The sequence below is a fragment of the Brevibacillus sp. BC25 genome, from assembly GCF_000282075.1.
Classification (GTDB): Bacteria; Bacillota; Bacilli; order Brevibacillales; family Brevibacillaceae; genus Brevibacillus.
Map to the genome: position 1 here is coordinate 1 of NZ_AKIX01000093.1, position 57,671 is coordinate 57,671.

Consider the following 57,671-nt stretch of genomic DNA (forward strand, 5'->3'; position numbering starts at 1 on the left):
GCTACCTTAACGGATAGCAAGGTAGGCGGAAAGCCTTGGCTGCCGCCACAAATGCCATACCCACAGGATGAAGATCGGAATGACTACTTGTTTATCGCACAAATCAACTGGGCGCAAATGCCACGACTCGATGGCTACCCCGCTAGTGGATTGAGCAGTTTTTTTGTCAAGGCGGATGATACGTTCGGGTTGATGGACCAATCCTTTCAAGTGCTTCATTTTGAAGAGGTCATTGACACACAGGAAATAGACCCCTTTCAACCAGAGGACCTTGACGTGTACAGTCCGGTACTAGGTGGGCCATACAAACTGACAGGAAAACTAGAGTCGCAGTACGTCCCTCATCGAGATCCACAGGCGATGAATTTTCAGCTACCTACCGACGAGGATGAAGTGGCCTACTCGAAATATTGGGACCTCGCCGATGCAAGCGGGTCACGGATCGGTGGATATCCGTACTTTACCCAAGAAAATGTGAATCAGAAGGGTTGGGAGCTGCTCCTTCAACTGGATATGGAGGGCGACAACTACGATTACTATGTCTCGTGGGGAGATAGCGGAGTGGGCAACTTCTTCATTCGCAGGGAGGATTTGCTTCGGCTGGATTTTTCAAAGGTTTCGTATACATGGGATTGTCTATAAAAGAAAGATGGGGATACAACGATGGAGAACATACATGACGTCCAAAGCTTACTCAAAGAATCGCAAAAGACCAGAGTGAAATACTTGTTCTTTTGGGGACATACACAGAAGGAATCAGGCACTATCGACAAATCATGCTTCAGCCAATGGTATCCGGCTGCTTTTGTAGAGGACGGCATCACGTATTTGACCGCTGAGCATTATATGATGGCGAAAAAGGCTGAATTGTTCGGTGATCTTGCCATCCGTGATGAAATACTCAGGAAGAACCATCCCAAACAAGCGAAGGAATTGGGACGAAAGGTTCATTCCTTTGACGAGGCTGTGTGGAATGCGAACAAGACGGCGATTGTACGCCAGGCAAACCTATTAAAATTCAGCCAGCATGCCGATTTGAAAGCATACCTCTTGGACACAGGTGACCGTATTATTGTCGAAGCGAGTCCTTATGATCGGATATGGGGGATCGGGATGGCCCACGATCATCCGCATGCAGAACAACCCGAAAAGTGGCGGGGAGAAAACTTGCTCGGTTTTGCATTGATGGCAGTCAGGGAGCAGTTACGTTCGTGATCCAGGTTGCCCATCTTTTTTGGGGAGAGCAAAACAGAAATAGACGTACAAATACGCCATTCTTTCCTATGATTATTCAGAAAGAATAGCGTATTTTTTCCTTTTTGCCTACTTGCTAAATTCTGCAAGTAACATATTTTTAAAGTTAGCTTTACCCAAATTGTTCAAATTGACGGTTAACATATGCTTGCCTCCAAGTGTACCCCCAACAAGAGTAATAAACCCTGGAATGCTACCTGTATGTCCCCATATCGAAACACCGTTTGGAAGCTTAGTTTCATAGATTCCAAGACCATATCCGCTGATTTCAGCACTTCCTGTAGGAACTGTAGTAAGCATTTCTTTTAATTGCTGTTCCTTCAGTAATTTGCCACTGAGTAAGTAAGAGAAGAATTTATTTAAGTCGTTGGCAGTAGAAATCATATCCCCAGCCGAGCTAGCTATACTTGGGTTATAATAAGTAACGTCTTTTAGCTCACTTGCACCGTCTGGATGGAAATATCCACGGGCATGGTTGGTGCCTGGAATAACGCTCGAATTGCCAGGTAGGAATGTATTCGACAATTCAAGCGGTTCAATAATCCGATTTTCAATCTCTTCCGCATAGCTGTTTCCGGTTATTTTTTCAATAAGGATACCCAGTAATACGTATCCTGTGTCTGAATATGACCAGCCCTTTCCTGGGGCAAAGTCTGGAGGCAGAGAAAGCCCAATCTTTACTAATTCTTCAGCGGTATATGATTTTTTGGCATTCATCATATCAGCATCTTTTGATCTTAAGTACTCAGCGATACCACTTGTATGGTTCAATATCTGCCGGATAGTAATCTGGTTACCATCATATCCGTTTCCTTGAATGACACCAGGCAACCATTTTTCGATGGAGTCGTCTAGATTCAGGCGATTCTCTCCAGCTAATTGAAGTACAACTGTTGCGGTGAACGTCTTCGTCACGCTGCCAATGCGAAAGCGAAAATCTGTTTCCATTGGTTTCTTAGTGCTCAGATTCGATACCCCAGCGGCGTAACCCCATGTTTTTCCATCCTCATAAGTTTTAGCGAGTATCCCCGGGTTTCCAAGTTGCAATATATCCCGCATTGCTTGCTTGACGGTATTACGATCTCGTTGAGTGCTTGTTTGTAACGAACCAGATACATTTTGAGTGGGCTCTGCTTTTACAATTGAGGTTGGCGTTATGTATAACAGGGAACTTCCAGCTATTAAAAGGGCCAGACTTGCAAATGTAATTTCACTACGTTTTTTCATAAGGCATTTCTCTCCTCTATTTATATTGTATAGGTGATTGCTTGTTCTTTTCCTTGAAACACTCTTGTTAAATGGTTTGTTTTTCATATATAAGTCATATCTGTTCCTCCTTTCACACCGCGTTGTTTTTTTATCATACAGAATGAAAATCTCTTTTTTCTTACGCATTCCTTACAAATTACTTATGTTTAAAATAGTTTGACATTGTGCTGCATTAAAATTTGTCTTTACACGAAAAAGTGGTTGAGCAGACATCGTGCTGCCCAACCACTTTTTTCTTTATTGCACAGAAAACGCAGCTTTGACCTGCTCCAAAGACATAACCATTTGCCCATACAGCTTGCCGTCTGGAGTTGCGGGGTCATACGGATTGGACTGGGGCAAGGAGACAGCGTAGACGAGCCCATGTGTTTGTGCCAGTACTTCACCCAGCGGCGGTCCTTCCATTTTGGACAGATGATTCCAATGCGGTACCGTCATGACAAAAATGGTGAGGAGTGAGGATTGCTTCTCCTTTCGCTGATTGGGAGCGAACATAAAATGCGCTTCGTATTTCGTCGGCACATCCAGCTTGCCCTCCAGTGGCTGTTGGCGAGGGGGACGCTTCGTCGTCGATGAGAACTCCTCCACGATGTAATTTCCTGTCCAAGAGGGAGGAAGGGTAAACGTAAATGTCTCGGTGATCGGGATCGGCACGGAGAACTGATTGTTTATGGTTCGACCTTTGATCTCATCGGTTGCCGGTCTTTTCACTTCCGGCTCAGGGTCAGATGGAGCCGCTTGCTGTGGTGGTGGTGCTGCTTGTGGACCTGGCAGCGAACAGGCGGAGAGCAGAAAAATGATGATGAGTCCTACATAGAAGTACGTTGCTACTTTCATCAGGGTCCTCCTTGATGTATAAAACACTCCCGTTTATTCATTCCTCGCAAGGAGGAAAACTATTCCATATTCCTGTCATGAATATTTATTCAATAAAACATATTTTTCTTGAATATCAGAAAATATATAATTATAATTTAAATCAGAAATCATTTCCGATATTCGGAAAAAGGAATACGCAATTCATCCGGGAGATAAATGGGGGATAGCAGGATGATTGAGGTTAAGCAGCTTGTCAAATCTTTTGGCCCGTTAACCGTGTTGAAGGGCGTTACGCTCACGGTGGAAGAAAAGGAAGTTGTCGTCTTGCTTGGAGCGAGTGGTTCAGGCAAAAGTACTTTACTTCGATGTTTGAATTTTCTGGAATTTCATGACAGCGGAGAGATTCGAATCGGTGGTCAGCAGATTGATCCACACAAGACGAATCTGAATCAATTCCGCGCAGAGGTCGGCATGGTTTTTCAGCACTTCAATCTGTTTCCGCACAAGACCGTTTTGGAAAACTTGATCGAGGCACCTGTTCACGTCAAAGGGATGAATGCAGCAGAAGCCAAACAATTAGCGTACGAGCTCCTGAAAAAAGTGAATATGCAGGATAAAGCCGATGTCTACCCGGATATGCTCTCCGGTGGACAAAAGCAGCGGGTTGCCATCGCCCGGGCACTGGCAATGAAACCGAAAATCATGCTTTTTGATGAGCCTACCTCCGCACTCGATCCCGAGCTCGTTGGTGAAGTGCTACAGGTTATGAAGCAGCTCGCCAAAGAAGGAATGACGATGATCGTCGTGACGCATGAAATGGGCTTCGCTCGTGAAGTAGCAGATCGGGCGGTGTTCATGCACGATGGGCAAATCCTGGAGCAGGGACCACCGAGTGAATTTTTTGAAAATCCGCAGCATGATCGTACCAAGCAGTTTTTAGGCAGCATCCGTTAAAATCCGCTAAATATACAGATGAATACAGGGGGAATCACCAATGAAAAAACGTGCAAAATGGTCCGGAATTTTGTTGTCTACTGTTCTAGTGGGCTCGTTGTTGCTCTCTGCTTGTGGATCACAGGAAAGTGCACCGGCAGCAGGTGGACAAGCTTCTGGAGACGGTGGAAAGAAAGATTTTACGTACGCCATGAGTGGCGTGTACAAGCCGTTTAGCTTCAAGGAAAATGGGCAACTGACTGGCTTTGATGTAGAGATCGGACAAGCGCTGGCAGAAAAAATGGGCATGAACGCAATGCCGATCACCAATCCATTCGAAACGATCATCCCTGGTCTGGACGCGAAAAAATACGACGCTGTCATTGGGAGCTTGACTGTCACACCAGAACGTCAAAAAGCCGTTCTGTTCACCAATCCATACTACCGTTCCGGTTCGCAAATTTTCGTGCAAGAGGGCAATACAACAATCAAGAGCAAAGAGGATTTGAAAGGCAAAAAGATCGGCGTAGTGAAAGCATCCAACTACTTGGATTGGGCGAAAAAGCTAACCGATGAAGACAAAATCACTCAATATGATAGCGATATTACCGCTTTACTCGACTTGCCGACAGGACGTCTCGATGCGGTTATTACGGACCAGGTAGTTGGCTTGCGATTCATTAAAGAAGGCGGCGGAAAAGTGATTGATGTAGGCGAACCGCTCAGCTTTGACGAGCAAGCGATTGCTGTGCGCTTGGGTGACCAAGAGGCAGTGGAGCGGATCAACAAGGCGTTGGACGAGATCGTCAAAGACGGTACTTATGAAAAAATCAGCCAAAAATGGTTTGGCCGCAATATCTTGCAAAAACAGTGAGTGGGCAACGGGGTGTCCGTGATGGACGCCCCCCTTTTTAACGCTTCATGTGAGGAGGATTGAACGTGATTATTGATATTTTTCTATCCAGTTATCCCCTTTTTCTAAAAGCGACATGGCTCACGGTTCAGTTGACGGCGGTTGCGCTGGTGCTCGGTTGTGTGGTAGGTCTTGTCATCGCCTTTTTCCGGATATCCGATTCCAAAGTATTGAACTACATCGCACACACCTACATTACCGTCATTCGAGGAACGCCACTGATCGTACAAATTTGTATTCTGTACTTCGGCTTGGCGAATATGGTCACACTGTCGCAGTTTTGGGCAGGGGCCATCGCGCTGGCAGTTCATAACGGTGCGTATATTGCGGAAATCTTCCGAGGCTCCATCCAGTCCATCGACCGCGGGCAAATGGAAGCGTCCAGGTCACTCGGGATGTCGTACCCGTTGGCGATGCGTAGAATCATTTTGCCGCAGGCGTTCCGTCGGGCGATCCCATCGCTTGGCAATCAATTTATTATCGGGTTGAAGGATTCATCGTTGGTCGCCTATGTAGGGATGCAGGATTTATGGGGAACCGGTCTCGGTGAAGCAGCTTCCAACTACAAGCAGCTAGAGACGTACATGGTTGTCGGTTTGTACTATCTCGTTCTGATCATGATCTTCTCGTATTTTGTTAACAAGCTGGAAGCACGGCTGGCTACAGGAAAAGCCCCCAAAAAACAAACGAAAGACAATAGTAGCGTGGCAGCGTAACTTTTTGTCATGGAGGAAGAAAGAAGGATGGTTCAATCAGTCGAACGGGCGATGAAAATTATTCGGGTACTGATTTCAGACGAAAAACATGCTTGGCCGATTTCGGAGCTGGCGAGCGCAACGGGTCTACCAATCAGTACGCTCCACCGTTTTCTCGAATCCATGATCCAGTTCGGATTGGTTGAGCAGGACCCAGTCACCAAGCATTACAAGCCGGGATATACATGGATGGAAATCGGTTTTATCCTGCATGAAAAGCTGAACCTGCGGGCTGTAGCGAGACCTTTCATGGAGGAGCTGGCGAATGAAGTCGAGGAGAGTATCTTCCTCAACGTAATGGCGGGGGCGGACTCGATGCCGATCGAAAAAGTAGAAAGTCCACTGAAAATACGCATAGACGAGAACTTGGGGGAGCGGATACCTCTCACAATCGGCGCCCCTAGCAAAATCATTCTCGCGTATTTAAAGCAGGATGCGATTACAAGAGTCGTTTCAGCCCAGCTTGCGTCAGACAAGCAGCCGCCATTTTTGGAGCAGCTGAGCGAAGCCAAGAAAAGTGGCTATGCGATCAGCTACGAGGAGAAGACGGAAGGCACCATGGCTGTTGCTGCTCCGATCATCGGCTACGGAAATCAACTCGTCGGAGCGCTCTCGATCAACGCCCCGTGCTTTCGGGTGACAGAAGATCGATTGCCCCTACTCATCGAAAAAGTGAAACGCCAAGCTACGACGATTTCGGCAAGAATCGGCGGAGCATAAGCAAACCCTCCATTCCAGCATCTGTTGGTGGAGGGTTTGCTTTTTTTAATATTAACCATTGGATCTTTCAATTTTTTCGCCCTGAAAAACTGTGTTAGTGTGAAAGAAACAGTGGGGAGGGGAGATAGACATGTTTCCATTTCGCGTCATAAATCAGGAAACCACGGAAGATGTGCTGGATATGGCCAGAGTGATTGAAGTGGTCGAGCAAGCCTATCAAATGAAATCGAGTCAGCAGGCGACGTTGTTTCCGCTCATTTTTCATGAGTTCGTAGAGGGTAGAGCCGACATGGATATCAAATCCGGTCATTTGCCGCAAGCCGACATATTTGGACTCAAGCTCGTCTCGTGGTTCGGTGACAATGACAAGAAAGGCCTGCCACAATTAGTTGGAACGGTGATGGTATTGGACAGCCAAACTGGCGTACCGCAGGGGATTTTGAGTGGAGAGCACATTACTTGCATGCGTACGGGAGCTGCCGGTGGAATCGGTGCAAAGTATTTGGCACGTCCCGAATCGGAGAACCTGCTGATAGTAGGGACGGGGCATCAGGCTCCTTTTCAAATCATGGCGACACTGATGACGATGAAGCAGATCAAGCGGGTGTACATCTGCAATCCGCGATCACCAGAAAAGGCGCAAAGCTTTGCCGCCAAAATCAAAGAAAACCTCTTGACCAGATTCGTCTCCAAATATGCAGGAGAAGAACACGAGTGTTATGCCAGCCGTTGTGACGTGCAGTTTATTGCAGTGGACAACCTCGAAGAAGCGACTAGACAAGCAGATATTATCATCACCGCAACCTCTTCACGTGAACCGATGATCCAAGAGAACTGGGTAAAGCCTGGGACGCATATTACCTGCATAGGGGCAGATATGGAAGGAAAACAGGAAATCGATGAACGGCTTTTTGCAAAAGCGCGCGTCTTCGTTGATGATGTAAGGCAGGCTGTACGCGTGGGAGAGACGAAGGTAGCTGTAAAAAAGGGTCTGATAACAGAAAGCGATATCGCAGCAGAGATCGGCAATGTCATCCCCGGTCATGCCCAAGGACGACAACATGTAGAAGAAATCACGATTTTTGACAGCACAGGGATCGCGTTCCAAGATTTACTGACAGCTGCACACATTTTAAAAGTGGCGGATAACCGCGGTGTAGGTACGATAGTTGATCTGTAAGAGTAAAAGGAGAGTATAAGGAGAGGAACGACGATGAGAATTGCACCTTTTAAAGTCGAAGAATGGATGAACGCCTACGAGATGGAGGCTGTTTACAATATTGCCGAAACATGCGTTGATTCGCTGACGGTAGAAGAGTTGATTCGCCTTTCCGATGAGCCGGAAGATTTTTTCCGCGAGATGGCCCAGAAGAAGCTGACGTACGGTCATATCGAGGGTTCGCCGGAATTCCGTAGCCTCGTCGCGAGTATGTATCAAACGATGAAGCCGGAGAACATTTTGGCGATGAACGGGGCGATCGGAGCGAATTTTCTTACCTTGTTCTCGCTCGTTGCGCCTGGTGACGAAGTAATTACCGTTCATCCGACGTATCAGCAAATTTATTCAGTACCGGAGTCGTTCGGAGCGCAGGTCAAGCTGCTCAGACTTTTGCCGGAAAATGATTTTCTTCCTGATCCGGGTGAACTGCGTTCGCTCGTTACAGACAAGACCAAGCTGATCTGTATCAACAATCCGAACAATCCATCCGGAGCTTTGATGGGGGAAGGGTTGCTGCGAGAAATCGTAGAGATTGCCCGCTCCGTTGATGCTTACCTGCTGTGTGACGAGGTGTATCGCAATTTGCACCAAGACCCGGAGGTTGTGGTGCCATCTATCGTCGACTTGTACGAAAAAGGGATTGCGACAAGCAGCATGTCCAAAGTGTTTTCATTGGCGGGCTTGCGTCTGGGATGGATTGCAGCGCCTCAGGATGTGATCAAGAGTTGCTTCCAGCACCGCGATTACACGACCATCAGCTGCGGGATGCTGGATGACATGCTGGCTGTCCATGCACTGAAAAACCGCGACAAGATCATGGAGCGCAACCTGAAGATCGTGCGGGACAATCTGCAAATTCTCGATGAGTGGGTGGCGAAGGAGCCGTTAGTCTCTTACGTCAAGCCGCAGGCAGGAACAACCGCAATGCTCAAGTACGAGCTGGATATCCCTTCGGAAGCATTTTGCATTGACCTGTTTAAAACGACAGGGGCGTTTTTGACACCAGGCAGTTGCTTCGACATGGAAGGGTGGTTACGAATTGGGTACGCCTGCTCGACGGAAGTGCTTCAAGTGGGTCTATCAAAAGTATCGGAGTTTTTGGAGTCACACAAATAAGGGATAAAGTGGGAGTAGGAGTGTCTCTTCGGTGGAAGAAAAGAGACACTCTTATCCTAGTATTTTTACATTTTGGCATTTCTGATCACGATACCGAACTGGGGGGATATCATGAGTCAGCCTAATGTAGATTTGCAGCCGAAAAAGCAGAAAAAACTGTGGGAAGTCAATGTGTTCGCGTTACTTTTTGCCGTGATTGCGATTGCGGTGATCCTGACGTATATTTTGCCTGCTGGAGATTACGGACGAGTCGAGGTAAACGGCAGGAGTGTCATTGATCCACAGTCGTTTCAGTGGATTGAATCATCTCCAGTCAAACCGCTCGGGCTGGTAAACAGCGTGCATACCGGTTTGGTGGAAGCCTCAGGCATTATCTTTTTTGTATTGATAATTGGCGGAATATTCGGTATTTTAACGGCTACTGGCGCGATTGAGGCTCTCATAGTCACACTATCGCGCCTACTCAGGAATCAAGAGAAGTGGCTGATTCCCATCATGATGCTGTTTTTTGCGGCAGGCGGCTCGCTCATGGGAATGGCTGAAGAAACGTTACCCTACATCGCGATCATGATTCCGCTGGCGATTGCTCTTGGTTTTGATGCAATGACTGGTGCTGCCATTGTACTGGTAGGAGCGTCGGTCGGTTTTACATCTGCACTAATGAATCCGTTTACGGTGGGGGTTGCCCAAGGCATCGCAGAGCTGCCCACTTTTTCGGGAATGGGTTATCGAATTGCTGTTTTTGTCGTGATGTATTTCGTATCGACTGCATTCGTCCTGCGGTATGCGTCGAAAGTCAAACAAGACCGTTCGCAGGGCTTCTTCGGATTATTTGAAGGGAAAAACACGGCGGAGCTCTTGCGTGAAGATTTGAAGTTGACGGCCAGACATAAAGGAATCTTGGCTTGCTTTGTTCTCAACTTTGTCGTGTTGGTCTTTGGTGTCATTCAATATGGCTGGTATCTCACCGAACTATCCGGAATCTTTCTGTTGCTGGGCATCATCATCGGAATCGTGGGAAGACTCGGCATCAACGAAATGGTAGACAACTTCATGAAAGGTGCTGCTGGCCTGATAGCCGGGGCCTTGGTCATTGGAGTTGCACGAGCAGTTGTTGTGGTGCTTAATGACGGTCACATACTAGATACGATTCTTTACTATTCTGCTGGTGTCTTGAATCAATTGCCTAGTGCACTTACAGCGTTTGGCATGCTCGTCCTCCAAACCGTGATCAGCTTTATTGTTCCGTCCGGCAGTGGAATGGCTGCTTTGACTATGCCGATCATGGCGCCTTTGGCAGAATTAGTTGGCGTTACGCGTCAAACCGCGGTTCTTGCCTATCAGTTCGGAGATGGCATATCCAATATTTTTATTCCGACCTCCGGCTATTTCATGGCTGGTTTGGCTTTGGCTGGTATCCCGTGGTTGCACTGGATGAAATGGATTATGCCGCTGATTCTGATGCAATACGGGATTGCGACAGTCGCTGTCGTCGTCGCGCATTTGATTGGTTATGGACCATATTGACGGGAGGAGATCATGAATGGCACTTTGCACACCAACTCTTGCACAATGGGCCATCGGTGAACGGCGATACTTGCATCAATATCCAGAGCTGTCTGGTCAGGAGTATCAGACAGCGGCCTATGTTCGGAAGTATTTACAGGAATGGAAAATTGAACTGATCCCATGTGAGCCGCCGAATGTGGTCGGCATTTTGCGGGGGACGGATGGAAAGAAAACCATTGCGTTAAGGGCGGATATGGATGCACTACCAATCGTTGAAGAGGGAGAGAAGCCGTATCTCTCGAAAAATGAAGGTGTCGCTCATGTATGCGGTCACGATGGACATACGGCCATTTTGCTAGCAGCAGCCAAATGGCTTTCGGAAAACCGCGCAGACGTAGCACCAAATGTGCTTTTTCTATTTCAATCCTCAGAAGAAATGCTCCCTAGTGGAGCGCAAGCTATCGTCCGTCAAGGTACGATTGATGATGTGGACGCTGTCTTTGGGCTGCATCTATGGCAGCCTCTTGAGAAAGGAAAGATCGGAATCAGTATGGGTGCGATGATGGCGTCTGCTGATGACCTGCGCATCGTCATAACCGGACGTGGAGGACACGGCTCGATGCCGCACGAAACAGTCGATCCGATCTATGTGGCGAGCCAGGTGATTAACGCGGTACAAGGAATCGTGGCGCGTAGCGTCAATCCGATTGAACCTGCGGTGATTTCCATCTGTCGGATGGAAGCTGGCTCTACCTATAACATCATCCCGAATCAGGCCGTTTTATATGGAACACTGCGGGCACAGTCAGAAAAGACGAGGCAACTCTTGGCTGGCGAGCTGAAGCAGACGATTGAGACATTGTGTTCGGCATGGGGCGCAGATGCCGAAGTCATGGTAGATTGGGGGACCCCACCTGTTGTTAACGATGAGCGGATGAGTCGATTCGTTGCTGATGTCGTAACCGATCAATTTGGCGAGAGCAGTCTTGCTTATGTGGAGCCGGTCATGGGTGGTGAGGACTTTTCTTACTATTTGGAGCGCAAGCCTGGCAGTTTTATTTTTATCGGAATGCGTGGAGAAAAGAGCAGCTATCCCCACCATCATCCGCGTTTTGACATTGATGAGGATGTTATCCCAACGGCTGTCGAGCTATTGATTCAAGTAGTAAAAAGATTTTAACAAGGAGGCGTAATCTATGTCGTTGTCCGTATCCTTTCTCGATATTGTAAAAGCCCACAAGAATCTCAAGGGGCAGGTTATCCATACCCCGTTGATTTCATCACCAGCGCTGTCTGCCATCGCAGATGTTGATGTATGGATGAAGCTGGAATGCCATCAGAAAACAGGATCATTCAAGGCGCGCGGTGCGCTTAACAAAATCGCATCTTTGACGGAAGAGGAGCTGTCTCGGGGCGTTATTACCGCTTCAGCAGGAAATCATGCACAAGGTGTCGCGTATGCGGCTTCGTTAAAAGGTGCGTCGGCCCTGATCGTCGTGCCAAAAACAGCTCCCGAGACCAAAAAAGCGGGCATCAAGCGCTACGGTGCGGAGTTGGTCGTGTATGGAGACAGCTATGATGACGCAGAAAGCCATGCCTATGAGCTGGCAAAAGAAACAGGGCGCACGTTCGTCCACGCCTTTGAAGACAATGAGATCATAGCAGGGCAAGGAACGGCAGCGCTGGAGGCTCTTTTGGAAGAGCCGGATTTTGACGTCATTCTCGTACCTGCTGGCGGCGGAGGGTTAATTTGCGGAGTGGCGCTCGCAGCAAAGGCAATCAATCCGGATGTGCAGGTGATTGGGATTCAGACACATGCGTCTCCGCCATGGTACTACTCGTTCCGCGAAAAGCGCTTGGCTGAGGTGGTATACAGCGATTCACTCGCAGATGGTCTTCATGGGGGAATCACCCAAGGTAACCTGGACTTGGCTCTTCAGATCGTCGATGACTTCCTGCTTGTAGAGGAAGAACATGTTGCTCAAGCCATGAGCTGGCTGGCAAAGGAGCATCATCTGATGGTGGAAGGCTCAGGGGCGGTAGGTATCGCTGCACTCATGCAGGGAACGGTACCCGATCTGGCAGGGAAAAAGGTGCTGACGATTGTGAGCGGCAGTAATGTAGATGCTCGCAAGCTGGCGGAGATTATAGGGAAGCACGCATAGGGTATCGGTTGAACATAGTGCCACTCTCGGCTACACTTTTTCTAACAGAGGTTGTTCAAAAAGCCGACTTTTTGAACACGCACTTACACGAAGAATGGGTGTCGTTCGGTGAGGGAGTGGATAATCAATCATGGAGTTACGCAATCTGAAGACATTTCAGGTCGTTGCCGAGCATTTGAACTTGACGAAGGCTGCAGAGCAACTCGGATACAGCCAGCCTACGATTACACTCCAGATTCAAGCATTGGAGCGGGAGCTGGGCCATCCTTTGCTCAATCGAGTAGGCAAGCGCACGTTTTTGACACCGGCAGGAAAAATAGTGAAGCAGCATACGGATCAGCTTTTCTACGTTCTCCAGCACATGACGGAGGGACTTAATCATTTAGACATGCCAGTAGGTCCGCTTGTCGTTGCGGCCCCAGAATTTTATTGCATCCAATACATGCCCCAAATTCTGAAGGCGTATGTGGAAACACACCCACAGGTAAATCTACAGGTAATTTCTTGTACCAGTCAGGAAACGTTGAAGAAAATCCAGGCCCACGAGGCAGATATTGGGATCATTGCGGGCACCACCTTGCAATCGGGTATCCACTCGAGCGTGGTAGACTTAGAACAATTCACCCTGATTGCTTCTCCTGATTTGATGAAGGACAAAACACTGGCAGACGCACTCGTGACCTTTCCTTTTTTGTCCTATCAGGAGGGGTGCAATCTCGATGAATTTATTACTCAATGCCTGTTGGAATTAAACTACATCCCACCCTCTGTCATCAAATGCAGCAGTGAAGAAACCATCAAACGATCAGTCCTGAATCAAACAGGCATAGCCCTGCTCAGTAAGGTTCTCGTGGAAAAAGAGCTCCGAACAGGCGAACTGATCGAGCTGTTCCGCTTTTCCAAGAAAGCAGAAACATCGCTAGTCTGTCTGGAACGCCGAAGAGAAGAGCCTGCGATCCAGACCTTCATGGAGCTGGTCAAAGACGTTTGGTTATCGGTAAGAGAAGAGTAGTCATGACAAGGAGCTGTCTAAGAAGTTTCTCAAAAGTAAAGAAGCTGGAAAAAACGGTTTCGTTTTTCCCAGCTTCTTTTTCGTTTTTATTGGTTCACAGAAAGCGGCTAGGCTTTTGTTACTAGCACTATATGTTGGAATACTATGGTATACATTATGTATGGATACTATCTGATGGGGGTGGGGATGGAATGGATAAAATCAAGCAAGCCCAAATAAATGGTTTTCTGCAAGCTTTCGCCCTATTAAATCTCCATACAAATCATGGATATACATTTGAATGGAATGAACTAGAGTATCATGATGATATTCTTACTGCTTTTACATATAGCTTTAATCTAGAGGGTGATAAAAACCTAGGTGAAGTACGATTGATACCACTTGACGATTGGAAAGCAAAATTAGAGAAAACTTGTGATGATTGGTTCTTTGAAATTGGGTATCCTTATCACCAATTTGATTCATCCGTAAAATTTGACCCAAAGCATTGCATACACGGTTTTATTAGGTTAACATCAGATTTTTTTGAGGGGCACCTAACGGTATATAAAGTGGAATGTCAGCCTAATTTTTGGTATGAAGGTATTTGGGATGATTATATTTTTTATTCAAATAAGAGATTGTTTCTTTTACATTTTGGAGTTTCTGATTGACGGGACGAACCTACATTTCAATTGTCGAGCGAAACGGCAATTAAATTTTTCCATGCGCGCTCCACTCGGATGCGGATTGGTTCATCCGTGCGATTACAAAGACAATGGCCGCTATAATGCCAATTTTACGGACGTTTTGAAGTTCGCTTGTTAGAAGAATATGGATTAAATAATGAAAGGAGCCCCCAGAGGCTCCTTTCATGCTTAGAACGGGTTACAAATGAACAAAAGCGTGTTTTGTTCATCTGTGGATTATTATCGATGCGGTGTCGGAGGCTTCGGAGTTGGAGACGGAGTCGGTGTAGGTATTGTACCTCCTCCAGGGGGGATCGGTATTTTCCCTCCTCCAGGCTCCGGTCTCGTGGGTGTAGTGGGTGTAGTGGGTGTCGTAGATGTCGTAGACCCTGTCGAAGGCTCTGACTTTGGATCCGGTTTCCCCGAGCCGCTGTTATTGCTGTTGTTATTATTTTCCAACAAAATCATCTCCTTTATATAGGGGTAGATCCAACATTTAACTGTTTTATACGCTTAGCATTAGCAGACATTCGGCTTAGAGTAGGAAGAATCTGCTTTTAATGCGCCTGAACATGCTCAGCGTATATTTTTTGTTAAAATGTTGGTGGTCGCCCATAAAGTCAGGATAATTATTTACTTTGCATAAGCATGATATTCCCAATTGCAAGTTGGAAAATATAAGAGCTGATACTTTCAAACGGATCATACTGGGAATACAATCCAACTTGTAGGGGCAAATTGTCTCTTGGAAACAATAGTTTCTTCTTGCACCTCTAGAGCGAGGGGTGTTTGCGTGATATAATTTTGATTTCTTTCGTTTTTGTGTGGAACGGTAATAATATAGTAAAATGACAGAAGGTAAGAGAAATAGGAGATGACAACAAATGAGTAAGCAAGTAAACGAAACCGAACTCGTTTTGCATTTAGCTACCAAAACAAAAGTAGACCCGCAAAAAATCATGATCGTACTCAAGCATGAGCAAGCGTACATGAACAGTGCGAAGGCAGATGCAAAAGGTGATGTCGACGTTGATTTTGATGATCTCGTAGATTACATCATGGGTAAGTCAGATGTGAAGCTGGATGAGATCACCGTCGAGAAGATCCTGGATGTAGAGATGGAATACTTGATTAAAAAAGGAATCGCTGGATACATAGACTAATATAAGACGTCTGGTTATCAGAAAAAGAAGAGTAGTGATCCAAGCACATTTCCCCTATAGAGGGTGATGTGCTTTTTTTAGTGGCTGCGGTGGGAGAAGAATTTTTCCAGTCTAGGCTCCAGGCTCCATCCCGCTGAGGGTTGAGACTGTCCGCTCCGAAGAGATTCGCGGGGAAACGCAAAAGTGGTAGCCGCTTCGTCGTATGGGCACGGTTGCGTTTCTTTTGCCCGCAAATCCCTTCTCTGCTCGGTAGGACTCCACAAGTCGCTACGTCTGGAAATATTCTTCTCTGGCGTAACTAATGACATTCTTCATTTTTATAAGTCTTTTAAACTCCGTTTAAGCATGGAAAGCTCGTAGAGGAAACAGGAGAAAACAGCGAAGATCTTTGGTACACCGACCGAGACGGAATGCAAAAAGCGAAACACGCCCTTAAGCGTCCACCTCTGAAAAAACATCCTGAATGGACCACTTTGGACGCGGTTTCGCTTTTTGCATGGAGTCGGGCAGTGAATCCCTCAGCGGGTGGGACAAGAATCTGAGCGTTTTCTCCTGTTTCCTCCCCACCACAACAGCGTGACGAGTGAATTTTTAGTATTTTTTAACAAGGGATATATACACTAAAAATCCAAAAAATATATGAAAGACAAATGTAAATTGTTTGACTATTGAGTGTGACCGTGTCTATAATTTGGTTATCTTTGTTAGTAATGTTAACTAACTGTGTGGCGGTGATCGATGAAGCGTGCAAGCTCCCAAAAAAACAGGTAATAGCAAACTCGTGAAAAAACTGAATAAAGAAGAAGTATTGCAACAGGTCGTCTTGCACGGGCAGATTTCACGCGCGGATATCTCCAAACAGACACAGCTCAGCCGTCCGTGTGTTTCCGCCCTCGTAGATGAAATGATCCAGGAAGGACTCCTGCAAGAAGTAGGAATGGGCGATTCCAAAGGTGGCCGCAAGCCGATTTTGTTGGAGTACAACTACCAGGCCTACGCCATTGCCGGAGCGATTTTTGAAGGATCTACACTGGATATGGCCATAGCAGATATGAAAGGTGAGTTCTTGGCTCGCTATCGCAAACGGCTGGCACAACCAGCGAATGGCGAAACCGTCATCGAAGATTTGGCAGCCGGACTGGATCGTTTGTTGCGTGAAAGCGGCATCCCGCGAGAGCGCCTGCTCGGAATGGGCGTCGGTTTGCAAGGGGTCACACAGCGTGGCAGTGGAACCGTCAGCTTTTCACCCAGCACGGGGTGGATGGGTTCACCGATTCAGCAGACAATCGAAGCGCGACTCGGACTGCCCGTCATTATCGACAATGACGTGAATATGATGACACTGGGCGAGTACGTTCGTGGAGCAGGGGTCGGCCATACCAACGTCGTCTACATGTACGTAGGAACGGGGATTGGGGCCGGGATCATTTTGGATGGACAGTTTTATCGGGGGAGTCGTGAGGCAGCAGGAGAAATCGGCTTCATGATGATCGGCCCGGTACATAATCGTCCGAATGGCGCGTCAGGAGTGTTTGAGACGCATTATTCGATTCCGGGCATCCAAGAACAGGCTAAGGGATTTCTCTCTGACCTTCAGGAAGGGTCGAGTGTCATAGAAGAGCTGATCCGGCACGCCAAACAAAATGCAGAAGCAAAGGAGCTTCTTGCAGATGTGTATCGACATTGGGCGTACGGAATGGCGAACATCATCAGTATTTTGAACCCGGAAATATTGATCCTGAGCGGGGAGATGGTCCACGTCGATGGTGAAGGGGTGAAGCAAATTCACGAATGGCTGAGAGAATGGGTGCCCGAGGTGCCTAATCTCGAAAAAGCGAGTCTGGGGGAGCGAGCTGGTTTAATTGGTGCTGTCCACAGTGTTTTGGAAGCGTTTCCTTTCACACGACTGCTTGACAAAGAGTGAGAAGAACAAGAGGGGGAGTTCGTTTTGAAGAAGACAACTAGCAAGCTGAAAACATGGATGAAGGGCGTATTTGTCAGCTCCTTGGCTCTGACTGTGGCTGCGTGCGGCAGTGGAGGACAGGAAACAAAGCCTGCCGACAACGGAGGCCAATCAGGCACGCAACCGGCTGCTCAACCTGCTGATTCATCGGGTGACCCACAAAGACTGGTGATTTACACCGGACGAGACAAAAACATTTTTGAAATCGTGCTGCCAAAATTCAAAGAAAAATACCCGAACATTGAAGTGGAAACACTCGAAATGGGTGCTCAACAAATTTTGGAGCGCGTTCGTGCAGAGAAAGCGAACCCACAGGCTGACTTCTGGTGGGGCGGTACCCAATCTGCTCTAGCAACAGCAGCCAATGAAGATCTGCTGGAGCCTTACAAGCCGACTTTTGCAGACAAGGTGCCAGATTTGTACAAAGATCCGCAAGATCGCTGGTACGGCGAAATGCTTTTGCCAGAGGTCATCATGTACAACTCGCAGGTGCTGAAGCCAGAAGACGCACCGCAAGATTGGGACGAATTGATCGATCCGAAATTCAAAGACAAGATCGTGATCCGAAACGTACTGCCATCCGGCACGATGCGTACCATTTATTCCGCAATGATCTTCCGTCAAGGGGCGGGTACTCCTGAAAAAGGTTTTGAATGGCTGACCAAGCTCGATGCTAATACAAAAGAGTACACGCAAGACCCGACAAATCTGTATCTGAAGCTGGATCGTCAAGAGGGCGTCATTTCCTTGTGGAACCTCCAAGACGTTCTGATCCAAAGCAAAAAGAACAACCATCCGTATGACTTCATTTATCCGAAGAGCGGGGCACCGATTCTCGTAGACGGCGTGGCTCTGGTAAAAGGCGCGAAAAACCTGGATGCAGCGAAAAAGTTCATGGAATTCTTGATGAGTCCTGAAATAGCTGCCCAACTGGCGAAGGAGCGCTTCCAGTTCCCATCTCGTACAGACATCAGCAAGGACGAACTGCCAGACTTCATGAAAAATCTCGAGCTGAAGCCAATGGAACTCGATTGGGCTGTCATGGCTGAAAAAGAAAAAGAGTGGATGCAGCATTGGGATGAAAACATCAAGGGGAAAGGCAAGAAGTAAGGAAGTTTTTTTCCAAGCAGCTAGGCGGGAAGGCGTTGTCCTTTCCGTCTAGTCACTTATAGAAGTTGTTTGGAAACGGACGCAGCTTGAAATGACTTGCGATGAAGGAGGAAACACAACCCGATGAGCAGCGTAACACTTGATCACGTTCACAAAAGGTTTGGCCAAGCAAAAGGGGTCGAAGATGTTCACATTCATATCGAATCAGGAGAGTTTTTTACTTTTCTCGGTCCGAGTGGCTGCGGCAAAACGACTACCCTGCGCATGATTGCCGGTTTTTATTATCCAACGGAAGGCCATATCCGCTTTGGATCACAGGAGGTTACATCTCTTCCTCCCCATAAGCGCAATACCGGGATGGTATTCCAAAACTACGCGTTGTTCCCGCACATGACTGTTTTTGAAAATATCGCGTTTGGCTTGCAGGTTCGGAAAGTCAACAAAACCGATGCAAAAGAGCGCGTAGATCGGATCATGAAGTTGGTCCGTCTGGAAGGCTATGGCGAACGCCGCATTGATCAGCTTTCCGGGGGACAACAGCAACGGGTAGCACTGGCACGGGCGCTGGTCATCGAGCCGCAGATTCTGCTGTTGGATGAGCCGCTGTCCAATCTGGACGCGAAGCTTCGCGAAGAGACGCGTTTTGAGATCAAAAGACTCCAGTTGGAGCTGGGGATTACGACGATTTACGTCACGCACGATCAGGCGGAAGCGATGTCGATGTCAGACCGGATTATGGTCATGCAGAGCGGAGAGGTGCAGCAGATCGGAACACCGCATGAGATTTACCATCGTCCTGTAAACCGTTTTGTCGCTTCTTTTATCGGCGAGACGAATCTGTGGGAAGGGACAGTTACCGGGTTTGACGGCGATGAAGTGCTGGTTCGCACGGCTTCTGGACAAATGCTCAGCGGATTCAAGAAAAATGCCTCTCCACGTGCACAGCTGTCTGTCGGGGAGAAAGTAACCATGTCCATTCGTCCTGAATCCGTTCTGGAGAGTACAGGGAATGAGGGACAAAATGTAGTGACAGGCTCTGTTGTCATGTCTGAATTTACAGGGGCGTGTGTCAATTACGTCACGGAAGTAGGAACGGAGAGCCTGCGCAGCATGTCCATCAACCTGGGACGACCGATTAAACAGCGCGGCGATGCCATCGGCCTACATATACCGAAAGAGAGCATTTATTTTGCCGGATAAGGGGGAAGAAGCTTTTGAGAGCAGAGTTGCAGCAAGCGCCGACAGCAGCCAGACGAAAGTCCATCACCGCTTCACCCGCCTTCGTCTACGTGCTGGTATCGCCACTCTTTTTAATATTGTTGGCTTATGTCATTTATCCATTGTTCGAAACGTTCGTTGCGAGTATCAAGATCGATGAGGAAATTACGTGGAAAAACTACATTCGCTTCTTCAGCCTGGAGCATACCGCCAACCTGGAAGCGTTGTGGAACAGTGTCTACATATCGGTTCTGAGTGTCATTACGTGCGGAATTGTTGGCGTCGCGATGGCGTTTTTATTGGAACGCTATGATTTTCCTGGACGAAAAATACTTTCTGTGCTGGCTCTGGTTCCGATGGCGTTGCCTCCACTCATTGGTGTTCTCTCGTTTACCTTTTTGTACGGAGAGAGCGGAATCATTCCACGAGCCATCAAAGAGCTGTTTGGGCTTGCCCAGGTTCCTTTCTCGTTAAAAGGAATTTGGGGTGTGGTCGTCGTTCATACGTTTACGATGTACACCTATTTCTTCATGACCGCAACAGCAGCAATCAAGGGACTCGACCCGTCCTTGGAAGAGGCGGCAGCCAGTCTTGGAGCGAATCGCTTTACCGTTTGGCGGCGCATTATTTTGCCGATGCTCACGCCAGCCATGGTCGCGTCTTCTCTGTTGGTTTTCATGATTTCGATGGCTTCTTATACGGCACCGCTCATTTTCGGAATTGACCGGACGATGACGATGCAAATCTATCTGTCTCGTACCAATGGAGATTTGGACATGGCTGCGACACAGTCTACGATTCTTTCGATTGTTTCCGTGGCTTTTCTTTTGATCATGCGTTGGTACCAAGGCGCGCGCAACTACCAGAATTTGAGCAAAGGGGTCAGCGTGCATCGTACCGAGATCAAGAGCAAAGCGGGACGCTACACCACGATTGTGCTGTCTTTTATCGGTACAGTCATTCTGATGCTGCCAATTCTCGTATTGGTACTCATCTCCTTCTCAGTGGATGGTACCTGGACGGTGCAAATATTACCTCCGGAGTATACCCTTTCGCATTACATGGATTTGTTCACGGATAGCAAGACATGGCGTCCGATTCTCAACAGCTTGCAGTTGTCTGCTATCGCGGTAATCGGGATCGTCATTTTCGGTGTAGCTGCGGCATATGCCATGGTTCGCCTCAAGTTTCGCGGGAAAACGCTTCTTGATGTGTTGATCATGCTGCCATGGGCATTGCCTGGGACAGTTGTGGCGATCAACCTGATTGCAGCGTTTAGCGAGCCGAATGCATTCAGCTTTGGACAGGTTTTGATCGGAACATTCTGGATTATTCCGTTGGCGTATTTTGTCCGACATCTACCACTTGTGTTTCGCTCTACCAATGCGACTTTGATGCAGATGGACCCATCTGTCGAGGAGGCTGCGCGGAATCTGGGTGCTTCCTGGTGGTACAGCTTCAGACGTGTCGTGTTCCCGATGGCATGGGGTGGAATTCTCGCAGGTACGCTTTTGGCATTCGTTCAGTGTATCGGGGAGTTCGTAGCTTCGATTTTGATTTTCACACCGAAGACAACACCATTGTCTGTCGCGGTATTCCAACGCATGTACAGTAATGAATTCGGCACCGCTTGCGCCTATGGTGTCTTGCAAATCGTGGTCATCATCATCGTGTTGTTCATCTCCAGAAAACTGACCGGAGATAAAGCGGGAACTGCCGTGTAAAGCTGGATGCCTTCGTGAAAAAGGAGGAGCTTCTCGTGGATGCCAGTGAATCGATGGACAAGAAATCACCGATGGTACAGCCGACTAAACTGCTCTGCCCGCCAATTCCCGTATCTGCGCGCACCATGCAGGGGGAACACGGACTGCTCGATCTGTGGAAAGCGATTAAGCCGCTCGCTACCATTGCCAGTGCCATGAACACAGGTGCCCATCCAGACGATGAGCACAGTGCTATGCTCGCTTACTTGGCGCTAGGGAGAGGCGTGTATACCACGAGTGTGATCGCGACGAGAGGGGAAGGCGGCCAAAACGAAATCGGCTGCGAGCAAGGTACCGCGCTTGGGATTATCCGCACGCGCGAGCTGGAAGAAGCATCATCTCTCGGCAATGTGACGCTTGGCATCTTAAGCGAAGAGCTGGATGATCCCATCCATGATTTCGGGTTCTCCAAATGCGCCGAAGAAACCTTCCGCAAATGGGGCGAAGAGGTCGTGTACGAGCGATTGATTCGAAAAATCAGGGAGCTGCGCCCCGATGTCGTCATTGCTTGCTTTGAAAATGAACCGACGACACACGGACATCACCGGGCGATTACGTTACTGACACAGCGAGCTTTCCACGAAGCAGCCGATCCACAGATCTTTCCGGAGCATAGGCAGGCTGGACTTTTGCCGTGGCAAATGAAAAAACTGTATCTGCCTATCATGGACAACGATGATTATCACGTCGCTGTACCCGTGGGGGAATATGACCAAATCTACGGCTCATCTTATGTTCAGCTTGGTGAGCGATCGAGGTTTATGCATAAGACACAGGGCATGGGTGTTCATTACGACGAAGGCCCGACCTACAATTACTACCGATTGGATGCTTCTGTTTCCCCAGCACCAGAAAAAGAGCGTGACTTTTTTTCCGGACTGCCCGTCAGTTTTGCTGATCTGGCGCAGAGCATCGCTGCAAAAGGCGGGCAAGAACTCGCCGAAGTGCTTCACCGTATGCACGATGCGGCTATAGAAGTTTTGAATGCCTACCCGCGTTTTGCTGAGGTGGCACAAAGGGTTCATCGCATGAAGGCTTTGCTTGCGACTGCACAACAAGAAGTAGGCAAGGCTCCACTCGATGAAGAAACAAAGATTGATTTGATGTATCGGCTAGGACTCAAGGAAGCGCAGCTAAACCGTGCCAGTGCCGAGGCTCTGTCTTTGGTGGTGAAAATCAAGCCAGAGACGGGCGAGTGGGTGGCAGGCCAGACGACAACGGTTACCGTAACGGCTTACAACGGCGGCTCGCTTGAGGTTGAGCATGTGCAGCTGCGTATGCGTGTCCCGGCTGGATGGACGGCGAAACCGCTCACGCCAACTGCGTTTCCGCGACTTGCTTACAATCAGACGGTGTGCACCGTATTTGAGGTATCGATTCCTGCACAGACGGAGCTGTTCCATCCTTACAAGCCGCCCGTGCTCGATGTCGAGGTGCTCTATTTCGCCTTCGAGACAGCCAGTACGATTCGCGTGGAACCGGATAGCCGTGTAGCTGTGCTTCCGCCGTATGCCGTGACCCTGACACCGTCAGATGTGGTGCGAAACACGCTACATACGGATGAGACGATCCCGGTTAAGGTAACACTGAAACAGTATCGTCCGGGAAGCTCTACAGCCAAGGTCGCTCTCGTTGTCCCGGCAGGCTGGACAGCGGAGCCAGCCTTTGTCGATGTTCCGTTTTCTTTCCGCAGCGAGACGAAAACGATCGCATTTACTGTTCATACCACACCGCAGGTGACGAATGGCAAATATCAGATCAGCGCTACGGTCACGGGAACAGACGGTGTGACAGAGATCGCGCAAGATGTGCAGGTCATTGAATACCCGCATGTCGGACGCACGTATTTCATCCGACCCGCTACGCTGACTGTTCAAGCCTTTGACCTGGCCATCCCGAAAAACCAACGGATCGGCTACGTATCCAGCGGATTTGACAATATGGATAAATACTTGCGCGCGGTTGGGGTGAATTGCCTCAATCTCGACGCAAACGAAATACAATCGGGCGATTTGTCCCGCTACGACACGATTGTCCTTGGCATTCGCGCATACGGATTCCGCCGCGAATTAATCGAGAGCAACCAGCGTCTTTTGCACTATGTAGAAAACGGCGGAAATCTCGTCGTTCAATATCACAAGCCGGAGGACAAATGGAAGCCGCACTTGGCGCCATACCCCATTTTTATCGGCGAATCGCTGATCGATTGGCGGGTGACGAATGAGCAATCAGACGTCCGTATGTTGGCCCCTGACCATCCGATGTTCCAGGAGCCAAACGTGATTACCCAAGCAGACTGGGATGGATGGGTGCAGGAGCGCTCCATCTACAATCCTTCTCGCTGGGGGAGCGAGTATACCGAGCTGATTGCGACAAGTGATCCGGGAGAACCAGAGTTCCGCGGCATTTTCCTTACGGCGCATTATGGAAAAGGGACGTACACCTACAGCTCGCTTGCCTGGTTCCGCGAGATTCCACAGCTAGTCCCTGGCGCTTTTCGCTTGTTCGTCAACATGATCAGTCAGAAGCAGTAATGCCCCATCCACTCCGGGCCAACCGTGGGTCGATCCATGGCTACATCAATGAAATGCAAACGTACAGACCGCCATGATTGATATAGACATCAATCTGAAAATGGAATGGAGGAACGTTCATTGAGTAAGGGGAAACTTGCCAAGCTGTACACGATTACGACTGCTGCGGTGCTGGCCACGAGTCTGATTATGCCGGTAGCACCCGAAACCGCCCATGCAGACCGCGGGGTTGTCGACCTGTGGAAAGCCATCAAGCCGCTCACCACGATTGCCAGTGCGATGAACACTGGAGCACATCCGGACGATGAGCACAGTTCAATGCTCGCGTACTTGTCGCTTGGCAAAGGGGTGGACACATCCAGTGTCATTGCGAACCGAGGCGAGGGAGGACAGAACGAGATAGGCAGCGAGCTAGGTAATGCGCTGGGGATCATTCGTACCCGCGAATTGCAGGAAGCTTCCAAAATCACGAACATCCATCTGGAGAACCTCAGTGAAAAAATCGATGATCCTATTTTTGACTTCGGCTTTTCCAAAAGCCCGGATGAAACCCTGCAAAAATGGGGCGAGGATGTAGCGTACGAAAAGCTCATCCGCCGTATCCGGACACTGAGACCAGATGTCGTGATTCCCGCATTTTTGAACGAACCTTCGACTCACGGTCATCATCGCGCGATTAATGTCATTACAGTACGGGCATTCAAGGATGCCGCAGATCCAAACGTTTTTCCACAGCATGCAAAGGAAGGCTTGGCTCCTTGGCAGGTGAAGAAGCTGTATCTGCCTGCAAAGGAACAAGATTACTCGGTCAAGGTACCTGTTGGTGACTATGACGAAATTTATGGTGCCTCTTACGTCCAACTAGGCGAAGAATCCCGTTTTATGCACAAGAGCCAGGGTATGGGGCGTCACTATGACGAAGGGCCAAGCTTCAATTATTACAAGCTCGATCAAGCCATCGTAGAGACAAAAGACATGGAAGCAGACTTTTTTGAGGGAATTGCCTATTCGTTTGACGATTTAGCCAAGGAAGTGGCCAGCCAGTCTGGTGGGGGAAAAGTCGCGAGTGAACTGAAAAAGCTGCAAAAGGATGCCGCAGAGGTTGTTGCTGCGTACCCAAGCTTTGCCTCAGTAGCCAAGGAAGCGCATGAAATGCTGGCGGATGTGGAAAAAACGACGGCAGTAGTCGAAGCTTCCTCCTTGCCAACTGACACGAAAACAGACTTGCGCCATCGTTTGGGAGTGAAGAAATCCCAGCTGAACAAAGCTAGTGCCGAAGCGCTCTCGCTCGTAACCAAAGTAAAGCCTGAGACAACTGAGCTGGTAGCTGGCCAAACAACGAAAGTAACGGTCACGGCTTACAACGGCGGCCAAGCAAAAGTCGGGAAGATCAATCTCGCGCTGAATGTACCAAAAGGCTGGCAAGCCAAGCCGCAATCGACCACCAGCTTCTCATCGCTCGGCTACAATCAGACGGTGAAAACGACATTTGATGTCACAGTTCCTTCTGATGCCGCTCTGTTCCAACCGTATGCCGCTCCAGCCATTACGGCAGATGTCAGCTACAGCTTTGCAGGCTCGACGGCGAATAGTCATGTGACACCAGCAGATGCCATTGCAGTTCTTCCATCTTTTTCTATGGTGCTGAGTCCAAATGCGACGGTTTTGAATACGCAGAAGCCAGAGGAGCCAATCCCGGTCAAAGTTACGGTGAAAAACTACAATCCAGGTGCAGCGAAAACAACGATCTCTCTCGATGTACCAAAAGGCTGGAGCGTAGAGCCACAAGCAGCACCGCTCGCCTTTGAGGCCAAGGGAGAAACGAAGTCGGTTGCCTTTACGGTGAAAGCAGATGCTTCGGTCCAACCGGATAAGTATACGGTGACAGCAGTAGCGTCTGGCAGTGGTAAAGAGAGCCGACACGGAGCCCAAGTCATCCGTTACCCGCATATTGGCACGACTTACTTTGTCCAACCTGCAACGCTTGCCATCCAGGCATTTGATCTGAAGGTGCCGGAAGGCTTGAAGGTCGGTTACGTATCCAGTGGCTTTGACAATATCGATCAGTATTTGTCCCAATTGGGAGTCAATGTGACCAATCTGTCGGCTAAAGACATCGAGTCTGGCGATCTGGATCAATACGACACGATCGTGCTGGGTATTCGCGCTTATGGTTTCCGACCTGAGCTGATTCCTTCAAATGCACGCTTACTGAAATACGTAGAAAACGGCGGAAATTTGGTCGTGCAATACCACAAGCCAGAGGATAAATGGAAGCCAGAGCTGGCTCCTTATCCGATCAAAATCGGTGCTCCGCTGATTCAATGGCGTGTCACAGACGAAAACTCCAAAGTAACAGTACTGGCGCCTGATCATGCCTTGTTCCATTCGCCAAACAAAATCACGGAGGAAGATTGGGACAACTGGATTCAGGATCGTTCCGCTTACAATCCATCCGAGTGGGGCAAGGAATACACAGAGCTAATCTCCAATGGAGACGAAGGCGAGAAGGAATTTACGGGTACGTACCTCACTGCCAAGTATGGAAAAGGAACGTACACCTACAGCTCGCTCGTGTGGTATCGCGAAATTCCGTCACTCGTACCGGGTGCGATCCGATTGTTTGTCAACATGATCAGCCCACAGCAGTAATCATAGTAGAAGGGAAGGCGATCGTTCGGCGGTCGCCTCCCTCCTAAAAGAAGATCAGACGCAAAAATAGAAGCAGTTTACGAATGGGTAGGGAAGGAGATGCAAGAAAGATGAATTACAGAGATCGGATTTTTCAACAGGAGGGAGCCAGTTTCCCTGGCAAGACATACGTGGAGGCGGTTTTGGAGCCTGCATTCAACGAAGCGAAGCATCATCTGCTGCATCCAATGATGGCGATCAACAAGGCACATTTGATCATGCTTCGTGAACAAGAATTGCTCACAGACGATGAGGCCAAAAGAATTGCTGGTGCGCTGTGTGGGATCGAAATGGAAGAGCTGCGCCAATCGCATTACACCGGGCAGTTTGAAGATTTGTTCTTTCAGGTAGAGAGCCGTTTGCTGGAACTGGCTCCTGATGTGGCAGGAAATCTGCATCTGGCTCGCAGCCGCAACGACATGGGGATTACCATATACCGCATGGTGCTGCGTGAAAAATTGTTGGTAACCTTGGCTTCTGCCCTCTATCTGAAAGAGCATTTGCTCCTCTTTGCAAATGAGCATGTGGATACGATCATGATTGGCTACACACACACGCAGCAGGCACAGCCGACGACAATGGCGCATTACATCATGGCAGCTACTGACATGCTCAGCCGTGATATCAAGCGACTGATCCAAGCCTATCACACTGTCAATCGCTCTCCGATGGGGGCAGCGGCCTTGACGACTTCTGGCTTTGCAATCAGCCGGGAGCGGATGCGCGAATTGCTCGGATTTGATGAGTTGGTGGAAAATTCCTATGATGCAGTCTGCGGCGCGGATTATTTGGGGGAAGTAGCGACAGCCGTACAATTGGCAGCCATTAATTTGGGGCGTACGGTTCAAGATATGCTGTTGTGGTGCACACAAGAGTTCGCGGGGTTAAAAGTCGCGAGTCCATACGTGCAGATCAGCTCCATCATGCCACAAAAGCGAAATCCGGTTTCCTTTGAACATATGCGCTCTCTGTTGTCCAGTGCAGCAGGAAATGCGACAACAGTGCTTACGATGATGCACAATACGCCTTTTGGCGATATCGTGGATACCGAGGATGACATGCAGCCATACGCGTGGCGGAGCATGGGCGTACTCGAGCAGATGTATCGCTTGATGGCGAGTGTTGTGGGTACGATGGAAGTGAACAAGGACGTCCTCTTGGAGCGGGCAAAGGGCAGCTTTGCGACCGTTACAGAGCTGGCGGATACATTGGTGCGCACGGATCAGCTTTCGTTCCGCAAATCTCATCACATCGTGAGTCGTGTGGTAAAAGAAGCAATGAGCGAGCAACTCGCTGCAAACCAAATCAGCTTGGAGCTGGTAAACCGTGCAGCCGTGGAAGTAATCGGGCGAGAGCTGTCGCTCACAGCAGAAGAGCTCAGACTGGCGCTTGACCCCGTTCATTTCGTAATGATCCGCAAGCTTCCTGGTGGACCAAATCCAGAGGAAATGAAGCGCATGATCGCTGTTCGCCAAGCTGTTCGCAAGCAGGAAACAGAATGGCTGGCACAGAAAAAGCAAGAGATTGCGAATGTGATGAAAGGGTTAGATCAGATGACAGCTGAATGGAGTGTGGGGTAATGGCAGTGGTGCAAATACCTCTTCTGGCAGTGGACGGAGGGGGCACCAAGTGTCTGGCGGTACTGGTGGACCGCTCCAGAAATGAAATCGGTGCAGGACGCTCCGGTTCATGCAATTATCAAGGGATCGGGGAGGAAGCGGCAGCTCGTGAGTTGGTTGCAGCGATCAGCCAAGCTATAGACGATGCGATCGCTCGTCAAACAATTGCCCCCTTTATGAGCGGCACTCCGACACTGGATGGACCAATCGAATGGGAAATCGAGTGCGCGGTGTTCGGGATCGCTGGCCTGGACACGGAGTATGATCGACAGGTGATCTCGCGGATGGTGAGCAAGGTACTGCACCAGCTCGGTATTCGTGTCCAGCAGCTGATTGTGGAAAACGACGGGTTTGCGGCATTGCTCGGTGCGACCGGAGGCAACCCCGGCATTCTGGTCATTGCAGGCACAGGCTCGATTGCCTTTGGTGTAAACGATGAACAGGAAACGGCGCGAGCAGGAGGCTGGGGACATCGGGTCGGTGACGAGGGCAGCGGCTACTGGATCGGCAAGCAAGCGATTATGGCTGTATTAAAAGCTGCGGATGGCCGTGGAGAGCCGACCGTATTGAAAGAGCAGCTCCTCCCGCACGTTGGACTGGGACGCGTAGATGAATTGTTTAACTGGACGTACAGTGAGCATTATTCCGTAGAGAAAGTAGGGGAGCTGTCGCCGTTGGTCAGCCAGGCGGCACTTGCCGGAGATAAGGTGGCAGCAGCTATTTTGCAGGTCGCAGGCGAAGAGCTTTTCGATGCTGCTCGGGCTGTCATAGATACGTTGCAAATGAAAGTCAAGCCGTTTCAGATGATCATGCAGGGAGGCGTTTTGCAAAACGATGATCGCGTGCGAGAGATCGTCGTAGAGCGCGTCAGAGAGTACGCTTCGCAGGTCGTCATTGAAAATGCACAAAACGATCCGATTTACGGTGTCATAGCAAAAGGATTGGCTTATTTAGAACGCCAATCGAGCGGCAAGTGAGGTGCCAGTAATGAAAAAAGTAATGGTTGTCTTTCCCCATCCGGACGATGAGTCTTTTGCCTGCGGGGGAACGTTGGCAAAGTGCAAGGACGCCGGACATGAAACGTGTTATTTGTGCATTACCTCCGGCTGCAAAGGACGCAGCGGTCCATTCGATATCGATTGTCGAGAAAAGCTGGCAAAACATCGAGAAATAGAGCTGAAGACAGCAGCGGAAGTGCTCGGAATCAGTCGTCTCGACTTGTTCCGGTACGCGGATGGTTCCTTGCAAAATGCCGATCTGGATGAGCTGGTGGGTAAGATTCGGGAAGCGATAGAAGAATGGAAGCCCAATGTCGTCGTTACGTTTCCGCCGGACGGGGTAACGGGTCATCCCGATCATATCGTCACGTGCGAGGCAACGACGCGAGCGGTCGTACAAGCGGAAGCGAGCATGACTCCGGCAGAATACCCTGATCTGTACTATGTTTCGATCCCGCACTACTACGATCATTGCCCGGATCATGGTCCAAAGCCAGCGGTTCCGATTACAGGCAAGGTCGATATTTCGGGCTATCGGATGCAAAAAGGAGAGGCGTTGAAGGCTCACTTAAGTCAGGAGTATTCCGTGAATCGCGCTTATCCGGGTGTGATCGATGGGGACTTTGGTGTCATTGGCTGCTATGAGTATTTTACTTTGGTGCGTTCAGCGGGCAAGGCGATCGAGCCGGTTAGTGTGGGTGGGACTATTCCTGTCATTGACCTGTAATCTAAAAAGTAAGAAGGGCTGACCAGCATGATTTTTGCTAGTCAGCTTTTTTACATTGGATAGCCCATCAGTCGGATTGTTTTGTCCTACTAGATTTGCTTACAATGTGATCAAGTAGAATTGGAAATCAAAGGGAGAGAAGACATGTCACATAGAGTCTATGTATATAACGTCAGTGAACCTTCTCAAGCACAAGGCAACGACACGATGATGGTGGAATGGGGCTATGAGGTTCCCCTACTCTTGCAGCCGCTCTTCATAGAAGGTGGTTTAATCGCCGGAAATAATTACAACAACCATACCGAGCCGGACAATTCCGGACTCTATTACGACACGCAGGCAGGTATCGAAAATGTGAAGCGATTCTACGATTTCCTGGAGAGCCAGGAAGGGTTAATCCAAAACAAAGAAGCATTTTTAGAAGCGAGAAATCAGCTTTTCAGCTATCTGGAAAAACGAACGCTTCCGTATTTTCACATCGATGCCTGGGACGTATTCAATATGGATGACATTCCTCATGACGAGCAGGCGGAAACTTTGCGCGCCAATATTGCCCATAACAACGAGATCATGACAAAGGCAATGGACAACGATGACATCTCATTGCTGAACTACTCCGAATTGATGGACGTGAACCCAGGCTTTCGTTCTTTTGCCGAGCTGCTCAATTATGAGGACTGCCAATACGGCTGGGGACACATCTGGCAGCCTTATGAAGAGCATTCCGACGTGGAGATTTTTGAGGAAGCTGGCTTGTTTGGTCTAAAAGACGAAGAGGGAAATATATTGCTCGCCCCTCAGTTCGATGCCTTTTACGATTTTGCTTCCGAAGATCTCGCCGTAGTCTCTAGAGATGGCAAATATGGCTATGTACATAAATCCGGGAGAATCGTCATTCCGTTGGAGTGGGAGGATGCCTACGATTTTGAATACGGCTCTGCTGGTGCCATTGTCAAACGAAACGATCGATATGGTCTGATCAATCTGGAAGGCAAAACAATTGTCCCTACCGACTATGAAGAATTGGAACCGCTCGATTACCAACGATTTTATACGGCAAAGAAAGACGGAAAATGGGGAGTGCTGGGGGAAGCTGGTTCAGTAACAATAGATTTTGAGCATGAAGAAGCTTTCAAGTGTGGGGACGGATTTTACCATACAGCGGTTAAAGGCAGGAAAAATCAGAAAATCTTTAACGAATATTGGAAATACGTTGGGGAATTCCCTCTGGCGGCGGTGGAACAGATCGACGAAGGGCTTCTTCTCGTCAAACCACACAAGGATACAAGTCATAGCACCTTGTACAAAAAAGATGGCACTGTCGGCGCATCCGGCTTCGATAAACTGAATCGGCAAACCCATTTTCCGAATCTGCTCGTCCTACGTAAGGGGAAGAAGTACGCCGCTTATGGCAAACTGCAGGAGAGCCTTCTGTTGCCGTACGAATACGATGAACTGATTGATTTGCAGGTTTATACGGAGGCAAGGCAGGGCAATCAGGTGCTGGCGAAAAAAGATGGAAAGCTAGGCGTTTTTCATGGAGATGCCGATCAGCCAGCATGGTTATTCCCCTTAGACGATTATGAGAATATTTTTCGGCTGCATCAGGATGCGTATGCTTTGAAGAAAAATGGATTATGGAGCATTGCCTTATCACCGGAAAAGCGATGGAGTGATTTTGAATTCGATCTGGTGGTGAAAAAGGCATTTGTCGGGGGTTTTGCTTATGCCTTCAAGGGTCACGACGTTTATCTTGTAAGCGAGTACGGGCTGTCGAGGGCAGATAAAACGCTCGTTCTGGAGGATGTAGAAGATCGTTATTCCAGCTATTATTTTGATGACGAGGTTCGCAAGCGACTGCTGGCTTATGCCAAAGGGGAGCAATCCAATGTTGACAGCGTGGATCAGTACACGCCGGTAGAAACGTTGTACAACCTGGGCATGGAAGCGTATGAAGCAGGTGATTATGAGAAAGCCATTCTGTACGATACGCTGGCTGCTAAAAAGGGCTATCCCTCATCCATGAACAACCTTGCCCATATGTATTACAGTCTAGAAGGATTCGAGGATGCTGATAAAGCTTTTTACTGGTATGAATTAGGGGCTGCGGCAGGCAACCACCATGCTATGAATGGATTAGGATGTTGCTATCGACACGGGGTAGGCACGGAACCTGATGCCGATCAGGCAATGCACTGGATGGGCAAGGCTGCAGAACACGGTCATGCGCTGGCTCACAACAATCTGGGCGCCATCTATTATGACGGAGAACTGGTGCCGCAAGATTTGGACAAGGCTCTCTGGCATTATGAGCAGGGGGAGTTATTGGGTTCGCCGGTTTTTGCGTGGATTGGCTATCTGCACGATTCAAAAGGAAACTACGAAAAGGCGCTGCATTATTATCACCAAGATTACGAAGCAGGCGGCGATATCAGTGCCTATAATTTGGGGATCTTTTACTATAATGGCTACGGTACAGCCAAAAATATCGACGCCGCCATCACTTATTTTCATGCTGCTTTGGAAAGAGATTACCCGCATGCACATATCGAACTGGCAAGAATTTACCAGAATGAAGCGCAATATGTGGACGAGCTTCTGGCGAAACATCACCTCGAAGAAGCAGAGAAGGCAGGTCTTGATATCCCTGAGGAGCTCACACAATCGTAGAAAAAGAAAAAAGCGGATCGACAGGAAAAGTCGTCGGTCCGCTTCCAATCTAACCAGCATGCTAAACAATGGCTTCCACTTCAATTTCAACGAGCAGACGCGGGTCAATCAATGCCTTGACCTCAACCATCGTAGCGACAGGCTGAATCTCGCGAAAAAACTCCCCATGTGCTTTTCCGATCTCTTCCCACTTGCTGATATCCGTTACAAACATCCTCGTTCTGACCACATGAGACAAATCAGCATCTAATTCTCGCAATGCTTTTTCAATCGTCTCTAGGATAAACCTTGTTTGTTCATAGGCATCTCCCACACCAACGACTTCTCCGTCCTTCATAGCAGTGGTGCCAGCCACTTCAATCCGGTCTCCTATTCGGATTGCACGGCAATAGCCCACTACAGGCTCCCAAGGTGAACCCGTGAATATTTTCTTTCGATTCATAGTAGAATGCCCCTCTCATGTCCGCAATAATTGGAATATACTACAAAAAAGAAGGAGAGTGGAGCGGTTTATGAACTTTTTTCTCACTCTTTTTTCCAAGTACAAGTGCTTGATTTACACTACGATTGGTCATCAAGAATACGTGCGTGTGGCATATAAACTGGAGGCTCATGGCATTCGTTTTCGGACACGTATTCACTCTCATGCGCTTCGTCATTTAGGGGGAGACATGGGGATGATTCCCCATGAAGAAGACAATAAGCAATATGACATCTACGTGGCAAAAGAAGATGAACACCAAGCACATTTGGCGATTCATTCCCGTTGATGGATACCTATACGATCATGACAACCTCTTATATAATGAGTGGGATTCGTAAGAAAATGGTACAACCGAGGAGGAACCAGCATGTCCGTACTAGAGGCACTCAAAAGCAGAAGAGCCGTGCGTAACTATATTCCAAAAGAAGTAGAAACAGAGAAAATCCAGGCGCTGCTAGATTGCGCAGTGCTAGCCCCGAACGACCGCTTGCGTCAGCCGTGGCATTTTTATGTGATCAGAGGAGAAGCAAAGCTGCGGTTCGAGGAAATCGCGAAGGAATTTTTGCTGGAGCGTTTTCCGACCAAGCCGAATCTCGTGCAGGATTCCTTAGCCGTCCTGGAAAAAACACCACTCGTCATTGTCGCGACTGCTGATGTGATCCCAGGGGATGAAGCATCCTCAGAGGATAACGAATACGCGGTTTGCTGCGCGATTCACTCTATGTGGCTGGCAGCGAAGGAACTGGGACTGGGCATGGTATGGCGCACGAGAGGAATCGGCTTGGTTCGCGATGAGCGCTTGCTGCAATTCCTCGGATCGCCAGAAAATAAAAAGGTTGTGGGTACGCTGTTCATTGGCTATCCCGAGGCAGATGCTCCTGAGACGAGTCGGATAGCAACGGAAGAAAAGACGACCTGGCTGTAATGGGGAAGGTTAGACCGTACATATCGAGGGGAGCTGTTTCATTATGTTTGGAAAGCTTGCGGCAGACGCACTTGGTTTGAGCAATGTGGGAATCGTGGTAAAACCAGCGGATTACGATAAGGTGGACGCTGATGATTACATCATGCACGAGGACCATGAGAAAATTTATTTTTTGATCAAATCAAAGTCCGATGAGTACTGCTTCACCAATCTGGGGCTTGTTCATCTGGATGGAACGAGTGCCACCAGCAAAAAACGCATGCTGCGCCGCTATTCCTACCATACACACCCGATCTCTGACGTGTATCTGGAAACAGCCGGAACCGTCGATTTGGATGTAGAAATCAAGTTCACCATGGGCAATGAGCACTATTCGATCGATGTCAACAAAAAGCATTTGGAGGAGCTGAAAGACCTCTACAAAGCTCTTGTGAAGATCGCATCGATTATGCACGATAACGAACTTGCGCTCCAGCATGCAAAAGAAAGCCTCCACGTCGCCCAAAGCACACTCGGCCGCGTAACAGGCCAGCAAGCAGACGTAGCTTCACAATTCAAGTCCATCAACCAATACACCTTCGATTGGCTGGAAGACATCCGATACAAGTATGTCGTTAAAGACTTTGGTAAAGTCTTTGAAAAATATATTCATAACTAAAAAGTAGTAATGAAGAAAAAAGAGCCTCGTTAAAGAGGCTCTTTTTGTATTTAAGCGAAATCTTCGGCAAGCTTCTACTCTTCGAGTAGTTCAAAACGAGCAAACCAAACAGCTTTACGGGAAGGCGTGTCACATGTTTGGAAGGAGACCGCCCGAACAAAGTGAGGAAAAAGGCGACTGGAAAACATGTGGCACGCCTTCCTCCCGACCACTACAGCAAGTCGACCAAGCTCTTTCGAGCTTTACTCCTTATGCAAAAGCTTGCCGATCTTGAGCGCCAGCTGGATTTGAAGCAGCTCCTCCGAGTTTTTCAAATCCATGTTCAAAATCTCTTTGATCTTCTCGATCCGGTAAATAAACGTATTGCGGTGAATGAACATCGCTTTCGCCGCTTCACTGACGTTTTGATTGTACAGAAAGTAGTTGTCCAAGGTCACCATGAGGCTCGTGCCGAACTCTTGATCATGCTCGTACAGCTTCCCCAGACGCTTTAAAAAGAAGTCTTCCAGTTCAATGTCCTTAATGTTGGAATCCAGGAAATGATAGACGGAGTAATCATCGAAATGAGAGACATCGCCCTTGCTGTTGAACTTCTGCATCAGGCGGATCGCTTCATGGGCTTCGGAAAAGCTCTTATGAAGCGAGGCGATGTTTTTATACTGACGTCCTACCCCAATAAAGAACAAGGTTTTCTTGATTTTATCCACGAGAGCGCTGTACAGCTCATTGGCGAATTGCTTCGCTTCACTTGCAGACACCACAGGGCGATGCTCATTTTGTCCGATGAGAATGATGATCCGATTGTTACGATAAAAGCAGGTGATTTCTCCAGGAGCTTTGCTCGAATGGTCATAGACGAGATCGACGCATTTTTTTGCGATCCGATCCAGCTCGTACTTGCGATCGATTATATCCTCCAAATTTTCCAGCTCAACCGGCTCGATATTAATAACCATACAAAAATACATGTAGCTTGATTGTAGTCCGTGCAGATCACATAAGGTTTGCAGCGAGTCAGCCGAAGTGATTTTACCTGTGAGTAAGTCATCGAAAAAGTCTTGTCTGATCTTCAGCTTCACTTCCTCGATTTCTCTCGCCTTGATCCGCTCCAGCGCCACGATGGTGGACGCTTGTTCCAACACAATGTAGTCAAATTCGGTAAGCTCCCACACGGTTTGCCAGACGACGATGTATCCGTAGATGTGATTAGCCACAGCAACGGGGAGAATCCTGCATTTAACCTCATAATCTTTCGCATGGTAGATACGCTTGATCGACTTTTTGATCTGGCTAATATTTTTCGGGACGGACTCGGTGAAGTCCCGGGTAAAAACAGGTCTGTTTTTGCTTAAGGTCAGGCAGGAGTCAAGCGGAATCGGATTGTGCCAGATTTCCGTGTAATGAAGCAGATGCCAGTCCTGATCCAGAATAAGGATCGGATTGTTGATCGTCTCAGACAGCTCGGAAGCGATACGATCCAGTCCGCCACCTTCCAGCGCAATGCGAAACAGTGCGTTATGCATGTCCAATGTTTTGCGGTTCAACAAGTCGTAGCGCCCGGAGGCTTTCTCGTTAATAATGGCAATCACTTTAGACAGCGTGTATTCAAAAGGCAGGGCCAAAAGCGGGAGTCCATACTTGTTGGCATGATCAATCATGTTTTGCGGGATTTGATCAAAATAGCGGTGCATCTTGATGCAGAGCCCGGAGCAGTTGATCTCCGCCAATTCCTTGATGATTGTATTTTGCAGCTCGGGATTGTCCTTGAAAATATATCCGGTGGAGAGTAGTAATTCATTGGAAGACAGCCAGTCAAAAGCATCCGGGTTCTCCATGATATTGACGATGGAGACGACGTTATTAATGCCTTGCTCTCCAGCGATGATTTTGATGCCATCTATGGATTGAATGGTAAGCAAATCTTTGATGGTCAGCACCTTGTTCACTCCTTTGCCACAAAGGGATTCCTGTAATTGTGCAATGTGCACAAGTGAACCTCAATTTTTTTAGTTTCCATACACAATGACGATTCCATTCATCCTGTCTAAAATAATGATGTAAGTACGGGGTGCTTGTCTAATTGTTTTTTAAAAGAGCAAGCGTTCAGCCAATCTTGGCGGGTTGTTCAATCACGAGATCATGGAGGGCTTACTATGACAGACAAAAGCGTAGTACAAGCATTTCTCGAGGCAGCGGCTGAGGGGAATATCGAAGCACTGAAAAAGCATCTGGAGCAGGGCGTAGATATTAACGCAAGAAACAGACAAAAGCGTACAGCGATTCTGACTGCTGCGATGAACGACAAATTGGAAGCGGTATCGTTTTTGGTAGAAGCGGGTGCAGATGTAGATTTGCAGGATGAGACATGCTTCAACCCGTTCTTGTTCGGTTGCATCAACGGCAAGCTGGAGCTCGTCAAAATGATGATCAAGGCAGGAACAAACCTGGAGTTGTTGACTCGTTTTGGTGGCGTAGGGATTACACCAGCTTGCGAAAAAGGTCATGTGGACATCGTACGTGAGCTCGTAACGACGACTGACATCAACGTAAACCATACCAACTTTGTGGGTTGGACACCACTCATCGAAGCGATCATCTTAGGTGATGGCGGCGAGAAGCAACAAACGATCATCAAACTATTGATTGAGCATGGCTGCAATGTGCAGATGGTAGATAAATACGGCGTAACACCGCTTGAGCTTGCGAGAAGAAAAGGCTACACCGAGATCGAAAAAATCTTGCTGGAAGCAGGAGCAAAGTAAAGCGTCCCATGTACATCCAGGCGTTGTCTGGCGATGCTGGTTTCCTTGAGCGTTTGGCACGAGCAAACTTTAGCGGGACCGTACACAGTATTTTTGAGCGAACGATCAATCTGACATGCAGCGAAAACGGGGAATTGTACACCATTGGCAACCATCAGCTAGACAATGCACCGAACACGCTCATCATTAATGTAAAGGGCTTTTCAGAGCTGGGGCTGTCCGTTAACGCTCCGGTCATTACGGAAGATAGTACGCTCGTTATTGGAGCGGATTTGCGAATATGGACTCAGCAAGCAACAAAGTGGGAAGGTGAGCTTCCTTCCTATCCTTGTGACATAGAAGGCGTAGATGTATTGCGCAGAAATGTGGCGTTCACGAAAAACTACGTGGACGTATACGGCAAGATGGGGGGCATGAAAATGTCCTCCCAACCTGCCAGTCCGTTTGAGAAAGAGATGTCCCGTATGCTGATCCAGCGTGCAGACCTGCTTTCCGACGATCTGGCGAACAACCGCATAGAGTCAGCTACTCAGCATGCGATAAGTCTTATCGGACTGGGACCGGGGTTAACACCCTCAGGTGACGATTTTTTAGTGGGATTGTGCAGTGTATACAAAATGCAAAACATTTCCTCTTGTTTGTCATGCCCATTTTTCGATGAAATCGTCCGTTCGTCCCAAGCATTAACGAACGAAATCAGTGCGATCACGCTGAAAAAAGCAGCCCATGGACAAGTAAGAGAGTCGCTAAATGACTTACTTTCATGCATGGTGTCCGGCTCCATGGCAGAGCTTGTCCCTGCTTTAGACAAAATCATCGGGATCGGCTCGTCGTCGGGGACGGATATCCTGCTTGGCATCCTATGTGGTTTGGAACGAAATCTAGAAGCTGGAGGTAATGTATGTCTACCAAAGTCGTAATCAAGCAAAGCACGTATTTTGACTCGGTATCCCTGATGTCTCTATCTACAAAAGCGAATCAAATTGAAGGTGTCGAACAAGCGGTTATTGCGATGGGCACCGACATGAACAAAGAAGTATTGAAAAACGTAGGCTTGCTCACACCTGAGCTGGAAGCAGCGAAAACGAGTGATTTGATGATCGTGGTAAAGGCGGCGACAGACGAGCTGTGCGAGAGCGCTCTCATTGCCATCGAAGAACTGTTCAAGAAAAAAGGCGGCAGCAAATCTGCAACAGAGATCAAATACTCCACGATTGATTCAGCGGCAGCCAGCATTCCGGAGGCAAACCTCGCTGTCATCTCGGTAAACGGTGCATTTGCGGCGAGAGAAGCGAGAAAAGCATTGGAAAACGATCTGCACGTCATGCTGTTCAGCGACAACGTGAGCATCGAGGAGGAGATCGCCCTCAAGCAATTCGCGCATGAAAAAGGCCTGTTGATGATGGGACCTGACTGCGGTACAGCGATTATCGGCAATGTGGCACTATGCTTCGGAAACGCAGTGAGAAAAGGCAACATCGGGATCGTAGGAGCATCTGGTACAGGTAGCCAAGAGGTGAGTGTGCGTATTCACGACTTCGGCGGCGGTATTACGCAGCTGATCGGTACTGGTGGTCGCGACCTCTCCGAGCAAGTCGGCGGCATCATGATGCTAGACGGAATCAAAGCACTGGAAGAGGATGAGGCGACAAAGGTCATCGTACTCATTTCCAAGCCACCAGCGCCAAGTGTACAGGAAAAAGTGCTGGCGCAAGTGAAGAGCTGCAAAAAACCTGTGGTTGTGTACTTCATTGGTGGAGAAGAAACGCCGGTTCTGGAAGCAGGCGGACATTTTGCCAAGACGAGCAAGGAAGCAGCTATCAAAGCAGTTGTGCTGGCTGGTGCCAACGAAGACGAGCTTAACAAGCGCGCTCTCAACTGGCCGCTGATTGAAGAAGTGCGGGCAAAGCTGACACCGGAACAAAAATACGTTCGCGGGCTGTTCTGCGGCGGTACGCTGTGCGACGAAGCAATGTACCTCGCGATGGACAAGTTTGAAGAAGTTTACAGCAACATTCAAAAGAAACCAGACTACAAGCTGAAAAACATCCATGAGAGCAAGGCTCACACTTTCCTCGACATGGGCGATGACGACTTTACAAATGGCAAGCCGCACCCGATGATCGATCCTTCCACGCGCATCGCGAGATTTTTGGAAGAAGCAAAAGATCCTTCTGTCGGTGTCATTCTCATGGACTTCATCCTGGGTTTTGGTTCCCACGAAGATCCAGTAGGCGTGATGCTGCCAGCAATCATCGAAGCAAAAGCACGGGCTGCCAAAGAAGGCAGACATTTGGAAATCCTGGGCTACGTGCTGGGTACCGACCTCGATACACCGAACTTCGATGAGCAAGTGAAGAAGCTGATGGATGCAGGCGTAACGATTGCGAGCAGCAGCACGAACGCAGGTCTACTGGCTAGAGAATTTGTTGCGAAAGGGGAATAATCATGAGCAAAATCAACGAGTTGTTTAATGGGAAAATTCATGCGATCAACGTAGGGATCGAGTTTTTCAAAGACGATATCATCAAGCAAAATGCCAATGCATCTCATTTGGATTGGAAGCCTCCAGGCGGTGGCAAGCCTGAGCTGATCAACGCTCTCGACAGACTGGAAAACGCTGCTGTCGCTGAGAAAATAGCTGCGGCAAACAAGCTGGCGGTAGAGCGCATCATCAACTCCCAGCCGATGCTCGTCGGCTTCGACCAAGCGATCAATGTGGTACCAGGTATGACCAAAACCACGATTCTGCACGCTGGTCCGCCGATCACTTGGGACAAAATGTGCGGCTCAATGAAAGGTGCTGTAACTGGAGCAATCGTATTCGAGGGCTTGGCAAAAGACATCGAGGAAGCTGAACAGGTAGCTGCTTCCGGCGCAATCACGTTCTCTCCATGCCACGAACACAACTGCGTAGGCTCCATGGCAGGTGTGACATCCGCTTCGATGTTCATGCATGTGGTGAAAAACAAGACGTACGGAAACGTCGCTTACACCAACCTCAGTGAGCAAATGGCTAAAATTTTGCGCATGGGTGCCAACGATGAAAGCGTCATCGCCCGTCTGAACTGGATGCGAGATGTATTGGGACCAATGCTGCGTGATGCGATGAAAATTGCTGGCGAAATCGATCTTCGTCTCATGCTGGCGCAAGCGCTGCACATGGGTGATGAATGCCACAACCGCAACAACGCAGGAACGAGCCTGTTGATTCAAGCACTGACACCGTACATTTTGGAGACAGATTTCACAAAAGAACAGAAGCGCGAAGTATTCGACTTCGTCGCAAGCAGCGATTACTTCTCTGGCCCGACATGGATGGCTCTGTGCAAATGCGCACTTGACGCAGCGCACGGAATCGAGAACAGCACAATTGTCACCACGATGGCGCGTAATGGCGTTGAGTTCGGTATCCGTGTAAGCGGTATGGCTGGCAACACCTGGTTCACAGGACCAGCGCAAAAGGTAATCGGACCGATGTTTGCAGGCTACAAGCCAGAGGATTCCGGTTTGGATATCGGAGACAGTGCGATCACCGAAACATATGGGATCGGTGGCTTCGCGATGGCGGCAGCTCCAGCGATTGTTGCACTCGTAGGTGGAACGGTTGAAGAAGCGATCGGATTCTCCACCACGATGAAGGAAATTACGACAGCAGAAAATCCAAACGTCACGATTCCACTCCTGGACTTCCAAGGTGTCGCAACAGGAATCGATATTCGTCAGGTGATCCAAACAGGCATCCTACCGATTATCAACACAGCCATTGCGCATAAAGACGCAGGTATCGGCATGATCGGTGCGGGTATTACGTATCCGCCGATGGAAGCTTTTGAAAAGGCATTGCTCGCAGTGACGGAAACGATTAGCTAATAGCTTTTCATCCTAGGTGACTCAGCTTTCGCAGCAAATGAAGGTTGCGAAAGCTGGGTTGAATGAGGAAGGTGAATGAACATGGGGCAGGCAAACGTAAAAGAATCATATGAAGAATTCAAGTCCTATGGATACGCGGACGATATTTTGCCAAAGACTTCCGAAAATCGAGATTGGGGTACCTTTAACTACGTGACTGTGTGGATGGGCGCTGTGCATAATCTCATGTCATACATGACGGTAGCCGGATTCTTTGTCCTCGGATTATCCGTTCCGCAAGTCTTGTGGGCAGTCATGATTGCTGCCTTGATTGTCTCGGCGGGCTATGTGTTGAATGGCTATGCGGGACAGAAATACGGGATTGGCTATTCGATGCTGTTGCGCAGCTCCTTTGGAGTAAAAGGCTCGATCATTCCTGCTATATGTCGTGGGCTTATCGCTGGGGTTGTGTTTTTTGGGACAAAAACAATTATTGGCGCACAATCCTTTAATGTCATTTTTGAGAAAATCTTCCCTGGCTATATGAATATGGTTCCAGGCTTTGATTTTCTCGGATTAGATTTCCCGACGATGCTTTCTTATGTGATCTTATGGGTGATTACAGTTGGATTGTTTTTAGGTGGAATGAAAATTCTCAGTCTGTTTAGTAAATGGTCTTCACCGATCATCTATATTTTCATCGTAGGTGCAGCGATTTGGGCGATCACCGTTGCTGGCGGATTTGGTCCGATTTTTGCCTATACTCCTGCCAAACCGATGGAGAATTGGCTTGTATTTATCGCATGTGTAAGTGCCTTGGTATCGAACTGGGGTGGCCCGATTGTAAATATTGCAGACCTTACGCAACGGGCAAAACACCCGAAAGCTCCGATGATTGGTCTGCCGCTTGGAATGATTGCCTCCTACATCCTGTTTGGAATTACGTGTGTAGGATTGTTGGTTGGAACGCAAATCGCGTTTGGCATCACAGACTTTAATGTAGTCGTTGCCATTAATCAAATTGGGAATCCTGTTGCCGTCATTATCTTGTTGCTGGCACTGAATATAGGTTCGACGAGCTATGTTGTGTTTGGAAATTTGCTTCCATCTGGACTGCAAATGACAGCGCTTCTTCCGAAAATGTTTACGGTAAAATCAGCGGCGGTCTGGACAGCCGTTTTGGGCACCCTCATTTTACCTTGGAAGCTGGTAAACGGCACAGCAGCACTGTATATGTTCTATAGCTTTATCGGCTCCATGTACGGTCCTATCACAGGGATCATGCTGGTTAGCTTCTTCATTGAAAGAAAAAGAAAGCTGGATTTAGCTGGCATCTACGTAAAACCAGGTGAAAACGGAGAATACAAAAACGGCTTTAATATGGTGGCATGCGGCGTATTGATCGTCAGCTTCTTGATTACGCTATCCGGCTCATTCTTGCCAAATGTGCCACTATTGGCAAACATCAGCAAGTCAGCATTCCTTAGCGGGTTGATCATATCCGGCGTTTTATATGCGCTGTGCTATAAATGGAACAAACCAAGCACGATCACGCAGAGTGAAACAGCTGCAAAAGTATCTTAACAAAGGGAGAAGTGCCCAGTGGAAAAACTCGTTATTGTTGCTATCGGCGGCAACTCATTAGTGAAGGATAATGGTCGCAACACGATTCAAGACCAGTATGAAGCCGTATGTGAAACCGCGACAAATATAGCAGATATGGTGCAAGAAGGTTACAACGTTGTCGTTACTCATGGCAATGGACCGCAGGTTGGATTTGCTTTGCAAAGATGTGAAATCGCCAATGAAGTGTCCGGGATGCCTACGATCCCGCTGGTCAATTGCGTGGCGGATACGCAGGGCGGAATCGGCTACCAAATCCAGCAGGCACTCACCAACGAATTTGCCAAAAGAGGAATCAACAAAAAAGTGGCGAGCGTCATCACACAGGTAGAAGTCAGCAAGGATGATCCGAATTTCGAAAATCCAACGAAGCCAGTCGGCTCTTTCTTCGCGCTGGAGCAGGCGGAAGAGATGCGCAAAGAGCATCCGGACTGGGTATTTATCGAGGATTCCGGTCGCGGCTACAGAAGAGTGGTTCCTTCCCCTAAGCCAATCGACATCGTGGAAAAAGACGCAATCAAATCATTGATCGAAGCGGGATATGTGGTAGTCGCTGTTGGCGGCGGTGGTATTCCGGTTGTGAAAACGGGCGAAAATACGTACGATGGGATTGATGCTGTCATCGACAAAGATTTTGCCACCAGCTTGCTGGCAGAGCAAATCGATGCACAGACACTGATCATTACGACAGGTGTTCCGCAGGTATGCATTAACTTCGGCAAGCCGAATCAAAAGGCACTGGAGCGCATCACGGTAGAGGAAACGAAGCAATACGTTCGTGAAGAGCACTTCGCAAAAGGCAGCATGCTGCCAAAAATTGAGGCAAGCCTGAGCTTTTTGGAGAAAAATGGGTCAAGCGTGATCATTACGAACCCGGAGAGCTTAAAGGATGCGATTACGAACAAAGCAGGGACACACATCGTAAAATAAAGGCCTCTTGAGGGAGGATGCAAGGCAATGGATTACATGAAGCTGGCAGTGGAAAAAACGATGGAAGGCATGAACAACAAGCTCGGCGGACCTTTTGGAGCGGCTGTCGTGAAAGGGGACGAAATCATCGCCGTATGCAGCAATCGCATGATGGCAGATATGGACCCGTCCCAGCACGCAGAGATGGTAGCCATTCGCGAAGCGTGCAAGACGCTGGGCACGATGGATCTGACAGGCTGCGAAATTTACGCGACTTGCGAGCCTTGCCCGATGTGCGTGGGCGCTATCATCTGGTCCGGCATCAAGGTCGTTCATTACTGCTCGACTGCGGAAGATGCGCATGAGAACGGTTTTTCGGATAAGCATCTTCGCGACTATTTTTCCGGTAAGGATCAGAGTGTTTTGAACATGATCAAGGTCGAGAAGCGTGAGGACTGCGATCAGTTGTTTACGCACTTTCATCAGATGAACAAAGAGTAGTAGGTAACTGAATAGCAGACAAGAAACACGGATGTTCAGAGCACGAAAAAAGGGCCTTATAAAGGCCCTTTTATCATATGTGCCCTGGCGATGTTCTCGATAGTTGAACAAGGCTACCCCAAATCATTTATCTCACAAATGTAATAAAGTCAACATTAACTGGTTCAATACCAACTGCTCGAAGTCGTGAGTTAATCTGTCCTCGATGATACTGACCATGCAATGCTACATGAGTTAAAATATCCCGTACAGAATACGTAAACTCTCTTCCTTTACTATTCGTGTAGGATATTATTTTATCTAGGTCAGTATTTGCCAAATTCGTAAAAAAAGCTGTGAAGCTCTCTTCATTTTGTTTAATAAGTTCTGCACAGCTCTCTAAATCGCTCTCCGACCATATGGGAAGTTGTGAACTGTCCATTCCACGCAATCTAGTTATCCATATTTTTTCAGCATGAAGGGTATGGGAAAATAAACGCCATATCTCCTGATTTTCATCTTCAATACTTTGCAGTGTTTTAAAAATACGTTGGTTAGCCCAATCTAAATGCTCATACATCTTTTGGATCGTTTTCAATTTGAATCACCCCTCCCAGTTCTTCTGCCCGTTAGTTGAGCAATGCCGTCAGTCTACCTCTTTATTATTTCAGTCTACAGCATTATTATCTAGTATAAATTTTTCGTGTTTTCGGACATATAAAGTCGTTTTTCTTATAGCCAAGGCCCTGCTGGCGAAACCCACTGAACTGTTATACATCTACCCATTCATTAATGGAGAGAGGTTGGCCAAACCGGTCCTTGCCTATTCAATTGATGGTAACGATATCAATGCCCTGACAGGTAAGGTCAACGAGTAGGTAGAATGAAATTGAGTAGGCAATCAGGGAGCTGATGTTTCATATGAACTGGTGCTTTGTTTGCAATTATAATGAACTTTTGGAGCCCCCATACAATGAAAGGGGAATACCTTCAGACGAAATATGCCCGTGTTGTGGAATTCACTATGGTTATGATGACGATGATGTACCTGATAAAGAGTCGGTTTACAAAAAGTGGAGAGATAGTTGGATTAGGAATGGATGCATCTGGTTTTCAAAAGGGCGACTCGCTCCTGTAGGCTGGAACTCAATCGAGCAATTAAACAGAAGTAAATAATTGATACCTAGGGCTGCCCCGTTTGTAGAATTATCTACTTGCAGGCAGCTTTCTTGATAGGCCCAAATAACAGAAAGAAAAACTTATGAAAAGTGCGGCTCTTCAGGGCTGTACTTGTACCACATTCCACACCAAGTATGCAGATAATATGACTAAACGGGTCCCTTCTTTACTTCAACAGTGCCTATCTATTCCGAAAAGGAAAGTTTTCATCATAGTTATTATGAGCTATAAATACCTACAAAAACGCCTGGTAACACGGGCGTTTTTTGTTTGTGCGAGGGGGAGGTGTTGTGTGATAACATGGAAAATATTACTGAGTCATTCTGAGAGAGAAAATTACATTGGCGTATTTGGGGAGGGGAGAAGGAAATGTCCACGATCGAACAGATTACCGAGCATATCTTGATTATGCATGCAAGTCATGACACGGATCGCCCCATCCTAGCAGCCATTACGGGAGCAAGAAAAACCCTCTTGATTGATGCTGGAAATTCACCGGCGCATGCCGCGTTGTTTCGCCAGGAGTTGCAAAGGCTAGGCGTTCGTCTTCCAGATCTGCTGATACTGACTCATTGGCACTGGGATCATACATTCGGAATGTCAGCATGGGATCTACCTACCATCGCGCAGGCAAAAACCGCACATTCATTGAGCAAACTGATGGGGCTGGAATGGTCGGATGAAGTCATGGAACAGCTCTGTAAGGAGAAGGTCATCAATGCCAGCACGATGGCGAACATCAGAAAAGAGTACGGAATGAACCGGGACTTGATCCGAATAGTCGAGCCGGATATCCTATTCGATGAATCGATCACGATCGACCTTGGAGGCGTGACATGTCAGGTGAACCGTGTCGGAGGAGATCATTCGGAAGATTCGTGCTATGTGTACGTAAAAGAGGATCAAACGCTGTTCCTGGGAGATGCCTTGGGTCCCTCTGTCTATGGCGGACCGCGCAGTTATACAGCTTCCCGTTTTCTGCGCGTGTTGAAGCAAGCATACCAGTCTGAAGCAATCCTTTTCGTGGAATCGCACGGCCGGCCATTGGATCGAGCTGCCTTTCAAAAAGAGCTCAGTGATTGGGAGCAGCTCGCTCTGCTCACAGAGCAATACGGGCAAAACAGAGAACGGATCGTAAGCGAGATGTGTACCTTCCTACAGGTGTCAGAGCTTCCTCGTGAATTTTCAGAAGCTCTCGAATGGTTCATGGTCGGGGCTGCCTATCAAGGATCCGATACCTACTAAAACCCCCACAACCGCAACTTCACGGCGAAGATCGACACCGTGAAGCTGCGGTTTTTTGCATGGCCGAATACGTGCAATGGACCTGACGGTATTCGAAACTAAGGGGGTAAAGCTAATCCAAAATAAAAATTCCATTTATGCTAGCGTAGGGGTAAATTGATAGTAAGGTATATTATTTGCAATATTGTACAAACTGATAATAGATACGGAATTGCAGATGTGTTTCCTATAACCCACGGCTGGTTAAGCCATACACAATTAGTTAGGCCATTTGATTTCGTTCGTGACCCGTAAATCTTATTGAATTATGGGTTTTTTTCATGCTCAAATTTGTAGCTGGTTTTCATATTCCAAGTTGCTGCAAATTGGTTTGTAAAAAAGGAGCAAACACAGGGCTTTGATACTTACTTCAGCCGATTTTTCTTCCGTTTTCTACAAAACATTTATTAAAAAAGTCCATCCCATAGCAGAAGAAACGAATCATCCGATTTATCCTGAGACATTCAAATTTGTGATAATATAAGAAAAATATGAGACGTAACACTAATGAAGAGACAGCGAGTGAAAAGAAATCTAATTTCTGCTAGAGCTTCTTTTAAACTAGAGGTGGCAACATGTTAAAACGTTTATTTGTTTCAGGATACAAGGCTCACGAGCTTGGCATTTTCAATGAAAAGAATCCGGGGTTAGCCATTATTAAGAAAGCACTGAAGCGGGAACTCGTAAGATTCCTTGAGGAAGAATTGGAATGGGTCATTATATCAGGTCAACTCGGGGTAGAAATGTGGGCAGCCGAAACTGTTCTGGAATTGAAAAAGGAGTATCCACATCTAAAACTGGCGGTAATTACTCCGTTTTTGAATCAAGAGGAAAAGTGGAAAGAAGAGACCCAGGATTACTACCGAAATATTGTGACGCAAGCCGACTATATCAATAGTGTCTATCAAACACCTTACCAAGGAGTTTGGCAGCTTGGAGAGAAAGACAAATTCTTGCTATCCAATTCAGACGGTATCTTGCTAGTTTACGATGAAGAAAACGAAGGCTCACCGAAATTTCTAAGTAAGCTCGCCGCCAAAAAATCGGATATGGGCGATTATCAGTTATTTCGAATTAACGCGTATGACTTACAGACCATTGCAGAGGAACAGCAGCAAGAATTATACAATGACTAGTTCTAAACAAAGAAGCTAGCTATGAAAAGCTGGTTTTTATTCTTGGACAGTCTCTCCTGTTTATCCAATATCGGTCTATTGCTTTAATTGTCCATTGTCTGGGGCCAACAATCATATTTATGTCACAACATATCAACAAAAGGGGACCTGTCGGGGTCCCTTTTGTTATTCCAGACTAGTTTAGATAACATCTTTTGGAGGGGACGGCTCCTGGTAATTCATCTGCCGCTTTACCTAATACTCCGGGAGTTGCCCTGCTGCCTCTTTCATTTTAACAGGCACATCATCCTGCATTGAATTCCTTGCCCAAATCTTGCAACATACTACGCATCGACTGCGGAAGCATTCGACCTTCAGGAGCTGATCTACTTCACTTTGGCATAATAAAATTTCTGACAAGAAAGCCAAATTATCCACTGTCAACCTCTTGGAATTCCTACTTATTTTTGCTAGATCAATTACATAATGCAAGTCGTTTCTTCTCAAATCACTTTGCTCAAATACTGCCCCATGTGTTCATATTACACGCTCAAAGACTATTTGAAATTAGGTTATGGAGAATATTGTTTTTATAAAGTAATAGACTAAATTCCTAATTTTACAATATGGAAAATATGACATTATTACCATTTTGTATATTAGTAAGTAATGATATCATGTTTACTCATAATAAAATATGGAAAGTGAGGTAGTAATTGTGAAGAGGATCGTATTTGATTAACAACAATAGTGATTTCTGTGCTTCTAGTCATTAGTCAGTGCTGCTCAAGTCGGGTAGACAGTAGATTCAATTGTAACAAAAGGCCTAATGAATTGATTTGGTAAGAGGGTACATTACAGCGAAGTTACATATTCGAGTAGGTGAATTTGAATATTGATCGTATAGCTATCATTTTTTAGTTTGGGTTTATTAAATTTCGAAGTATTTTACTGAGATAGTGACTCTTTCTACTGAATGTATATTGAACAATACTCCATTTTCTTTAGCGCTGTTCTCGAATGTCAAACTAGTAGAAACCTAACCAATGAGGAGAGCAAAGTGAACATTAACATGAAAAGATATTTGTCCGTGCTTCTAGTGCTGAGTGTGTTATTGAATATGGTAGTACCCCTTTCATATGCATCTACGAATCTAGATAATCAAATGAACACAGTGCAAACAAATGAAAATACATCTTCAGAAGGTGTAACGAGTACAACAGAAATAGAAGGCGAAGGATCTATTGATAGTAAGTTATCCATAGATGAGGGAAAGCAAGAAAACGAGATAGAATTCGAACCAGAAAACGAAATAGTAGAGTTATCGATCCTTCCAGATGAAATTCAAATGGGAGTAGATGAGTCTGTTGCTTTACTTGTTAAGGCAATGTGGGCAGATAAGGTTGTTGAAGATGTAACCCAATCTGTCACGTGGGAAATCGAGAAAAAAGAATTGATTCGTATCGAAGAAGGCAAGGTCATTGCTCAAGCTCCGGGCAAAACCACGCTCACTGCTACTTACAAAGACAAAGTGACGAAAGTGAATGTTGAAGTGGTAGATGCTTCTTCAGAAGAGCCAGCTGTAGATGCATTAACCGATGAATCACAAACCGACGAAATAGAAGCGGAAATCCCCAAGCTGATGAGCCGAGTTGCGGGGGAAACATTCGAGCTAACCATTTCCGAAGGTGAGACTTATGTTTTTGAAAATAGTAATCCTAAATCAAGTTCTTCGTTGAAGGCCGACACTTCGAGAAGTGATGGTAGGACGTATGACTATGCTGCGTACAATGCAGAGGGAGAGGGCGTCGCTCATGACCTAGACTCCATTGCTACTTCAAGGTCGATCCCGCTAGATGGAAGGCTTGTTGTTACGGTTACTGGATTTCCTGTAACTTTTACGGGAGATGTAGAAAAGACAACCTATTATTCTGCATCAGAACCCGCTTTATTTAAAAAAACGTTGAGTAAAGATGAAACGTTTATTGCAGTAAATACAAGCTCACAAAGTGAGTCCATTCAATACACTGGTGGTACGAAAAAGAAATTCAGTTACCATATATTCAACAGTGATGGTTCGGTCTATAAACAGGCTGTCGATACGTCGACAGTTTCCTATTCCGTTCCAGCAGGTGGAAAGTTTGTAGCCACTTCGACATCTGATGATCCTGTAACATTTGGTGGTTATTATGACATCTTCAAAGAAGAGGACACCTCCGATGGAACTGTCATCAGTCACAAACTGAATCAAGGCGAGTCCTATCGTTTTGTCAATAATAGTGAAAAGACATTAAGGTTAGATACCGATGCTGCGTATTCGACAGATACGAGATTTGATTTTGCTATTTACAAAAGCGATGGCACAGTACATTCCCAGGCTGCTAATTCATATGCAAGATCGAATGCTGTCTCCGCAGGTGGAGAGATAGTCGTAACGGTTAAGTCTAGCACGCCAATCACGTTCCAAGTATATGACCCTATCTTTGTCGGAACCCCAAGTGTTGATCCTGCTCTTTGGGAAAGAACGGTTACCAAAAATGAAACAGTCAGTGTGAGAAATACAAGCTCATTCGACCTTAAAGCTCTAACAGATGCTGGCCCAAATAAAGTATTTACTTACCAAGTTACAAGTCGTGATGGGTCTATCGTGAGTCAACAGGACAATTCCTCCTTGAGAAGCATACCTGTTCCAGCTGGTGCGACGTTGACTGCAACAGTAACCAAAGATAATCCGGTAACATTTCACGGATATTTTGATCATTTTAAAGAAGAACAGGTAGAAGATCTTCTATTCAAACAAGAAGTCAAACAAGGCGAATCTTATATCTTTACGAATGTTAGTGGAAAGATTCAAGAGATTGAAACAGATGCTTCTTCTTCAAAAGGAAATCGATTTGAATACACCGTTTATAATAGCGACGGCACTGGCAATTCGTATGCCCTGGATACAACTTTGAGATCGAAGTATATTCCAGTCGGTGGAAAAATGGTCGTTACGGTCACGTCTTCCATACCTGTGACCTTCCAAGGATTTGAGAAAGGTGTAAAAAGAAGCCCCAGCGCAAATCCTGCACTATTTAAGCGCCAAGTGTTTAATGGTGAGACGGTAAGCTTTTTAAACACAAGCACGAAAGAATTGAAGATTGAAACGAATGCGTCAAGTAGGAATAAATACAGTTATCAGATTGCCTCTAATACTGGTTCTGTCGTCAAACAGCAAAACGATGCAACTGCGACAAGCTTGGAGATACCAGCAGGTGGAAAGCTGACGGTTACCATTCCCTCCGATCAGAGCGTTACCTTTTATGGATATTATGACCTCTTTAAAGAAGATGGTTCTAGTTCGATACGCTTTAAACTACAGCTGAACCAAGGCGAGTCTTATGTATTCACAAACACGAGTACGAACAAATACCAGTATATAGATACAGATGCTTATTCCTCTCAGGATAAGAAATACGATTATACCTTGTACTATCAAGGAGCTCCAACACGTCAGTCTGCAAGTGATAATGGAAGACAAATTTCAATGCCTCCGGGCAGTAGAGTAGTGGTCACCGTCATATCTTTAAAACCTGTGACATTCGAAGGTTTTAAAGATGGATTGGAAGGAAGAGTGAGTCCTACCCCTGCTCTTTTCAAACGAACAGCGGTTAAAAATGAAACAATTGGGATTCGGAATTCAAGTCAAGATACCGTACAAGTTCTAACAGATGCAACCTACAACAAAAATCGATTTACTTATCAAGTGATGAAGAGTGACGGTTCTATTAGTATGGAGGCCAACGACACTTCTCAGCTCCAAGTATCCGTACCACCAGGGGGTAAGCTGACAGCAACAGTGACCACTGACCTGCCGGTTACGTTCGCAGGTTACTATGACATTTTAAAAGAAGAGTCAGCGGTTTCTTTAACATTTAACCAACAAGTACAACAAGGTCAATCTTATGTCTTTGTAAACAAAAGTGATGTAACACGAGAAATAAAGACAGATGTTACATATGAGTCTGGGAATAAATTTGATTATGCCATGTACGAAGTGGATGGAACCAGTCATAGTCTAGAACGTGATTTCTCTAAAGATTTACTTGAAATTCCCGCAGGTGGAAAGGTAGTTGTAACGGTTACTTCGGCTTCTCCAGTGACGTTCAGCGGATTTGAAAGCACGATAGCAAGAAGTGAAAGTTTGCAACCCGCCTTGTTAAAACGAACCCTTTTAAAGAATGAAAGTGTAAGCATTCTTAATCAGAGTAAAAAAAGTTCGAAAATCAAAACAACTGCTACACGTTATGATCCCTATCGTCTTGAAGTCAAGAGTCCAGACGGTAAGATCACAGACAGTGATAAAAAAAGCACGTCAAAGAGTGAAACAATTAAGGCTGGTCATACCTTTACCGCGACAGTCATCAATGATAATCCCATTACTTATTATGGAGCCTATGAGCATTTTGTCGTAACTTCAGATCCAGTCCCGATCATTGAGAATGTAGCGGTCAACACTTTTGTCGATGTGACGAAGAATACAAAAGAGGTCATCTATCAGTTCACCACAGAAAAAGAGGGATTGCATCGCTTGTTTACATCTCCGTATCAAGAGAGTGGTGGAGAGGTAGACACGGCTCTTACCTTGTACAGCGATTCTGCCATGCAGAATGTGATTGTGCAAAATGATGATCATGATGGCCCTTTCGGTTCGCTATTCTCCATGGTGGAAGCAAAGCTTGCGCCGAATACGACGTATTATGTAAAGATTACCGCAAAGGCAAATGCAAATTTATTGACCAGATTGACAGTAGAGTCAGATTTCGACAATTCTCGCGAAACAGCTACCGTAGCGGAATGGGATGGGATTTATTCCGACCGTTTGTCTTCACCATACGATGTTGATTATTTCAAGCTTACGCTGGATGAGATTGCCGATATGAATTTATATGTCGACAACAACATTCTAACGTTAGAAGATAAAGACGGAAATGAGCTCCAGACGTTTTATGCGAATCAGGAAGACGTGTTATTTATTCCAGGCGACATAGGCGTATTTTATGCGAAAGTATGGAAGCAAAATCCAAGGAAAGAGAAAAGAGCGGCTCTACGCTCGTTACAGACTGCTCCAACTCCCATCTACCATACAAAGTTTCATAAAGTAGTACGGGATACGGGGTATATGGCTATAGATCCAGCCTTAAACATTGTCGGAGCGATTTCATGGAAATACTACGAAGATCATCAGGAAACGGTTATTACCGTAGCACCTAAAGATAATCCAACTCATGTAGTTTACCTAGAAACGAGAAGGTTTTTGGCGAAGAATGTGAAGCATACCTTTACGTGGGATGGTTCCATCAATATGCCGACTACCCAGCCAATCTTAAAAAATGGAACTTACATTGTAAAAATTCGAGCAAAAGACGTTGAAGAAAGATATACAATTGATTCATGGTTTAGATTCTACAATTCCAAAGATACAGAACCTCTTAATATTGATGAACTAGTTAAGACATACAACCAGGAAGTATCTACCGAATACATTAAAACGATGCAAAGAACGCTTAAAAACATGAAAATGTATCATGGCGAACAAACAGGCTCTTACGATAAAGATTTACTGATGTCCGTAATTATGTATGAGGTAGTTACCAACAGATGGAGCGGATTAGTTGCCGCGCAAGAAATGGATGCAAAAAATAACGGAACATACTATGAGCCTATTACTGAAAGGGGAAAAATAACGAAGAGATTGGTTAGCAATTCTATTAAAGACGAACACCGAGACTTCTCGGGGGCAAGAATTGAGTTTATGCTGGAAGGCGATGCAATCATCTTTTCGCTTGCAGGGGGGGCGGCCGTGCGTGTCATGCGTATCGGGTCTACTCTCACTGTCAAATTAAGTAAAACAATTAAGGAATTAATTGACGAAATAAATGATGTCTATGATTGTAATTGTTTTACTGCTGGAACAAAGGTTCTAACAGACGAAGGGGAGAAACCTATTGAGGAAATCGAGGTAGGGGATAAGGTTCTTTCAAAAGATGAAGAGACTGGTGAGGTAGCTTATAAAGAAGTTGTAGGGCTGTTCCAAAAACAAGCTGATGAAATTTATAAAATTTATATCGGCGACGAGATCATTGAAGCTACTGCTGAACATCCAATTTGGTTGAATGGTAAAGGATGGACGCTTGTAAAAGATCTTAAAGTTAATGATTTGCTTGTTTCAAGCGACGGTAATACACTCGCAATAGATAAGATTGAGAATGAGAAGCGCGAAGCTACAGTTTATAATTTTGAAGTAGCGGATTTTCATTCTTACTTTGTATCTAATCTTGGTATATGGGTGCATAATTGTGCTATTAATAGAGTTACTAGACTTTTAGACAAAATGCCCGAATTTACTGGTTCTACTAGAGAAAAATTGTTATCTGCTGTTCAAAATGAAGATTTAAGAAAAATAGTAAATGAACTTTATAGACCAGGTGCAAAAGAAGGGGATGGCGGAACTGCTTATATACTAACAAAGGAGTTTTACGAAGGTTCTTCAACGCATCTACAAAAAGCAAAGGACCGGGTAAAGCAGTTAAATGATCTAGGGAAATCCGGGAAACTTGGTCTTAATGACTTAGATATACTTGATGCTTTAACGGATGATTTAGAGGATGCAATAAGACTGTTTAAATAGAGGAGTTGGTGGTTATGAATAAAAAATCGGAAGAATTCTTGAAAGTAATGTTAGATTTCTTACCGTCAGCTGATGACGCGTATAGAAAATCAATCGCAGATTACGGTGAGGTGCTAGAAACTGTCATAATTGAGGACATCTTCATGCCTGAAATAATTAAACTATTAAGTGAGGAAAGGAACATCAATTTGTTAGAAAGTATTTTTAAATATTTTGAAGAAGTATCTAATGACGAAGATGCTCACTTAAAGAACATTTTTTCAATTACGGTGTTGGAAATACTCGGAAATGACAGAACGATTCTAGGGACTGCACAGAAATACATGGGAACTAAAACGATACAACTTCAAATAGAAGCTGATAGAGCATTAGGTAGAATCTAGTCAGTACAGACTCATAAGATATTGACGGTTATCCATAATGGATAACCGTTTTGCTTTATTCCGAGGCAGAGGGGGCCAGTGCCGAATGTACTCATCATTCAACCAATAACACATATAACCCATGTAATACCCATAAAAAGATTTCGTCATTTCGTTAGTACGTACATCAATGCTTGAATTTATACCCTAAATAACGCTATGCCGATACAACAAACAGGTCGATTATGGTTAGATGCTACCATGATTGACCTGTTTTTTGTTACCTTCGTTTTCTTACGGTTTTTTCAAATTCATTCGCAACTTTTAAGATGGATAGTGCGACAACTATAGTAAGGGCGGTTATACAAAGAATTGCATTTTATCCGTAACATAACTTGACTATTGCAACGATGATTACTGTGTCAATAACAAACTGGTAAAGTGCCAGTTGACATATACAGGTAAGGCAACGTGAAGGCTAGCCACCTTGCCCTCTAATTATAGACGGAAATTCGTTATAAAATTTCCGGTGAGGGCTGAAGGGTGTTTCTTTGTAAGTGAAGCTCTATTTCAAGCGATCTTGGGGATTATCAACACCTATTTCACAACTAATCCGAAAAGGTAACTTTTCGGACTAGTTGTTATTATTTCTAAGGATCCATGGTATTGGGGCCAGGCCGTCGTACAGCACACAAGGATTGCGGGATGATTCATTGTGTTACACAACAACCGGTGACTCAAGATAATGGTTTCATCTGAACGGGCAGGATAGAGCAATAGCGACAGGACCTATCCCAGCAGTTCTTTGGCTCCGTTCATCACTAAGGGCATCGTCTGTTTAACGAATGATTCCGCACTAATTAGACGCCCCTCATTGTTCCAAACGTAAGCCGCCCCATACATCCCCCAACTTAACATGATAGAAGCTGTATTTATTAAGAATTGCGCGTTTGGACTCGATAGCATCTTGTCTTTGTCTATAAAGGAAAGAAGTATCGTTTGAATTTTTTCCTTTATTTGAATTTCGAATACAGGTCCAAGCGATTCATACCTTCTTTTGCACATAGTGCTTAGACCCTTGTGAAAATCGCATACACCCAGAAAAATACTCTGAATTGTTTCTTCATTTAATACTTCATGACCGCTTATTCTACGATTTATGATTGTCATAAATGATTCCATTAGTTTGGCCTCAAGAATTTCGAACTTATCTACAAAGTGCGCATAAAAAGTCGTTCTGTTAACAGTAGCCCGCTCTGCAATATCCCTAACGGTTATCGATTCAAAATCTTTCTCTTGAATTAGTGAATCAAAAGCGTCTTGAAGGAGTCGTCGTGTACGTACCACACGAGGATCAGCTTCATTCTTTTTCATTGTCATGGTTAGGATCTCCCCCATAAAAACGACATTATAGAGATGGTGTTGTCTATACAACGGTTTACGGTTATTGATGATTGTGCATCAATCAGTTGTTATTATAACCTACAAATACAACAAGTGTTGTTCAAACAACCAGTGTTGTATTTGAACGAAATACTGCATGCAGCTTTTCCAAACCAAAAGGAGGAGAGAACCATGTCAATTTCACAACCATCGCAAACGATGGAGCACCAACCTTTTTTCGATGTTATTCAAGAACGCCGGTCGGTTCGTAGTTATAATCCCGAGGTCAAAATTTCGCGGGAGGAATTGGTCGAAATACTGCGGCAAGCCACGCTGGCTCCTTCAGCTGCTAACCTGCAGCCGTGGCGGTTTCTCGTTATCGACACGCCGGAGTTGAAACAGAAGCTGCTTCCGATCGCATTCAATCAACAGCAAGTGGTCGAAGCTTCGGCTGTCGTCGCCGTTCTTGGAGACCTGGAGAACATCCGGATGGCCGAGAAGATTTACGGTCAAGCTGTCGAGGCGGGTTTCATGCCTGCGGATACGGCAAAATCGATGGTTGAACACTATACCGGCATGTATTCGAGCATGCCGCCCGAGGCCATCCGCCAAATCGCTTATACCGACGGCGGGCTAGTATCGATGCAACTCATGCTTGTCGCCCGCGCTAAAGGATACGACACGGTACCGATTGGCGGCTACGACAAACAAAAGTTCATGGAAACTTTCCGCATATCAGAACGCTACACTTCGATTATGCTGATCGCCATCGGCAAGGCGGCGAAGCCCGGTCATCCGACGGTGAGGCTGGCAGTCGATGATGTAGCTTTCTTTAACGAAATGTCTAAGGAATAACAAACTGTAAAAGGGGGACCGCCAGCATTTAAACGAAAATATACGCTAAGCCGCCAACCATACCGGTTGGCGTTTTTTATTCCTTTAAGTTTTTGGATGATCCAGACTGATAGCCTGGTGTTCAAAGATAATAAAGTTTATTGGGATCCCCGTTTTTATTGTTACTGGGGGAAGCCGTATCTCTTCGCACTCCACGCGATAATCAAAGCAACAATCAGCAGAATCAACAGCACTCCTGGAAACGATTGTAATCCAACAAGGCTCAAGCAAGGCACCACCTACAATGCCTCCACCAGCGATGGCCAAATTCCATACAGTG

The 57,671-nt window shown here is 46.8% G+C and carries 46 protein-coding genes; 40 read left to right on the forward strand and 6 right to left on the reverse strand.

Annotation, left to right across the window (positions count from 1 at the left end):
* Both PMI05_RS22000 and PMI05_RS22005 read left to right on the forward strand, forming a co-directional pair.
* On the forward strand, positions 1-642 hold a 642-nt coding region (locus PMI05_RS22000; protein ID WP_007726501.1), incomplete at its 5' end, for a YwqG family protein.
* Between the two features lie 21 nt (positions 643-663).
* Positions 664-1,215, forward strand: coding sequence for an NADAR family protein (locus PMI05_RS22005; protein ID WP_007726503.1), 552 nt, complete (start codon positions 664-666; stop codon positions 1,213-1,215).
* A gap of 108 nt (positions 1,216-1,323) precedes the next feature.
* On the opposite strand, the gene PMI05_RS22010 is transcribed toward PMI05_RS22005, so the two are convergent.
* On the reverse strand, positions 1,324-2,481 hold the full coding sequence (locus tag PMI05_RS22010; protein WP_007726505.1) for a serine hydrolase: 1,158 nt from the start codon (positions 2,479-2,481) through the stop codon (positions 1,324-1,326).
* A gap of 279 nt (positions 2,482-2,760) precedes the next feature.
* Positions 2,761-3,360, reverse strand: a complete 600-nt coding sequence (locus tag PMI05_RS22015; RefSeq protein WP_007726525.1) for a hypothetical protein — start codon at positions 3,358-3,360, stop codon at positions 2,761-2,763.
* 213 nt (positions 3,361-3,573) lie between these two features.
* Here PMI05_RS22015 and PMI05_RS22020 point away from each other — a divergent pair, with 213 nt between their 5' ends.
* From PMI05_RS22020 to PMI05_RS22130, 23 genes are all read left to right on the forward strand, one after another.
* Positions 3,574-4,296: an amino acid ABC transporter ATP-binding protein gene (locus PMI05_RS22020; RefSeq protein ID WP_007726528.1), complete on the forward strand. Its 723-nt coding sequence runs from the start codon at positions 3,574-3,576 to the stop codon at positions 4,294-4,296.
* Positions 4,297-4,336: 40 nt separating this feature from the next.
* Positions 4,337-5,149 (forward strand): ABC transporter substrate-binding protein, encoded by an 813-nt coding sequence (locus PMI05_RS22025; RefSeq protein ID WP_007726529.1) that lies wholly within the window; start codon positions 4,337-4,339, stop codon positions 5,147-5,149.
* A 68-nt stretch (positions 5,150-5,217) separates the two neighbouring features.
* Entirely contained in the window at positions 5,218-5,904 is a 687-nt protein-coding gene (locus PMI05_RS22030) for an amino acid ABC transporter permease (protein WP_193375271.1), read from the forward strand.
* A 27-nt stretch (positions 5,905-5,931) separates the two neighbouring features.
* Positions 5,932-6,663 carry an IclR family transcriptional regulator gene (locus tag PMI05_RS22035; protein ID WP_007726532.1) on the forward strand — a complete coding sequence of 244 codons (732 nt, stop codon included), beginning with the start codon at positions 5,932-5,934 and terminating at the stop codon, positions 6,661-6,663.
* Between the two features lie 130 nt (positions 6,664-6,793).
* Positions 6,794-7,843, forward strand: a complete 1,050-nt coding sequence (locus PMI05_RS22040; RefSeq protein WP_007726534.1) for an ornithine cyclodeaminase family protein — start codon at positions 6,794-6,796, stop codon at positions 7,841-7,843.
* A gap of 33 nt (positions 7,844-7,876) precedes the next feature.
* Positions 7,877-8,998 carry an aminotransferase gene (locus PMI05_RS22045; protein WP_007726537.1) on the forward strand — a complete coding sequence of 374 codons (1,122 nt, stop codon included), beginning with the start codon at positions 7,877-7,879 and terminating at the stop codon, positions 8,996-8,998.
* Between the two features lie 111 nt (positions 8,999-9,109).
* Complete coding sequence (locus PMI05_RS22050; RefSeq protein ID WP_007726539.1) at positions 9,110-10,525, forward strand: YfcC family protein; 1,416 nt, start codon at positions 9,110-9,112, stop codon at positions 10,523-10,525.
* A 16-nt stretch (positions 10,526-10,541) separates the two neighbouring features.
* Entirely contained in the window at positions 10,542-11,687 is a 1,146-nt protein-coding gene (locus tag PMI05_RS22055) for a M20 family metallopeptidase (RefSeq protein ID WP_007726543.1), read from the forward strand.
* 16 nt (positions 11,688-11,703) lie between these two features.
* Complete coding sequence (locus tag PMI05_RS22060) at positions 11,704-12,672, forward strand: threonine/serine dehydratase (protein WP_007726545.1); 969 nt, start codon at positions 11,704-11,706, stop codon at positions 12,670-12,672.
* A gap of 130 nt (positions 12,673-12,802) precedes the next feature.
* Positions 12,803-13,684, forward strand: a complete 882-nt coding sequence (locus tag PMI05_RS22065; protein ID WP_007726546.1) for a LysR family transcriptional regulator — start codon at positions 12,803-12,805, stop codon at positions 13,682-13,684.
* 191 nt (positions 13,685-13,875) lie between these two features.
* Positions 13,876-14,337 (forward strand): hypothetical protein, encoded by a 462-nt coding sequence (locus tag PMI05_RS22070; RefSeq protein ID WP_007726548.1) that lies wholly within the window; start codon positions 13,876-13,878, stop codon positions 14,335-14,337.
* A 220-nt stretch (positions 14,338-14,557) separates the two neighbouring features.
* Entirely contained in the window at positions 14,558-14,833 is a 276-nt protein-coding gene (locus PMI05_RS30580; RefSeq protein WP_039961190.1) for a hypothetical protein, read from the forward strand.
* A gap of 403 nt (positions 14,834-15,236) precedes the next feature.
* Entirely contained in the window at positions 15,237-15,515 is a 279-nt protein-coding gene (locus PMI05_RS22080) for a hypothetical protein (protein WP_007726550.1), read from the forward strand.
* A 745-nt stretch (positions 15,516-16,260) separates the two neighbouring features.
* Positions 16,261-17,439, forward strand: a complete 1,179-nt coding sequence (locus PMI05_RS22085) for an ROK family protein (protein WP_007726551.1) — start codon at positions 16,261-16,263, stop codon at positions 17,437-17,439.
* A gap of 24 nt (positions 17,440-17,463) precedes the next feature.
* Positions 17,464-18,588 (forward strand): extracellular solute-binding protein, encoded by a 1,125-nt coding sequence (locus PMI05_RS22090; RefSeq protein ID WP_007726552.1) that lies wholly within the window; start codon positions 17,464-17,466, stop codon positions 18,586-18,588.
* 123 nt (positions 18,589-18,711) lie between these two features.
* A complete protein-coding gene (locus PMI05_RS22095) occupies positions 18,712-19,788 on the forward strand; it encodes an ABC transporter ATP-binding protein (protein WP_007726554.1) in 1,077 nt (358 codons plus the stop codon).
* A gap of 14 nt (positions 19,789-19,802) precedes the next feature.
* Positions 19,803-21,530: an iron ABC transporter permease gene (locus tag PMI05_RS22100; protein WP_007726558.1), complete on the forward strand. Its 1,728-nt coding sequence runs from the start codon at positions 19,803-19,805 to the stop codon at positions 21,528-21,530.
* A gap of 53 nt (positions 21,531-21,583) precedes the next feature.
* Positions 21,584-24,103: an NEW3 domain-containing protein gene (locus PMI05_RS22105; RefSeq protein WP_039961201.1), complete on the forward strand. Its 2,520-nt coding sequence runs from the start codon at positions 21,584-21,586 to the stop codon at positions 24,101-24,103.
* Between the two features lie 120 nt (positions 24,104-24,223).
* On the forward strand, positions 24,224-26,755 hold the full coding sequence (locus PMI05_RS22110) for an NEW3 domain-containing protein (protein ID WP_007726562.1): 2,532 nt from the start codon (positions 24,224-24,226) through the stop codon (positions 26,753-26,755).
* Positions 26,756-26,865: 110 nt separating this feature from the next.
* On the forward strand, positions 26,866-28,374 hold the full coding sequence (argH, locus tag PMI05_RS22115) for an argininosuccinate lyase (RefSeq protein WP_007726564.1): 1,509 nt from the start codon (positions 26,866-26,868) through the stop codon (positions 28,372-28,374).
* Positions 28,374-29,390, forward strand: a complete 1,017-nt coding sequence (locus tag PMI05_RS22120; RefSeq protein ID WP_007726567.1) for an N-acetylglucosamine kinase — start codon at positions 28,374-28,376, stop codon at positions 29,388-29,390. Before argH ends, PMI05_RS22120 begins: the two co-directional genes overlap by 1 nt.
* 10 nt (positions 29,391-29,400) lie before the next feature.
* Positions 29,401-30,138 (forward strand): PIG-L deacetylase family protein, encoded by a 738-nt coding sequence (locus tag PMI05_RS22125; protein WP_007726569.1) that lies wholly within the window; start codon positions 29,401-29,403, stop codon positions 30,136-30,138.
* A 144-nt stretch (positions 30,139-30,282) separates the two neighbouring features.
* Entirely contained in the window at positions 30,283-32,808 is a 2,526-nt protein-coding gene (locus PMI05_RS22130) for an SEL1-like repeat protein (protein WP_007726572.1), read from the forward strand.
* A gap of 61 nt (positions 32,809-32,869) precedes the next feature.
* On the opposite strand, the gene PMI05_RS22135 is transcribed toward PMI05_RS22130, so the two are convergent.
* Positions 32,870-33,250, reverse strand: coding sequence for a RidA family protein (locus PMI05_RS22135; protein WP_007726574.1), 381 nt, complete (start codon positions 33,248-33,250; stop codon positions 32,870-32,872).
* Positions 33,251-33,320: 70 nt separating this feature from the next.
* Here PMI05_RS22135 and PMI05_RS22140 point away from each other — a divergent pair, with 70 nt between their 5' ends.
* The 3 genes from PMI05_RS22140 (at position 33,321) to PMI05_RS22150 (ending at position 34,875) form a co-directional block, all read left to right on the forward strand.
* Positions 33,321-33,578: a hypothetical protein gene (locus PMI05_RS22140; RefSeq protein ID WP_007726576.1), complete on the forward strand. Its 258-nt coding sequence runs from the start codon at positions 33,321-33,323 to the stop codon at positions 33,576-33,578.
* Positions 33,579-33,659: 81 nt separating this feature from the next.
* Positions 33,660-34,217 (forward strand): nitroreductase, encoded by a 558-nt coding sequence (locus tag PMI05_RS22145; RefSeq protein ID WP_007726578.1) that lies wholly within the window; start codon positions 33,660-33,662, stop codon positions 34,215-34,217.
* Between the two features lie 43 nt (positions 34,218-34,260).
* Entirely contained in the window at positions 34,261-34,875 is a 615-nt protein-coding gene (locus tag PMI05_RS22150) for a PH domain-containing protein (protein ID WP_007726579.1), read from the forward strand.
* Between the two features lie 242 nt (positions 34,876-35,117).
* Here PMI05_RS22150 and PMI05_RS22155 read toward each other — a convergent pair whose 3' ends face one another.
* On the reverse strand, positions 35,118-36,812 hold the full coding sequence (locus tag PMI05_RS22155) for a PucR family transcriptional regulator (protein WP_039961194.1): 1,695 nt from the start codon (positions 36,810-36,812) through the stop codon (positions 35,118-35,120).
* A 216-nt stretch (positions 36,813-37,028) separates the two neighbouring features.
* On the opposite strand from PMI05_RS22155, the gene PMI05_RS22160 reads away from it, so the two are divergent.
* From PMI05_RS22160 to PMI05_RS22190, 7 genes are all read left to right on the forward strand, one after another.
* A complete protein-coding gene (locus tag PMI05_RS22160; protein WP_007726583.1) occupies positions 37,029-37,637 on the forward strand; it encodes an ankyrin repeat domain-containing protein in 609 nt (202 codons plus the stop codon).
* A gap of 8 nt (positions 37,638-37,645) precedes the next feature.
* Positions 37,646-38,557 (forward strand): DUF2877 domain-containing protein, encoded by a 912-nt coding sequence (locus PMI05_RS22165; protein WP_007726585.1) that lies wholly within the window; start codon positions 37,646-37,648, stop codon positions 38,555-38,557.
* A complete protein-coding gene (fdrA, locus tag PMI05_RS22170) occupies positions 38,539-40,083 on the forward strand; it encodes an acyl-CoA synthetase FdrA (protein WP_007726587.1) in 1,545 nt (514 codons plus the stop codon). Before PMI05_RS22165 ends, fdrA begins: the two co-directional genes overlap by 19 nt.
* A 2-nt stretch (positions 40,084-40,085) precedes the next feature.
* Complete coding sequence (locus PMI05_RS22175; protein WP_007726589.1) at positions 40,086-41,510, forward strand: DUF1116 domain-containing protein; 1,425 nt, start codon at positions 40,086-40,088, stop codon at positions 41,508-41,510.
* 81 nt (positions 41,511-41,591) lie between these two features.
* On the forward strand, positions 41,592-43,073 hold the full coding sequence (locus tag PMI05_RS22180; RefSeq protein WP_039961196.1) for a cytosine permease: 1,482 nt from the start codon (positions 41,592-41,594) through the stop codon (positions 43,071-43,073).
* Positions 43,074-43,091: 18 nt separating this feature from the next.
* Positions 43,092-44,042 (forward strand): carbamate kinase, encoded by a 951-nt coding sequence (gene arcC, locus PMI05_RS22185; protein ID WP_007726593.1) that lies wholly within the window; start codon positions 43,092-43,094, stop codon positions 44,040-44,042.
* Positions 44,043-44,069: 27 nt separating this feature from the next.
* Positions 44,070-44,522 carry a nucleoside deaminase gene (locus PMI05_RS22190; protein ID WP_007726596.1) on the forward strand — a complete coding sequence of 151 codons (453 nt, stop codon included), beginning with the start codon at positions 44,070-44,072 and terminating at the stop codon, positions 44,520-44,522.
* A gap of 127 nt (positions 44,523-44,649) precedes the next feature.
* Here the strand turns inward: PMI05_RS22190 and PMI05_RS22195 are convergent, their stop codons facing one another.
* On the reverse strand, positions 44,650-45,099 hold the full coding sequence (locus PMI05_RS22195; protein ID WP_007726598.1) for a DinB family protein: 450 nt from the start codon (positions 45,097-45,099) through the stop codon (positions 44,650-44,652).
* 950 nt (positions 45,100-46,049) lie between these two features.
* On the opposite strand from PMI05_RS22195, the gene PMI05_RS22200 reads away from it, so the two are divergent.
* From PMI05_RS22200 to PMI05_RS22215, 4 genes are all read left to right on the forward strand, one after another.
* Positions 46,050-46,925: an MBL fold metallo-hydrolase gene (locus tag PMI05_RS22200; protein WP_007726601.1), complete on the forward strand. Its 876-nt coding sequence runs from the start codon at positions 46,050-46,052 to the stop codon at positions 46,923-46,925.
* Positions 46,926-47,539: 614 nt separating this feature from the next.
* Positions 47,540-48,100, forward strand: coding sequence for a DUF1273 domain-containing protein (locus tag PMI05_RS22205; RefSeq protein ID WP_007726603.1), 561 nt, complete (start codon positions 47,540-47,542; stop codon positions 48,098-48,100).
* A gap of 1,039 nt (positions 48,101-49,139) precedes the next feature.
* Positions 49,140-54,752 carry a polymorphic toxin-type HINT domain-containing protein gene (locus PMI05_RS22210; RefSeq protein WP_007726606.1) on the forward strand — a complete coding sequence of 1,871 codons (5,613 nt, stop codon included), beginning with the start codon at positions 49,140-49,142 and terminating at the stop codon, positions 54,750-54,752.
* Between the two features lie 14 nt (positions 54,753-54,766).
* Positions 54,767-55,135: a hypothetical protein gene (locus tag PMI05_RS22215; RefSeq protein WP_007726607.1), complete on the forward strand. Its 369-nt coding sequence runs from the start codon at positions 54,767-54,769 to the stop codon at positions 55,133-55,135.
* Between the two features lie 768 nt (positions 55,136-55,903).
* On the opposite strand, the gene PMI05_RS22220 is transcribed toward PMI05_RS22215, so the two are convergent.
* A complete protein-coding gene (locus PMI05_RS22220) occupies positions 55,904-56,494 on the reverse strand; it encodes a TetR/AcrR family transcriptional regulator (protein WP_007726609.1) in 591 nt (196 codons plus the stop codon).
* A gap of 195 nt (positions 56,495-56,689) precedes the next feature.
* On the opposite strand from PMI05_RS22220, the gene PMI05_RS22225 reads away from it, so the two are divergent.
* The gene (locus PMI05_RS22225; RefSeq protein WP_007726611.1) at positions 56,690-57,352 is read left to right on the forward strand and encodes a nitroreductase family protein; all 663 of its coding nucleotides are present in this window, start codon (positions 56,690-56,692) and stop codon (positions 57,350-57,352) included.
* The last annotated feature ends 319 nt before the right edge of the window (positions 57,353-57,671 follow it).

Excerpts from the sequence above, each read along its gene's own strand:
- PMI05_RS22005 (WP_007726503.1), top strand. The coding sequence starts at position 664 with ATGGAGAACATACATGACGTCCAAAGCTTACTCAAAGAATCGCAAAAG.
- PMI05_RS22010 (WP_007726505.1), bottom strand. The coding sequence starts at position 2,481 with ATGAAAAAACGTAGTGAAATTACATTTGCAAGTCTGGCCCTTTTAATA.
- PMI05_RS22015 (WP_007726525.1), bottom strand. The coding sequence starts at position 3,360 with ATGAAAGTAGCAACGTACTTCTATGTAGGACTCATCATCATTTTTCTG.
- PMI05_RS22020 (WP_007726528.1), top strand. The coding sequence starts at position 3,574 with ATGATTGAGGTTAAGCAGCTTGTCAAATCTTTTGGCCCGTTAACCGTG.
- PMI05_RS22025 (WP_007726529.1), top strand. The coding sequence starts at position 4,337 with ATGAAAAAACGTGCAAAATGGTCCGGAATTTTGTTGTCTACTGTTCTA.
- PMI05_RS22035 (WP_007726532.1), top strand. The coding sequence starts at position 5,932 with ATGGTTCAATCAGTCGAACGGGCGATGAAAATTATTCGGGTACTGATT.
- PMI05_RS22040 (WP_007726534.1), top strand. The coding sequence starts at position 6,794 with ATGTTTCCATTTCGCGTCATAAATCAGGAAACCACGGAAGATGTGCTG.
- PMI05_RS22045 (WP_007726537.1), top strand. The coding sequence starts at position 7,877 with ATGAGAATTGCACCTTTTAAAGTCGAAGAATGGATGAACGCCTACGAG.
- PMI05_RS22050 (WP_007726539.1), top strand. The coding sequence starts at position 9,110 with ATGAGTCAGCCTAATGTAGATTTGCAGCCGAAAAAGCAGAAAAAACTG.
- PMI05_RS22055 (WP_007726543.1), top strand. The coding sequence starts at position 10,542 with ATGGCACTTTGCACACCAACTCTTGCACAATGGGCCATCGGTGAACGG.
- PMI05_RS22060 (WP_007726545.1), top strand. The coding sequence starts at position 11,704 with ATGTCGTTGTCCGTATCCTTTCTCGATATTGTAAAAGCCCACAAGAAT.
- PMI05_RS22065 (WP_007726546.1), top strand. The coding sequence starts at position 12,803 with ATGGAGTTACGCAATCTGAAGACATTTCAGGTCGTTGCCGAGCATTTG.
- PMI05_RS22070 (WP_007726548.1), top strand. The coding sequence starts at position 13,876 with ATGGATAAAATCAAGCAAGCCCAAATAAATGGTTTTCTGCAAGCTTTC.
- PMI05_RS30580 (WP_039961190.1), top strand. The coding sequence starts at position 14,558 with ATGAACAAAAGCGTGTTTTGTTCATCTGTGGATTATTATCGATGCGGT.
- PMI05_RS22080 (WP_007726550.1), top strand. The coding sequence starts at position 15,237 with ATGAGTAAGCAAGTAAACGAAACCGAACTCGTTTTGCATTTAGCTACC.
- PMI05_RS22095 (WP_007726554.1), top strand. The coding sequence starts at position 18,712 with ATGAGCAGCGTAACACTTGATCACGTTCACAAAAGGTTTGGCCAAGCA.
- PMI05_RS22105 (WP_039961201.1), top strand. The coding sequence starts at position 21,584 with ATGGACAAGAAATCACCGATGGTACAGCCGACTAAACTGCTCTGCCCG.
- argH (WP_007726564.1), top strand. The coding sequence starts at position 26,866 with ATGAATTACAGAGATCGGATTTTTCAACAGGAGGGAGCCAGTTTCCCT.
- PMI05_RS22120 (WP_007726567.1), top strand. The coding sequence starts at position 28,374 with ATGGCAGTGGTGCAAATACCTCTTCTGGCAGTGGACGGAGGGGGCACC.
- PMI05_RS22125 (WP_007726569.1), top strand. The coding sequence starts at position 29,401 with ATGAAAAAAGTAATGGTTGTCTTTCCCCATCCGGACGATGAGTCTTTT.
- PMI05_RS22130 (WP_007726572.1), top strand. The coding sequence starts at position 30,283 with ATGTCACATAGAGTCTATGTATATAACGTCAGTGAACCTTCTCAAGCA.
- PMI05_RS22135 (WP_007726574.1), bottom strand. The coding sequence starts at position 33,250 with ATGAATCGAAAGAAAATATTCACGGGTTCACCTTGGGAGCCTGTAGTG.
- PMI05_RS22140 (WP_007726576.1), top strand. The coding sequence starts at position 33,321 with ATGAACTTTTTTCTCACTCTTTTTTCCAAGTACAAGTGCTTGATTTAC.
- PMI05_RS22145 (WP_007726578.1), top strand. The coding sequence starts at position 33,660 with ATGTCCGTACTAGAGGCACTCAAAAGCAGAAGAGCCGTGCGTAACTAT.
- PMI05_RS22150 (WP_007726579.1), top strand. The coding sequence starts at position 34,261 with ATGTTTGGAAAGCTTGCGGCAGACGCACTTGGTTTGAGCAATGTGGGA.
- PMI05_RS22160 (WP_007726583.1), top strand. The coding sequence starts at position 37,029 with ATGACAGACAAAAGCGTAGTACAAGCATTTCTCGAGGCAGCGGCTGAG.
- PMI05_RS22165 (WP_007726585.1), top strand. The coding sequence starts at position 37,646 with ATGTACATCCAGGCGTTGTCTGGCGATGCTGGTTTCCTTGAGCGTTTG.
- fdrA (WP_007726587.1), top strand. The coding sequence starts at position 38,539 with ATGTCTACCAAAGTCGTAATCAAGCAAAGCACGTATTTTGACTCGGTA.
- PMI05_RS22175 (WP_007726589.1), top strand. The coding sequence starts at position 40,086 with ATGAGCAAAATCAACGAGTTGTTTAATGGGAAAATTCATGCGATCAAC.
- PMI05_RS22180 (WP_039961196.1), top strand. The coding sequence starts at position 41,592 with ATGGGGCAGGCAAACGTAAAAGAATCATATGAAGAATTCAAGTCCTAT.
- PMI05_RS22190 (WP_007726596.1), top strand. The coding sequence starts at position 44,070 with ATGGATTACATGAAGCTGGCAGTGGAAAAAACGATGGAAGGCATGAAC.
- PMI05_RS22200 (WP_007726601.1), top strand. The coding sequence starts at position 46,050 with ATGTCCACGATCGAACAGATTACCGAGCATATCTTGATTATGCATGCA.
- PMI05_RS22205 (WP_007726603.1), top strand. The coding sequence starts at position 47,540 with ATGTTAAAACGTTTATTTGTTTCAGGATACAAGGCTCACGAGCTTGGC.
- PMI05_RS22215 (WP_007726607.1), top strand. The coding sequence starts at position 54,767 with ATGAATAAAAAATCGGAAGAATTCTTGAAAGTAATGTTAGATTTCTTA.
- PMI05_RS22220 (WP_007726609.1), bottom strand. The coding sequence starts at position 56,494 with ATGACAATGAAAAAGAATGAAGCTGATCCTCGTGTGGTACGTACACGA.
- PMI05_RS22225 (WP_007726611.1), top strand. The coding sequence starts at position 56,690 with ATGTCAATTTCACAACCATCGCAAACGATGGAGCACCAACCTTTTTTC.